58 protein-coding genes and 1 other RNA gene are annotated in these 57021 nt (G+C 50.3%); 44 read left to right on the top strand and 15 right to left on the bottom strand.

The window, feature by feature from the left end:
• Positions 1 to 41: 41 nt before the first annotated feature.
• A complete protein-coding gene (locus DSM465_RS0105465) occupies positions 42 to 242 on the bottom strand; it encodes a hypothetical protein (RefSeq protein WP_011887327.1) in 201 nt (66 codons plus the stop codon).
• Positions 243 to 449: 207 nt separating this feature from the next.
• Positions 450 to 1613 carry an MFS transporter gene (locus tag DSM465_RS0105460; RefSeq protein WP_029760837.1) on the bottom strand — a complete coding sequence of 388 codons (1164 nt, stop codon included), beginning with the start codon at positions 1611 to 1613 and terminating at the stop codon, positions 450 to 452.
• Between the two features lie 139 nt (positions 1614 to 1752).
• On the opposite strand from DSM465_RS0105460, the gene ilvA reads away from it, so the two are divergent.
• Positions 1753 to 2961: a threonine ammonia-lyase gene (gene ilvA, locus DSM465_RS0105455; protein WP_008879266.1), complete on the top strand. Its 1209-nt coding sequence runs from the start codon at positions 1753 to 1755 to the stop codon at positions 2959 to 2961.
• A 236-nt stretch (positions 2962 to 3197) separates the two neighbouring features.
• Here the strand turns inward: ilvA and DSM465_RS0105450 are convergent, their stop codons facing one another.
• The gene (locus DSM465_RS0105450) at positions 3198 to 3455 is read right to left on the bottom strand and encodes a DUF6154 family protein (RefSeq protein ID WP_008879264.1); all 258 of its coding nucleotides are present in this window, start codon (positions 3453 to 3455) and stop codon (positions 3198 to 3200) included.
• 143 nt (positions 3456 to 3598) lie between these two features.
• Here DSM465_RS0105450 and DSM465_RS0105445 point away from each other — a divergent pair, with 143 nt between their 5' ends.
• Entirely contained in the window at positions 3599 to 4387 is a 789-nt protein-coding gene (locus DSM465_RS0105445; RefSeq protein ID WP_029760836.1) for a GNAT family N-acetyltransferase, read from the top strand.
• Positions 4388 to 4436: 49 nt separating this feature from the next.
• Here the strand turns inward: DSM465_RS0105445 and DSM465_RS20055 are convergent, their stop codons facing one another.
• Positions 4437 to 4571: a hypothetical protein gene (locus DSM465_RS20055; RefSeq protein ID WP_257788511.1), complete on the bottom strand. Its 135-nt coding sequence runs from the start codon at positions 4569 to 4571 to the stop codon at positions 4437 to 4439.
• A 5-nt stretch (positions 4572 to 4576) separates the two neighbouring features.
• Positions 4577 to 4825, bottom strand: coding sequence for a hypothetical protein (locus DSM465_RS0105435; RefSeq protein WP_008879262.1), 249 nt, complete (start codon positions 4823 to 4825; stop codon positions 4577 to 4579).
• A 260-nt stretch (positions 4826 to 5085) separates the two neighbouring features.
• Between DSM465_RS0105435 and DSM465_RS0105425 the strand changes: the two genes are divergently transcribed.
• From DSM465_RS0105425 to DSM465_RS0105365, 14 genes are all read left to right on the top strand, one after another.
• A complete protein-coding gene (locus tag DSM465_RS0105425; RefSeq protein ID WP_008879261.1) occupies positions 5086 to 5712 on the top strand; it encodes a TetR/AcrR family transcriptional regulator in 627 nt (208 codons plus the stop codon).
• A gap of 128 nt (positions 5713 to 5840) precedes the next feature.
• Entirely contained in the window at positions 5841 to 6983 is a 1143-nt protein-coding gene (locus DSM465_RS0105420) for an acyl-CoA dehydrogenase (RefSeq protein WP_008879260.1), read from the top strand.
• A 59-nt stretch (positions 6984 to 7042) separates the two neighbouring features.
• Entirely contained in the window at positions 7043 to 8677 is a 1635-nt protein-coding gene (locus tag DSM465_RS0105415) for an AMP-binding protein (RefSeq protein ID WP_008879259.1), read from the top strand.
• 65 nt (positions 8678 to 8742) lie between these two features.
• Positions 8743 to 10095, top strand: coding sequence for an acetyl-CoA carboxylase biotin carboxylase subunit (gene accC / locus DSM465_RS0105410; RefSeq protein ID WP_029760834.1), 1353 nt, complete (start codon positions 8743 to 8745; stop codon positions 10093 to 10095).
• Positions 10096 to 10117: 22 nt separating this feature from the next.
• Complete coding sequence (locus DSM465_RS0105405; RefSeq protein WP_008879257.1) at positions 10118 to 10330, top strand: acetyl-CoA carboxylase biotin carboxyl carrier protein subunit; 213 nt, start codon at positions 10118 to 10120, stop codon at positions 10328 to 10330.
• Positions 10331 to 10447: 117 nt separating this feature from the next.
• Positions 10448 to 11347 carry a hydroxymethylglutaryl-CoA lyase gene (locus DSM465_RS0105400; protein ID WP_029760833.1) on the top strand — a complete coding sequence of 300 codons (900 nt, stop codon included), beginning with the start codon at positions 10448 to 10450 and terminating at the stop codon, positions 11345 to 11347.
• A 28-nt stretch (positions 11348 to 11375) separates the two neighbouring features.
• Complete coding sequence (locus tag DSM465_RS0105395; RefSeq protein WP_008879255.1) at positions 11376 to 12158, top strand: enoyl-CoA hydratase; 783 nt, start codon at positions 11376 to 11378, stop codon at positions 12156 to 12158.
• A 287-nt stretch (positions 12159 to 12445) separates the two neighbouring features.
• A complete protein-coding gene (locus DSM465_RS0105390; protein ID WP_394359146.1) occupies positions 12446 to 13999 on the top strand; it encodes an acyl-CoA carboxylase subunit beta in 1554 nt (517 codons plus the stop codon).
• Positions 14000 to 14062: 63 nt separating this feature from the next.
• Positions 14063 to 14251: non-coding RNA, 6S RNA (gene ssrS / locus DSM465_RS18820), on the top strand.
• Positions 14252 to 14459: 208 nt separating this feature from the next.
• Entirely contained in the window at positions 14460 to 14900 is a 441-nt protein-coding gene (locus DSM465_RS0105385; RefSeq protein WP_008879253.1) for a MarR family winged helix-turn-helix transcriptional regulator, read from the top strand.
• A gap of 3 nt (positions 14901 to 14903) precedes the next feature.
• Positions 14904 to 15542 carry an HlyD family secretion protein gene (locus tag DSM465_RS0105380; protein WP_029760831.1) on the top strand — a complete coding sequence of 213 codons (639 nt, stop codon included), beginning with the start codon at positions 14904 to 14906 and terminating at the stop codon, positions 15540 to 15542.
• A gap of 10 nt (positions 15543 to 15552) precedes the next feature.
• Positions 15553 to 17220: a DHA2 family efflux MFS transporter permease subunit gene (locus DSM465_RS0105375; protein ID WP_029760830.1), complete on the top strand. Its 1668-nt coding sequence runs from the start codon at positions 15553 to 15555 to the stop codon at positions 17218 to 17220.
• A 590-nt stretch (positions 17221 to 17810) separates the two neighbouring features.
• Complete coding sequence (locus DSM465_RS18815; RefSeq protein WP_008879250.1) at positions 17811 to 17960, top strand: DUF2639 domain-containing protein; 150 nt, start codon at positions 17811 to 17813, stop codon at positions 17958 to 17960.
• 73 nt (positions 17961 to 18033) lie between these two features.
• Positions 18034 to 18228: an NETI motif-containing protein gene (locus DSM465_RS0105365; RefSeq protein ID WP_029760829.1), complete on the top strand. Its 195-nt coding sequence runs from the start codon at positions 18034 to 18036 to the stop codon at positions 18226 to 18228.
• A gap of 99 nt (positions 18229 to 18327) precedes the next feature.
• On the opposite strand, the gene DSM465_RS19545 is transcribed toward DSM465_RS0105365, so the two are convergent.
• The gene (locus DSM465_RS19545) at positions 18328 to 18504 is read right to left on the bottom strand and encodes a hypothetical protein (protein WP_008879248.1); all 177 of its coding nucleotides are present in this window, start codon (positions 18502 to 18504) and stop codon (positions 18328 to 18330) included.
• Positions 18505 to 18545: 41 nt separating this feature from the next.
• Here DSM465_RS19545 and DSM465_RS0105355 point away from each other — a divergent pair, with 41 nt between their 5' ends.
• Positions 18546 to 18755, top strand: a complete 210-nt coding sequence (locus DSM465_RS0105355) for a hypothetical protein (RefSeq protein ID WP_008879247.1) — start codon at positions 18546 to 18548, stop codon at positions 18753 to 18755.
• Positions 18752 to 18958 (top strand): DUF6501 family protein, encoded by a 207-nt coding sequence (locus tag DSM465_RS0105350; RefSeq protein WP_008879246.1) that lies wholly within the window; start codon positions 18752 to 18754, stop codon positions 18956 to 18958. Before DSM465_RS0105355 ends, DSM465_RS0105350 begins: the two co-directional genes overlap by 4 nt.
• 54 nt (positions 18959 to 19012) lie before the next feature.
• Here DSM465_RS0105350 and DSM465_RS0105345 read toward each other — a convergent pair whose 3' ends face one another.
• The 5 genes from DSM465_RS0105345 to DSM465_RS0105320 form a co-directional block, all read right to left on the bottom strand.
• Positions 19013 to 20305 carry a sensor histidine kinase gene (locus DSM465_RS0105345; RefSeq protein ID WP_008879245.1) on the bottom strand — a complete coding sequence of 431 codons (1293 nt, stop codon included), beginning with the start codon at positions 20303 to 20305 and terminating at the stop codon, positions 19013 to 19015.
• Positions 20306 to 20659: 354 nt separating this feature from the next.
• On the bottom strand, positions 20660 to 20830 hold the full coding sequence (locus DSM465_RS0105340) for a fosmidomycin resistance protein (RefSeq protein ID WP_223812849.1): 171 nt from the start codon (positions 20828 to 20830) through the stop codon (positions 20660 to 20662).
• Positions 20831 to 20948: 118 nt separating this feature from the next.
• Complete coding sequence (locus tag DSM465_RS0105330; RefSeq protein ID WP_029760828.1) at positions 20949 to 22097, bottom strand: Ger(x)C family spore germination protein; 1149 nt, start codon at positions 22095 to 22097, stop codon at positions 20949 to 20951.
• Positions 22094 to 23629, bottom strand: a complete 1536-nt coding sequence (locus DSM465_RS0105325; RefSeq protein ID WP_008879242.1) for a spore germination protein — start codon at positions 23627 to 23629, stop codon at positions 22094 to 22096. The genes DSM465_RS0105330 and DSM465_RS0105325 overlap by 4 nt, the downstream gene beginning before the upstream one ends.
• Entirely contained in the window at positions 23626 to 24723 is a 1098-nt protein-coding gene (locus DSM465_RS0105320) for a GerAB/ArcD/ProY family transporter (RefSeq protein ID WP_035498226.1), read from the bottom strand. Before DSM465_RS0105320 ends, DSM465_RS0105325 begins: the two co-directional genes overlap by 4 nt.
• A 284-nt stretch (positions 24724 to 25007) precedes the next feature.
• Here DSM465_RS0105320 and DSM465_RS0105310 point away from each other — a divergent pair, with 284 nt between their 5' ends.
• From DSM465_RS0105310 to DSM465_RS0105300, 3 genes are read left to right on the top strand one after another with little or no spacing between them, the layout of a single operon-like run.
• Entirely contained in the window at positions 25008 to 25415 is a 408-nt protein-coding gene (locus tag DSM465_RS0105310) for a GntR family transcriptional regulator (protein ID WP_029760825.1), read from the top strand.
• Entirely contained in the window at positions 25381 to 26262 is an 882-nt protein-coding gene (locus DSM465_RS0105305) for an ABC transporter ATP-binding protein (protein WP_011887340.1), read from the top strand. The genes DSM465_RS0105310 and DSM465_RS0105305 overlap by 35 nt, the downstream gene beginning before the upstream one ends.
• Positions 26255 to 27961 carry an ABC transporter permease family protein gene (locus DSM465_RS0105300; RefSeq protein ID WP_029760824.1) on the top strand — a complete coding sequence of 569 codons (1707 nt, stop codon included), beginning with the start codon at positions 26255 to 26257 and terminating at the stop codon, positions 27959 to 27961. Before DSM465_RS0105305 ends, DSM465_RS0105300 begins: the two co-directional genes overlap by 8 nt.
• Before the next feature lie 49 nt (positions 27962 to 28010).
• On the opposite strand, the gene DSM465_RS19405 is transcribed toward DSM465_RS0105300, so the two are convergent.
• A complete protein-coding gene (locus DSM465_RS19405; protein ID WP_155121002.1) occupies positions 28011 to 28178 on the bottom strand; it encodes a hypothetical protein in 168 nt (55 codons plus the stop codon).
• 190 nt (positions 28179 to 28368) lie between these two features.
• On the opposite strand from DSM465_RS19405, the gene DSM465_RS0105290 reads away from it, so the two are divergent.
• From DSM465_RS0105290 to DSM465_RS0105255, 8 genes are all read left to right on the top strand, one after another.
• The gene (locus DSM465_RS0105290) at positions 28369 to 29994 is read left to right on the top strand and encodes a spore germination protein (protein WP_011887343.1); all 1626 of its coding nucleotides are present in this window, start codon (positions 28369 to 28371) and stop codon (positions 29992 to 29994) included.
• The gene (locus tag DSM465_RS0105285; protein WP_008879235.1) at positions 29991 to 31187 is read left to right on the top strand and encodes a Ger(x)C family spore germination protein; all 1197 of its coding nucleotides are present in this window, start codon (positions 29991 to 29993) and stop codon (positions 31185 to 31187) included. Before DSM465_RS0105290 ends, DSM465_RS0105285 begins: the two co-directional genes overlap by 4 nt.
• A gap of 65 nt (positions 31188 to 31252) precedes the next feature.
• Complete coding sequence (locus DSM465_RS0105280) at positions 31253 to 32356, top strand: GerAB/ArcD/ProY family transporter (protein ID WP_029760822.1); 1104 nt, start codon at positions 31253 to 31255, stop codon at positions 32354 to 32356.
• A gap of 231 nt (positions 32357 to 32587) precedes the next feature.
• Positions 32588 to 34033 (top strand): SpoIIE family protein phosphatase, encoded by a 1446-nt coding sequence (locus tag DSM465_RS0105275; protein ID WP_029760821.1) that lies wholly within the window; start codon positions 32588 to 32590, stop codon positions 34031 to 34033.
• 12 nt (positions 34034 to 34045) lie between these two features.
• On the top strand, positions 34046 to 34480 hold the full coding sequence (locus DSM465_RS0105270) for an ATP-binding protein (protein WP_011887345.1): 435 nt from the start codon (positions 34046 to 34048) through the stop codon (positions 34478 to 34480).
• Positions 34481 to 34545: 65 nt separating this feature from the next.
• Positions 34546 to 34971 carry an STAS domain-containing protein gene (locus tag DSM465_RS0105265; RefSeq protein ID WP_008879231.1) on the top strand — a complete coding sequence of 142 codons (426 nt, stop codon included), beginning with the start codon at positions 34546 to 34548 and terminating at the stop codon, positions 34969 to 34971.
• A gap of 273 nt (positions 34972 to 35244) precedes the next feature.
• Complete coding sequence (locus DSM465_RS0105260; RefSeq protein ID WP_029760820.1) at positions 35245 to 36981, top strand: ABC transporter ATP-binding protein; 1737 nt, start codon at positions 35245 to 35247, stop codon at positions 36979 to 36981.
• Positions 36965 to 38764 (top strand): ABC transporter ATP-binding protein, encoded by a 1800-nt coding sequence (locus DSM465_RS0105255; RefSeq protein ID WP_029760819.1) that lies wholly within the window; start codon positions 36965 to 36967, stop codon positions 38762 to 38764. Before DSM465_RS0105260 ends, DSM465_RS0105255 begins: the two co-directional genes overlap by 17 nt.
• Before the next feature lie 142 nt (positions 38765 to 38906).
• Here the strand turns inward: DSM465_RS0105255 and DSM465_RS0105250 are convergent, their stop codons facing one another.
• The 3 genes from DSM465_RS0105250 to DSM465_RS0105240 form a co-directional block, all read right to left on the bottom strand.
• Positions 38907 to 39554, bottom strand: a complete 648-nt coding sequence (locus DSM465_RS0105250) for an MOSC domain-containing protein (protein WP_029760817.1) — start codon at positions 39552 to 39554, stop codon at positions 38907 to 38909.
• Positions 39555 to 39559: 5 nt separating this feature from the next.
• Positions 39560 to 40564 carry an LLM class flavin-dependent oxidoreductase gene (locus DSM465_RS0105245; RefSeq protein ID WP_029760816.1) on the bottom strand — a complete coding sequence of 335 codons (1005 nt, stop codon included), beginning with the start codon at positions 40562 to 40564 and terminating at the stop codon, positions 39560 to 39562.
• Positions 40565 to 40761: 197 nt separating this feature from the next.
• A complete protein-coding gene (locus tag DSM465_RS0105240; RefSeq protein ID WP_230459254.1) occupies positions 40762 to 41739 on the bottom strand; it encodes a coiled-coil domain-containing protein in 978 nt (325 codons plus the stop codon).
• Positions 41740 to 41885: 146 nt separating this feature from the next.
• Between DSM465_RS0105240 and DSM465_RS0105235 the strand changes: the two genes are divergently transcribed.
• The 15 genes from DSM465_RS0105235 to DSM465_RS0105160 all read left to right on the top strand — a co-directional run bounded on the left by DSM465_RS0105235 (position 41886) and on the right by DSM465_RS0105160 (position 56377).
• Positions 41886 to 42449, top strand: coding sequence for a thioredoxin family protein (locus DSM465_RS0105235; protein ID WP_029760814.1), 564 nt, complete (start codon positions 41886 to 41888; stop codon positions 42447 to 42449).
• Positions 42450 to 43172: 723 nt separating this feature from the next.
• On the top strand, positions 43173 to 44531 hold the full coding sequence (gene glnA, locus DSM465_RS0105225) for a type I glutamate--ammonia ligase (RefSeq protein WP_008879224.1): 1359 nt from the start codon (positions 43173 to 43175) through the stop codon (positions 44529 to 44531).
• A gap of 139 nt (positions 44532 to 44670) precedes the next feature.
• The gene (locus DSM465_RS0105220) at positions 44671 to 45558 is read left to right on the top strand and encodes a sulfite exporter TauE/SafE family protein (RefSeq protein ID WP_029760812.1); all 888 of its coding nucleotides are present in this window, start codon (positions 44671 to 44673) and stop codon (positions 45556 to 45558) included.
• A gap of 274 nt (positions 45559 to 45832) precedes the next feature.
• Positions 45833 to 46579 carry a sugar phosphate isomerase/epimerase family protein gene (locus DSM465_RS0105215; protein ID WP_029760810.1) on the top strand — a complete coding sequence of 249 codons (747 nt, stop codon included), beginning with the start codon at positions 45833 to 45835 and terminating at the stop codon, positions 46577 to 46579.
• An 18-nt stretch (positions 46580 to 46597) separates the two neighbouring features.
• Positions 46598 to 47548, top strand: a complete 951-nt coding sequence (locus DSM465_RS0105210) for a sugar kinase (RefSeq protein WP_029760809.1) — start codon at positions 46598 to 46600, stop codon at positions 47546 to 47548.
• Positions 47545 to 48849, top strand: a complete 1305-nt coding sequence (locus tag DSM465_RS0105205; protein WP_029760808.1) for an MFS transporter — start codon at positions 47545 to 47547, stop codon at positions 48847 to 48849. Before DSM465_RS0105210 ends, DSM465_RS0105205 begins: the two co-directional genes overlap by 4 nt.
• Positions 48850 to 48977: 128 nt before the next feature.
• On the top strand, positions 48978 to 49640 hold the full coding sequence (locus DSM465_RS0105200; RefSeq protein WP_029760807.1) for a bifunctional 4-hydroxy-2-oxoglutarate aldolase/2-dehydro-3-deoxy-phosphogluconate aldolase: 663 nt from the start codon (positions 48978 to 48980) through the stop codon (positions 49638 to 49640).
• Between the two features lie 84 nt (positions 49641 to 49724).
• Positions 49725 to 50738 (top strand): LacI family DNA-binding transcriptional regulator, encoded by a 1014-nt coding sequence (locus DSM465_RS0105195; protein ID WP_008879218.1) that lies wholly within the window; start codon positions 49725 to 49727, stop codon positions 50736 to 50738.
• A 26-nt stretch (positions 50739 to 50764) separates the two neighbouring features.
• A complete protein-coding gene (hxlA, locus tag DSM465_RS0105190) occupies positions 50765 to 51412 on the top strand; it encodes a 3-hexulose-6-phosphate synthase (RefSeq protein WP_029760805.1) in 648 nt (215 codons plus the stop codon).
• The gene (gene hxlB, locus DSM465_RS0105185) at positions 51399 to 51947 is read left to right on the top strand and encodes a 6-phospho-3-hexuloisomerase (RefSeq protein WP_008879216.1); all 549 of its coding nucleotides are present in this window, start codon (positions 51399 to 51401) and stop codon (positions 51945 to 51947) included. The genes hxlA and hxlB overlap by 14 nt, the downstream gene beginning before the upstream one ends.
• A 152-nt stretch (positions 51948 to 52099) precedes the next feature.
• The gene (locus DSM465_RS0105180) at positions 52100 to 53056 is read left to right on the top strand and encodes an MBL fold metallo-hydrolase (protein WP_029760804.1); all 957 of its coding nucleotides are present in this window, start codon (positions 52100 to 52102) and stop codon (positions 53054 to 53056) included.
• Between the two features lie 332 nt (positions 53057 to 53388).
• Positions 53389 to 53685, top strand: coding sequence for a transporter suffix domain-containing protein (locus tag DSM465_RS0105175; RefSeq protein WP_008879214.1), 297 nt, complete (start codon positions 53389 to 53391; stop codon positions 53683 to 53685).
• A 10-nt stretch (positions 53686 to 53695) separates the two neighbouring features.
• The gene (locus tag DSM465_RS0105170; protein ID WP_029760803.1) at positions 53696 to 54493 is read left to right on the top strand and encodes an SGNH/GDSL hydrolase family protein; all 798 of its coding nucleotides are present in this window, start codon (positions 53696 to 53698) and stop codon (positions 54491 to 54493) included.
• A complete protein-coding gene (locus DSM465_RS0105165) occupies positions 54490 to 55404 on the top strand; it encodes an ABC transporter ATP-binding protein (protein ID WP_008879212.1) in 915 nt (304 codons plus the stop codon). Before DSM465_RS0105170 ends, DSM465_RS0105165 begins: the two co-directional genes overlap by 4 nt.
• Complete coding sequence (locus tag DSM465_RS0105160; protein WP_011887357.1) at positions 55397 to 56377, top strand: ABC transporter permease subunit; 981 nt, start codon at positions 55397 to 55399, stop codon at positions 56375 to 56377. The genes DSM465_RS0105165 and DSM465_RS0105160 overlap by 8 nt, the downstream gene beginning before the upstream one ends.
• Positions 56378 to 57021: the final 644 nt, after the last annotated feature.

Raw genomic sequence — 57021 nt, 5'->3', positions numbered from 1 at the left:
GGCACCGTTGCTAGGTGTTTCAGCGCAGGCCATCAAGCGCCTTAATAGAAAAATAGCTTGCGTCTTGTCCCTTTGCTGCCAAATAGGGGGGCTCCAAACACATCAAGCACTGACAAGTCGACGATTGTGCCAGCGTCAGACATCTGGCTGCCTTTTAGGTAAAACGTCGTTTCGGCCAATGTAACGACAGATGGATCACTGTCTTGCCGTCGTCGCCCTTGCTGCAACGTCCGGCGCTGCACAATGTGATTTTTCGGTCACAACCGTTTCATCCCTTCGCGTTCTGAATTCCTTTCTTTCATATTAGCAAATTCGCCTATGTTTTCCTATTCTCAAGCAAATTCGTTTATCTTTAGAAAAACATGTGTCTATGACGACTGTTCAGTAATTACTTTATATTTTTATAAAACTATGTGCTAAATAACCAATAAAAAATCCGCCGTAGCGGATTAAGAAGACAAGCGCCCCACTTCGTTGCGGGCGGCAAACAGCCCGTACAATCCTGCGCCGACAACGCAAAGAACGATGCCGAGCAAGTAAGGGAGCCCTGCCATATAGCTGAACAAGCCACCGCCGACAATCGGGCCGATGATGCGGCCGAGCGAGTCAAACGATGACAATAGTCCGGCAGCACTTCCTTGCCGACCGGCTGCCTGTTTCGTAATGAGCGATGAGACGCAAGGGCGGATGACGCCGTTTCCGATGCCGAAGATGGATAGAAAAAGAGCAGCCGTCCAAAAGTCTTGTACGAGCAAAATAGCTGCAAATCCAAGAGCCGAGACGGCAAGACCGCCCTGTAAGACACGTCCTTCACCGAACCGTTTAATCAGCCGTCCAAGGAGTCCTCCTTGAACGAGGGCGCTGGCGATTCCCATGATCATAAAAATATACCCGAGTTGAACGGAATCAAGACCGGCGCGGCGATCGGCGAAGTAAGCGAACGTTGCCTCAAGTCCGGCGAGGGCGAGCGTCGCCGTCCATTGCAGCAAATATAAATAAAGAAGCGGGCTTTGTATCATTTCTCTCAGCGACCGCTGGCCTTCCGATTTAGCGGTCGTTGACAGGCGCGAAGGTTCTGGCAAAGCGAGCCATACGAACAGCGCTGTCGCCGCTGATAGTGCTCCTGCGATGGCGAACGGCAGATGCAAGCTCGTTTGCGAAAACATTCCTCCGATGGCTGGCCCGCAAATAAAGCCGAGCCCGGTTGCTGCACCGATCGCTCCCATCGCTTTTCCCCGTTCATCTGGCGGCGTGACGTCGGCGGCATATGCCATTACCGTCGGCATCGCTGCCGCTGACAGTGCCCCACCAAGAAAACGGGCGACAAACAGCATGATGAGCGTCTCAGCTACAGAAAAAAGAAAAAACGATAACGACAGCCCGGTGATGCCGATGAGCAACACCGGCTTACGGCCATAGCGGTCGGACAGCTGTCCCCACATCGGGGAAAACAACAGCTGCATTAACGAATAAACCGCCATTAACAGCCCGAGCTCAAGTGGAGTAGCTCCCACTTCTTCAGCAAGAAACGGCAATACCGGAATAATGATGCCAAACCCTGACATGACCAAAAACATGACCATCCATAAAAGCAACAGCGGGCGTCGCCGCATAAATCTTCCCCTCCTTCACCCTATTATCGTACGTCATCCGCCGAGGAAAAAGCAATATTTGTCGGCGATGAAACGTTTTGTATATAATAAAGCCGGGTGAAAAAGAACCGGTTGCCTGATCAGAAAGGGTGGTTTAGTGATGTTGACGTTGACAGACATTGAGCAAGCGCGGTTGAAAATGAAAGGCATTGTTCATGAAACACCACTTGAGCATTCGCAAACGTTCAGCCGGTTGTCCGGCAATAATGTATATATGAAACTCGAAAACTTGCAAAAAACGGGCTCATTTAAAGTAAGAGGGTCATTCAATAAAATTATGTCGTTGACCGATGAAGAGCGGTCGCGCGGCGTCATCGCCGCCTCCGCCGGCAACCATGCTCAGGGGGTCGCCTATGCAAGCGGCATGCTTCATATTCCGTGCACGATCGTTATGCCAAAAGGTGCGCCGCTGAGCAAAATAGAAGCGACGAAAAACTATGGAGCGGAAGTCGTTTTGCACGGCGATGTGTTTGATGAGTCGCTCGAGTATGCGCTCGAACTGCAGCGCGAGCGGGGGATGACGTTTGTACATCCGTTCGACGATTTGGCCGTCATGGCCGGCCAAGGAACGATCGGCTTGGAGTTGGTTGAGCAGCTTCCTGATGTGGACGTCGTCCTTTGCCCGGTCGGTGGCGGCGGCTTGCTCGCGGGGTTAGCGTTTACATTAAAACAGCTGAAACCGTCTGTCGAGGTGTACGGCGTCGAATCGTCAGCCTGCCCTGGAATGACAGCAGCCCTCCGCCATAAACAGCCGGTCGCCATCGCTGCATCGGATACGATCGCCGATGGCATCGCCGTGAAAAAGCCAGGCAATATTACGTACCAATATATTGAGCAGTACGTCGATGGAATCGTTTGCGTTGAAGAGGCGGAAATTTCACGGACGATGCTTTATTTGCTTGAACGGAACAAATTGCTCGTCGAAGGGTCGGCGGCTTGTCCGCTGGCGGCGCTTTTGTACCAAAAGTTGCCGTTTCGTGATAAAAAAGTCGCCGCCATTTTAAGCGGCGGCAACGTCGACGTGACATTGATTTCCCGCATCATCGAGCGCGGTCTTGTCGAGGCCGGTCGGTTTGTGACGTTTACGACGATCATTTCCGATAAGCCGGGCCAATTGAACAAGCTGCTTCGCATTATCGCCGAACTAGAAGCAAATGTGATGTCGATCCACCATCAACGCATCGGTGCCAAAGTGTTGCCAGGCCAGGCGGAAATCCACTTTTCGCTTGAGACGAAAAATGAGGATCATATCCAGCAAATTTACCAAGTGTTATTGAAAGAAGGCTATGATGTACAGTTTTATCGGTAGGTGGCTCGAAAACGTTTTTTCTTTATTCTTTATTTCAAAAGAAGCGCTCCGGTTTCTAAGCGGGGCGAAAGTGGGAGACGTATTCGCTGTGGGTTGATGGCGGGGCACGTTCCGTACAATTCGCGGGGGTTGTCATTCCGTCAGAGATCTTTGCATGATAACGACCCGGTCTTTGCTCGTAAAATGTGGCTGTCCCCAGTGCAGACGGCTTTGTCTGGCGGGGACAGCCGTTTTTGTCAATGGATGCGCGGCCCTTCTTGCGGTCGTGTGGCTCCGAGGCCTTCACGAGCCATTTTCGCTTTCAAGCTTTCGAACAAGTACAAGCCAAACATGCCGAGCAGCTCTTCATCGGTCATCTCACCGATCAGCTTGAGCACATCGCGGCGGTTGAGTTCATCCAAAATCGACATCGCCACCGCTTCAGCGTCTTCTTCATCCCCGGTCAGCCGGTCTTTGTAATATTCGTACAGATCGTCAATAAACTTCATCTGCATGACCGTCTCGCAGACAGAGAGCGGCCTTCCTCCTTTCTTCACGGTCAGCCGAAACTAACCATTCCCTCATCATTCCGCCATTGGCAGCGGATATACACTATAGTATAATGGAAAAAATATCATTCGAAAAGCGGGGGAGTGCTATGATTCGTCGGTTAACGGTCGAAGACCACCAACAACTATTTTCATTTTTGCAGCAAGATCCGTCGTTCAACTTATTTATCATTGGCGACATCGAGTCGTTTGGCTATGACGCTGATTTCCAAGACGTTTGGGGGCAATTTGACGATGCCGGTTCGCTGAAAGCGGTGTTGCTTCGTTATTATGATTCTTATATTTCATACGCGCCCGGCGATTTTGATGCTGATGGTTTTACCCGCCTTATCGGTGAGACAGCCCGCACATTGACGATCGAGCTGTCCGGCAAAGAGGAAATTGCCAGGCAGTTTGAAGGACGGCTGGCGCTTGGGACGAAGCGGACGCTTTACTTTTGTGAGTGCCGGACGGACGAATATGCCCGTCAACAAATAGGAGCGTTCTCCATCAAGAAAGCTGGATTGGCCGATGTTGATCGGATTGTTGACTTGCGGCGCCGCATTCCTGAATTTGACACGAGACCGACGGCGCGCGACATGCTGGTGAAGGGGATGGAAACGAATTCAGCGAGAACGTATTATATTGAACAAGATGGCAAGATGGTGGCGGCCGCATCGACAACGGCGGAAAATTCGCTGTCGGCGATGATCGTCGGCGTCTGCACCGATCCGGAACATCGAGGAAAAGGGTACGCGAGCGCCATTGTGGCGAAGCTCGTTTACGATTTGCTCGCCGAAGGAAAGATGCCATGCTTGTTTTACGACAACCCAGACGCCGGGCGCATTTACCATCGTCTTGGCTTTCGGGATATCGGACTGTGGGCGATGTACCGCTAGAAAGGCGGAAGCCCCGCCAGCTTGCTTGTGTGCAAAAGCAAGCTGGCGGTTATTGTCCGTCTGCGCCGTTAGGCGTGACTCGGCGAATGTGTTGGTCGCCTTGCTCCCGCATCGCTTTTGCCTTGTCGTTGACAAGCTGTTTTTGGTCAACGATTGAGGATGGTGTTTGTTTTTGGTTTGCCATGTTGATCACCCCAGTGGAGAAGATTTGGCGCGCTGAATGAACATGTCCGCATCTTCAATCAATCCGCAGACTCCGCATTGGACGCGGTAGCTTGGACCGCGGTACGGGAGATGAAACGGTTCGAGCGCTTCATTTGTGTACTCTTGTTCAATGTCACCGGTATGGGGGTCGAGCTTGACCGCCCGCGGCTGCTGCTCGATAAGGTGAAACCGCGTCCGGTTTGTTTTGCAATTTGGGCATAACATCGGTTCCAACAGAAGCCACCTCCGTTTTTATCTTTTGGAAAAACAGTCGTGATTATGTATGAGACCTTTGTTTTGTTTCGGTTCGTGCCGTTAGGAAACATGGTTCGAGCGATCGTTGCGGATGTCATGCGGCGAAAGACGCCTCCCATTTTTTCAGTCGGCGGAACAATTTTTATTGACAACAGCTACAACTGTCGAGTATCTTAATAAACAGGAAGAATATTTTGTCTTTTTAGAAATGTTTTACGATCGATGTGAAGGAGACTGTTATGGCTGATAAACCACTCAGAGATCGCATTATTGACACCGCTCTTCATTTATTTGAGAAATATGGCTACCACGGTGTAACGGTCGACCGTATCGTGGCGGAAAGTGACACATCAAAAGGTGGTTTTTACCATAATTTTAAATCGAAAGACGAGTTGCTTTACCATATTCATGACGTCTTTATCACGTATGCGCTTACAAAAGCGCGGGAAGCGTATGAAAGCTGTTCGACGCCGACCGAGCGCTTGTACGCCATCGTTCAATCGTTTGTCAAAGTGTTTCATTTATATAAGCCGCATATTACCGTCTTTTATCAGGAAAGCACGTACTTAAAACCGGAATATGCCGAGCTGATCAATAAGAAGCGAGAGGAATTTAAACAAATTATTTTTCGTGTCATCCGTGAGGGGATTGAGGCAGGCGAGTTTCGTCCGGAACTGTCGGTGGAGATCGCTGGCATGTCGATCATCGGCATGGTGAACTGGACGTACAAATGGTACAATCCGGACGGACCGCTGTCAATTGAAGAGATTGCGAGCTATTTTGCCGATTTCATTTTGCATGCGGTGCTTCGTGACCCGGAGCATCCGGCGGCGGCACAGTTTTTGTTGCGGCCGATCGTCGAATAAGCCGCTTATTGTTTCCAGACCAACTAGTCGGTCTTGGTTGCTGGACAAAGCAACTCATTTTCAACGTGATTAAAAACCGACTAGTCGGTTTTTATATAGTTATTCTTCAAATGGGGGAGAGGGAGAATATGGATTTTTCGCTGACGAAAGAACAACAAATGATTAAAGAAATGGTTCGCGACTTTGCGGAGAAGGAAATTGCGCCATACGCGGCGAAATGGGATGAAGAGGCGTATTTTCCGCGTGAAGTGTTCCGCAAAATGGGCGAGTTGGGGCTGTTGGGCCTTCCGTTTCCGGAATCGTATGGCGGCGCCGGGGGCGATACGATTTCGTACGCCATTGCCGTCGAAGAAATCGGCCGCGCCTGCGGTGGCACGGGGCTAAGTTATGCGGCTGCCGTTTCGCTCGGAGCGAGCCCGATTTATTACTTCGGATCAGAAGAGCAAAAACAAACGTGGCTTGTGCCAATGGCAAAGGGAGAAACGCTTGGCGCTTTCGGCCTTACGGAGCCGAACGCCGGGTCGGACGCCGGCGGCACGCGCACAACTGCGGTGCTTGACGGCGATGAGTATGTCATCAATGGCGAAAAATGCTGGATTACAAACGCCCAATACGCGCGGCAAGTGATCGTCACTGCGGTCACGGGCAAAGATGCGCGCGGCAAAAACATCATCACCGCTCTCATCGTACCAACCGACTCCCCAGGATTTACGATCCGTTCAAATTATGACAAAATGGGTGTCCGCGCTTCCAATACGTGCGAACTCGTTTTTGAGAACGTCCGTGTGCCGAAAGAAAACGTGTTAGGCGACCCGCAAAAAGGGTTTAAGCAGTTTTTGTACACGCTTGATGGCGGGCGCATATCGATCGCCGCTTTAGCTGTCGGTATTGCACAAGCAGCGTTTGAGAAAGCGCTTCAATATGCGAAAGAGCGCGTTCAATTTGGGCAATCGATTTCCAAGTTCCAAGCGATCCAATTTAAGCTCGCGGATATGGCGATGGAAATTGAGCTTGCCCGCAATATGGTGTACAAAGCAGCCTGGCTGAAAGATCAGGGGAAACCGTTCACAAAAGAAGCGTCATTTGCCAAGCTGTTCGCGTCGGAAATGGGGTTTCGCGTCTGCAACCAGGCGATTCAAATTCATGGTGGCTACGGCTATATGAAAGAATACGGCGTCGAACGCCACTTGCGAGATATTAAGCTCATGGAAATCGGCGAAGGCACATCGGAAATCCAACGTCTCGTCATCGCCCGCCAGCTCGGATGCTAAAAGCGGAAATATGCGCATATCCATAACAGTGAATTCGGACAAAGGGGAGGAGACGGTCGATGTTAACGGTGACTGTGGGGAAATTGTTAGAGGAGCGTGCCAGGCAATACCCGGATCGTGAAGCGGTCGTGTATGCCGATCGCAACCTGCGCCTGACGTACCGGCAGTTTAATGACTATTGCCGCCTTGTGGCGCGCGGTTTGATGCGGCTTGGCATTGAAAAAGGGGAACATGTCGCTATTTGGGCGACAAACGTTCCAGAATGGATCGCCTGCCAGTTCGCGACGGGGAAAATGGGGGCGGTACTTGTTACGGTCAATACGAACTATCAAGCGGCAGAGCTTGAGTATTTGCTTAAGCAGTCCGATTCGACGACGCTCTTTTTGATCGAACAATACCGCGATTCTTCGTATATCGACATTTTGTACAGCATTGTTCCAGAGTTGCGTACTGCCGAACCGGGGAAGCTCCAGTCCAAGCGGCTGCCGAAGCTGAAAAACGTCGTTTTGCTCGGCGATAAGCGTTATCCGGGCATGTTCACATGGAACGACATCTTGGCGATGGCGCATGAGGTGACGGAAGAAGAACTCGATGAACGGTTAGAGAGCCTCGACCCGCACGATGCGATCAACATGCAGTACACATCTGGAACGACCGGATTCCCGAAAGGGGTCATGTTGTCGCATTATAACATCGTCAATAATGCCCACCAAGTAGCGCAATGTATGAAACTTGGCGAAGGCGACCGTCTTTGTATCCCGGTGCCGTTTTTCCATTGCTTTGGCTGCGTCATGAGCACCCTCGCGTGCGTCACCGTTGGAGCGACGATGGTGCCGGTGGTGGAGTTCCATCCAAAGCGGGTGCTCGAGACGGTTGCGGCGGAGCGATGCACGGCGCTGCACGGCGTGCCGACGATGTTTATCGCTGAACTGAATGACCCGGATTTTGATCAATACGATTTGTCATCGCTGCGCACGGGCATTATGGCTGGTTCTCCTTGCCCAGTCGAAGTGATGAAAGCAGTCATCAACAAAATGGGTATGACCGATATTACGATCGCTTACGGGCAGACGGAATCGTCCCCGGTGATTACCCAGACGCGCACTGATGACCCGATTGAGCTGCGCGTCGAAACGGTCGGCCGCGCGCTGCCGGGTGTAGAAGTGAAAATCGTTGAGCCCGGCACGTGCAACGAAGTGCCGCGGGGCGTGCAAGGCGAGTTATGCACGCGCGGTTACCATGTGATGAAAGGATATTACAACAATCCGGAAGCGACCAATGAAGCAATTGACGAAGACGGTTGGCTGCATACCGGCGATTTGGCGACGATGGATGAAAACGGTTACTGCCGCATTACCGGCCGGCTGAAAGATATGATCATCCGCGGCGGCGAAAACATTTACCCGCGCGAGATCGAAGAATTCTTATACAAACACCCGAAAATTTTGGACGTCCAAGTGGTCGGGGTGCCCGATGAAAGGTATGGGGAAGAAGTGATGGCATGGATCATCTTAAAGGACGGTGAAACGGCGACCGCTGAGGAAATTCGCGAGTTTTGCCGCGGCAACATTTCCCGTCACAAAATCCCGCGCTATATCGAGTTTACTGATTCCTATCCGATGACGGCGTCTGGGAAAATTCAAAAGTTTAAGCTGCGAGAAATGGCGAAACAGCGCCTCGGCTTGACGACTTAAACCGCCGCGCCGGGCGGGCGAACCGTCCGGCGCCGGCAGCCCACTTTTTGTGAAAGGGTGAGAGGATGTTTGCGAAAGTGTTGATTGCCAACCGTGGCGAAATCGCCGTCCGCATCATTCGCACATGCCAAAAGCTCGGCATCCAAACGGTTGCTGTCTACTCGGAAGCGGATGCGGATTCGCTCCATGTTCAGCTCGCTGATGAAGCGTATTTGATCGGCAAGCCGCGCGTAGCGGAAAGCTACTTAAATATCGAAAAAATCATCGAAGTCGCCAAAGCGGCGAAAGCGGAAGCGATTCATCCCGGTTACGGACTGCTCTCGGAAAACCCAGCGTTTGCCCGTCGCTGTGAGGAAGAAGGGATTGTCTTTATCGGCCCGAAGGCGGACGTCATTGCTGCGATGGGCAGCAAAATCGAAGCACGCCAGACGATGGAAAAAGCTGGCGTTCCGATCGTCCCGGGCGTTTCCTTTGCATTAGACAGCCCCGATGAAGCGGCTGCAGCCGCAGCTTCCATCGGTTATCCAGTCATGCTGAAGGCATCATCAGGCGGCGGCGGTATCGGCATGCACATCGCTCACGATGAAGCCGAGCTGCGCCAAGCGTTTGAAGGCAGTCAAAAACGAGCTGCTTCGTTTTTCGGCGACGGGACGATGTATATCGAAAAATATATTGAACGCCCGCGCCATATTGAAATTCAGCTGCTCGCCGATGGGCACGGCAACTGCGTCTACTTATGGGAACGCGAATGCTCGATCCAGCGCCGCCATCAAAAAGTGGTTGAGGAAGCGCCATCGCCGTTTTTGGATGAAGAAACGCGGCGGAAAATGGGCGAAGCCGCCGTCCAGGCAGCACGTTATATCGGTTATGCGAACGCCGGTACAATCGAGTTTTTGGTTGATGAACAAAAAAACTTTTATTTTCTCGAGATGAATACTCGTCTCCAAGTTGAACATCCGGTGACCGAGGAAATCACCGGCATTGACATCGTCGAAGAGCAACTGCGCATCGCTGCCGGCGAGCCGCTTCGGTATAAGCAGGAAGACATTCGCCGCGATGGACACGCCATTGAAGTGCGAATTTATGCGGAAGACCCGAACACGTTTTACCCGTCGCCTGGCCGCATTGCCGCCTTTTCCGTTCCTCAAGGTGAAGGGATTCGTCATGAAACGGCGGTTCAAAGCGGCATCACCGTTACGCCGTTTTACGACCCGATGATCGCCAAAATGATCGCCAAAGGTTCGGATCGAACATCGGCGATTGAACGCTTGCTCGAAGCGCTTCGGGACTATCGCGTCGAAGGCATTAAAACGAACATCCCGCTGCTTGAGGCGGTGTTGTCCCACCCGGCGTTCCGTGCTGGGGAAACGACGACCGATTTTCTTTCGAACTATTGGCAGCCAACTAAAACAAAATGAAGCAGAAACGGAGGAAGAAACGATGAACAAAGTCACTGCCACAATGGCCGGAAGTGTATGGAAAATTGTTGTCGCCGTCGGTGACCGTGTTGAAGAAGGACAAGATGTCGTCATTTTGGAGTCTATGAAAATGGAAATCCCGGTCGCCGCTGAGACATCCGGCACGGTGAAGAGCATTCATGTGCAAGAAGGGGATTTCGTCAACGAGGGCGACGTGCTTGTCGAGATTGAGTAGGAAAACATGCGCGTGAACCGTTCTACCAACAATGAAGTTCAGACTCGCCATCAGACGTGGCGAAAGGAACAAAAAGTACCTGAGGGACGGGGATAAAACGAAAAGGGGGGAGCGGACATGGGGCGATGGCCGACGAAGGTGACGATTAAGGAAGTCGGCCCGCGCGACGGTCTGCAAAACGAAGCATCACCGGTCGCCACGGCTGACAAAATTGCTTGGATCAATTTATTATCGGAAACCGGGTTGTCGTATATTGAAGTGACGTCATTTGTCCATCCAAAATGGATTCCGCAGCTTGCCGATGCCGCCGAAGTCGCAGCCGGCATCCGCCGCAAAGACGGCGTCACGTATGCTGCGCTCGTTCCGAATGAAAAAGGATTAGAACGGGCGCTTCGTGTCGGGGTGGATGAAGTCGGCGTCTTCATGTCAGCAAGCGAGACGCATAACCAAAAAAACATTAACAAAACAATCGCTGCTACGTTTCCGGTGTTGGAAGGTGTCGTGAAAGCGGCGAAGCAAGAAAGAAAAACGGTGCGCGGCTATGTTTCGACAGTGTTTGGCTGTCCGTACGAAGGGACGGTTGCTGTCGATCAAGTGCTCATGGTCGCTGACCGGCTGTTTGCGATGGGGATCGATGAGCTGTCGTTAGGCGATACGATCGGTGTGGCGACGCCAAAACAAGTCGAAGACGTGCTTGCTGAGGTGCTCCGCCGTTTTCCGGCTGAGCAGATCGCCATGCATTTTCACGATACGAGGGGGACGGCGCTCGCCAATATTTTAGTTTCGATGGAGATGGGAATCACAACGTTTGACAGCTCTCTTGGCGGTCTTGGCGGTTGCCCGTATGCCCCCGGGGCATCAGGAAACGTTGCCACCGATGATTTAGTGTACATGCTGCATGGCATGGGGGTTGAAACCGGCATTAATGTGGAGCAACTGACGAAAGCAGCCTTGTTTATTCGCGACAAAATTGGTCGTCCGCTCCCAAGCCGCTATTTACAAACGATTTCATCATAAGCAAATTCATTTTGGGAGGAAGAGGAAAGTGGGAACGTTCGTATCGTTTGACATGCAGGAAAACGGCATTGGTATTGTGACGTTAAACCGCCCCGAGGCGGCCAATGCGCTTTCAAGAGCGCTTCTCCTAGAGCTTGGCAACTTGTTGCAAGAGATTAAGTTTCAAAAAGACGTGCGTGTCGTCATTTTGACCGGGGCGGGAGAAAAAGTGTTTTGCGCCGGCGCCGACTTGAAGGAGCGGGCGGGAATGAATGAAACGGAAGTGCGGCAGGCGGTCGCCTTGATCAGCAAAACAATCAATGAGGTCGAGAAAGTGCCGCAGCCGGTTATCGCCGCCCTAAACGGCTCGGCGTTTGGCGGCGGGCTCGAGCTCGCTTTAGCATGCGACATTCGTTACGCTGCTGATGACATCCAACTCGGATTGACAGAAACGTCACTTGGCATCATTCCAGGCGCGGGCGGCACGCAACGGTTGCCGCGTCTTGTCGGCATCGGAAAGGCGAAAGAGTTGATTTTTGCCGCGAAACGGATCACGGCCAAGGAGGCGGAGCGAATCGGCCTCGTTGAATACGCTGTACCACGCGCCGAACTAATGGAGCGGGCGCTTGAATTGGCTCGGCAAATCGCCGATAATGCACCAATTGCCGTCCGCCAAGCGAAACGGGCGGTGCAAAGCGTGTTTAACGTTGACTTGGAGACCGGATTGGCGATTGAGCAGCTCGCCTATGAGGCGACGATCCCGACAAAAGACCGACTCGAAGGCTTGCAGGCGTTTAAAGAGAGACGGAAACCGGTATACAAAGGGGAATAAGACGCTTCGACGCGGCCGGCTGAAAGCCCGGGGAACGCTACAGGCATAGGTTCAAATGGCCGTAAGCGCTTCAATACCAAGGGGGGAAACCGACGCGGCCAAGCGCGGCGTCGAAGCGGCTGCTTTGCGGTGCGGCACGTTGTGAAATATGCCGCCAAAGCGCTGCCTCAAAGTAGCCGGCCGCGGTGTGCAATGCTGTTGGACGTATTGGCGATGACATTCGATGGATAAAAGTACCGCCTGAGAAAACAGCGGAATGAACGAAGCAAGGAGGCGACAACATGGGGATGAAGGAAATAGCTAATCAACGAGTCACGCTGGCTGAGGAGCTAGCGAAACGGGCAGCTGACATTAAAAAAGGTGGAGCGCCGAAATATCATGAAAAGAACGCTGCCCAAGGAAAGCTGTTTGTGCGCGATCGGTTGAATTTGTTGCTTGATGACGGCTTGGAAGTGGAAGACGGATTGTTTGCCAACTGTTTGGCTGACGGACTGCCGGCTGATGGAGTTGTCACCGGCATCGGCAAAATCAACGGCCGGACCGTCTGCGTGATGGCGAACGACTCCACCGTCAAAGCTGGTTCATGGGGGGCACGTACGGTCGAAAAAATCATCCGCATCCAGGAGACGGCGGAAAAACTGCGCTGTCCGCTCATTTATTTAGTTGATTCGGCCGGCGCGCGCATTACCGACCAAATCGAAATGTTTCCCGGCCGACGCGGAGCGGGGCGCATTTTTTACAATGAAGTGAAACTGTCGGGGAAAGTGCCGCAAGTGTGCTTGCTCTTTGGTCCGTCGGCAGCCGGCGGCGCTTATATTCCAGCGTTTTGTGACATCGTCATTATGGTCGAAGGCAATGCATCGATGTATTTAGGCTCGCCGCGCATGGCGGAAATGGTCATCGGCGAAAAAGTGACGCTCGAAGAAATGGGCGGCGCTCGCATGCATTGTACTGTTTCGGGTTGCGGCGATGTGCTTGTGAAAACCGAAGAAGAGGCGATCGCCTATGTGCGCCGCTATTTGTCGTATTTTCCGTCCAACTACAGCGAAAAACCGCCGATGGCAGAAGCGAAGCCGCCGAAATCGTTCGACAAAACGATTGAAGAGATTTTGCCGGAGAACCAAAACGCACCGTTTAATATGTATGATTTAATTGAGCGGATCATTGATGAGGGATCGTTTTGTGAAGTGAAAAAGCTGTTTGCGCCGGAACTCATTACGGGCTTGGCGCGCCTTGCCGGCCAGCCGATTGGCATTATCGCCAACCAGCCGCGCGTCAAGGGCGGAGTGCTGTTCCACGATTCCGCCGATAAAGCGGCAAAGTTCATCACCCTTTGCGATGCATTCCACATCCCGCTTTTGTTTTTGGCCGATATCCCGGGCTTTATGATCGGCACGAAAGTCGAGCGAGCCGGCATTATCCGTCACGGGGCGAAAATGATTGCGGCGATGTCGGAAGCAACGGTGCCGAAAATTTCTATTATCGTGCGCAAAGCATACGGCGCCGGATTGTATGCGATGGCTGGACCGGCGTTTGAACCGGATTGCTGCCTCGCGTTTCCGAACGCGCAAATCGCGGTGATGGGACCGGAGGCGGCTGTCAATGCCGTCTATGCAAACAAAATCGCCGAACTGCCGCCAGAAGAGCGGCCGGCTTTTGTTGAGCAAAAGCGGGAAGAGTACCGGCGTGATATTGACATTTATCGACTTGCTTCCGAGCTCGTCATCGACGGGATCATCGCGCCGAACGAGCTGCGTGACGAGCTCATTCGCCGGTTTGACGCTTATATGTCCAAATATATGGCTTTTTCCGAACGGAAACATGGGGTATATCCGGTTTGAAGAACATGGGCCGCTGTCTCTCTTGCCAAACAACTGAAGATCGTGTATGATAATAATCACCAATCCGCTGCTGCGTTGTGCGTTGTAGAATGAAGTTTCAACCGATGGCAATGAAAAGGGAGTTCTATATCGAAACCGGAATGCCATGCCTCCCATTCGTTAGCGAGGACGGCAGGAACGTTTCTGCGAACACCCACCTAGTAGAGCGTGGTTGAGAAACTGCATTCAGCCGACGGCAACCGCGGCGCGGATTATCCGCATGAAACAAAGCGTCCAAACGGACGCTTTTTTTGTTTGTATGGCATGAATGGCTGCCGTTTTTCAACAGGATGGAAATCATTTTGCAGACGAAGGAAACAATATAGTTGATTTTCCTTATTAGCATGCTATAATTGTATTTCGTGTGGAAATAATTCGTATTGAAATTATTCGGGTTTGCTAGTTAAAGGAGGGGGGATAGATGGAAGGAATTGGACGTGACATTATGTATGCTATTGCTCGGGCGCAAAAGGCGCTGTACCGTCTCATCCGCGAAGATGCTGCCCGCGTTGGGATTACGGAAGTGCAGCTGATTGTCCTGTATACATTGTTGAAAAAAGAGCATATTCGCCTACACGATCTAGCGGAAAAGCTCAACTTAAGCAATAGCAACGTCAGCGGCACAGTCGATCGGCTTGTTAGCGCGGGGCTCGTCGTTCGCGAACCGTCCAAACGAGATCGGCGTGCTGTGATTCTAAGTTTGACGGAAAAAGGGAAGGAGACGGTGCTTGCTGCATTTGGTGAACAGTCGGTGCTGCGCCGGCGGCTTCAACGAATTCAGGAGCTGATCTCTCCGGAGGAAATCGAACAGTTTTTGCGGTTGCAAGAGAAAGTGAAAACCATTTTACTAGGGGAGGAATAAACGGTGAACGTGAAACGTTTGCTTGCACTGAACATCATCGTGCTTATTTTGCTTGTTGGCGGAGGATTTGCTGCCTATTACTATGTTAATGAAGCAACAAACTACATTAAAACGGATAACGCCCGTATTGATGGTCAAGTCATTCCGGTAGCGTCTCCGTTGTCAGGAAAATTGACGTCATGGTCTGGAAACATTGGAAAAACGTTTGCTGCTGGGGAGAAAATCGGTGAAGTGTCAGACGGCAAAAATACCGTGGAAATCACGGTGCCGCATCGGATGACGATCGTGCAGCAAAACGCGGTGGAGGGTTCGTTTATTGCAGCAGGAGTGTCACTTGCCAGTGGGTTTGATTTAAATGATTTGTGGGTGACGGCGAACATTGAAGAGACAGAGATCGAAGACGTCAAAGTTGGGCAAGATGTCGATATTTATGTCGACGCATATCCGGACCGTCAATTCAGCGGCAAAGTTGAAAAACTTGGCTATGCGACAGCGAATACGTTCAGCTTGTTGCCGAGTTCAAATGCAACTGGCAACTACACGAAAGTGACGCAAGTCATTCCGGTGACGATTTCGATCGACAACTACAACGGAGCCGAACTCGTGCCGGGCATGAACGTCACTGTCCGCATTCATAAGTAGGTGATCAGCGATGTCTACATTTATGATTAGCTATATCATATTTGCCGTTTTCGTCCTAGCGGTCCTCAACATCATGTTGCGCCGGCACAAATCAGCTCCGGCCGCGGTTGAGACAGCAGATGGCGCGAGGGCGGATGTGCGCCCGGCTACCTCGTCCGGACAAAGTCAAGGTGGATTAGGTGACATCGGCAGCCGCGGCAAAGTGGTCGTGACGGTCATGCTTGGGGCGTTTGTAGCCATCTTGAACCAAACGTTGATTAACGTCGCACTGCCGCATATGATGCAAGATTTCAATGTCGAGACAGCGACGATCCAGTGGCTCGTTACGGGGTACATGCTTGTCAACGGGGTGCTCATCCCAATCAGTCCGTTTTTAATCGCCAAGTTTCCGACGAAAACATTGTTTGTCTCAAGCATGTCGTTTTTCGCCATCGGGGCGTTTGTCTGCTCGATCGCTCCAACATTTGCGGTCATGCTCGCAGGACGGCTGACGCAAGCGGTTGGAGCGGGCATTATTATGCAGCTCATGATGGTCATTATGCTGTCGATTTTCCCGCCGGAACGCCGTGGGGTGGCGATGGGAACAGTCGGGATTGCGATGATGTTTGCGCCGGCGGTCGGTCCGACGCTTTCGGGTTGGCTCGTCGAGCATTATACGTGGCGCCTTTTGTTTTATGTCGTGTTGCCGATCGCCATTGTGGATCTTGTCCTCGCTTCTCTTTGGTTGAAAAAAACGCCGCGCAAAGGAAATCCCGTTCTCGATATGAAAGGAGCGATTTATTCGACGATCGGGTTTGGCGGCGTTTTGTACGGGTTCAGTGAGGCCGGAAGCAATGGATGGGGGCAGACGGAAGTCGTCGTCTCGCTTGTTGTTGGTTCTTTGTTCCTCGTCTTGTTTACATGGCGTTCGCTCCGTTCGGAGCACCCAGTGTTAAATTTCCGCGTGTTTCGTTATCCAGTGTTTACGTTGTCAACGGTGATCGGTTCGGTCATTAATATGGCCATGTTTGCCGCAATGGTCTTGCTTCCGGTCTATTTGCAAAATTTGCGCGGCTTTACGCCGCTCGATGCGGGTTTGCTCTTGTTGCCGGGGGCGATTGTGATGGCGATCATGTCGCCGATTTCCGGTTGGGTGTTTGACCGCATCGGTGCGCGGGCACTTGCCATCGTCGGCTTGATCATCACTGCCGTGACAACATGGGAATTTAGCAAACTGACGATGGATACACCATATAGTCATTTAATTTGGCTTTACATTTTCCGCATGTTTGGCATGTCGATGCTCGGGATGCCAATTATGACGGAAGGGTTAAACGCGTTGCCGCGCCATCTATACAGCCACGGCACAGCGATGGCGAACACGCTCCGCCAAGTGGCAGCTTCGCTCGGCACAGCCTTTTTGGTGACCGTCATGTCAAACCGGACAAAATTTCATGTGGAACAGTATCGCAATGAAATGACAGAAACGAATCCGTTCTTTATGGATGTTGTTAGCCAGCTAAAACAAGTGATCCCGAGTGACGAAGCCGTTAGTGAGCTGCTATATGGGCTTGTGCAGCAGCGCGCCACGGTCGAGGGAATCAATGACGCCTTTTTTGTCGCCACTGGCTTGACGGTGTTAGCACTATTGATGGCGTTCTTCTTAAAAGGAAAAAAACATAAATCGCCGTCGGCGTAAATGAAGGAATAGAAGCGGCTTTGAACGGCCGCTTCTTTTTTTACAAGCTTGCCGGCAGGTGATAGACGAAACCAATCAGCCGCTTGCGAACGGTATAACCGGAGCGGATGTTCAAGAGGCAATCAAATCGCGAGGCATAAAGCCAGCTGCGGGCAAGATGGAATGCAAGACCAATGGCTAGTCGGCTATACGCTACAGCATATTGCTGTGTTTTAGCTTGGTTGTGACCGGCCGAATGACACGCATCATTTGACCACGAGCAGAGAAGCGGCGTCTATCATTTGAGGAAGTGTTGGTCGGCCACCGAGACGTCCGCTGTTCGTTGCGGCTAGTATACAAAGAAAAAAACGTGGCCGAAAAACGGCTGAATCCGCGCCAAAGGCGAAGGAAAAACCGCGTCAGCCCGGCAAAAGCGAACAAGAAAACAAAAAAGCACGGAAAAGATTTAAGATTTGGGCTCCACCTAAGCATGAAAATGGCGACCGAAGGCGCGTACATTTTCACAGAAGAGAGCATGGCAAGAGGGTTCTTCACTCATTTTCGTGCGCATATACATAAAGACAAGCGCATGAAAAAGGAGGGAAGCGCTCATGGCGCATTTCGGGTCGAAAGGGTGGATCGTCGCCGAGTTAAAAAAGGCAGGCATCGCCCGCCATCCGGTCGGACAGAAAAAAATTGAAACGTACAAGGCGACTGAGCTGTACAGGCTGTATCGGAAATATGTGCAAAAAACATGTTGAGCCGGACGAAAGGATCCGGCTTCTTTTTTCGGGTAAAATAGTGGTGAAGGAAAGAGGAAAGGTGCTGAACGCGATGAAGAAAAAACGGTTTGCCGTAGCTGAAGGCGAAACGATTGCTGCCTGTTTAGAGCGGATGAAACAAGAAGGTTATCGCCCTATCCGCCGCATCGAGAAGCCGATTTTCCGCGAAGTGGAAACGAACGGCGAAACGACGGTGGAGCCGTACGGGCGCATCATCGAATTTGAGGCGGTGCGCGATGAGCCGTAGCCGGAGATGGTCATGGCTTGCGTCTCACTTGTCTTGTTGAAGCGTAGCTACTAACTTTCCATCCAAAAAGCAAAAACGGAAAGGACATTCTTTTCCGGTTCAGCCGTGCGGCCATTCACGCGTTTTTTTCGCCTCTTGATGGTCGCTGGTCGGGTTGCCGCTCGATGCTTCATAGCCGACTTGGTACACGTAGTTTTTCAGGGTGCGGATCACATTGTCCATCCAGTACTGGTCGAAGTCGTCTTGAAATTGCCGTTTGCTTTCTTGATCGCTCATCTTCGCGACCTTCTTGTTAATATCATTTGGCGGCATTTATTATGCGCGATTCAGACGAGCTTTACTCAAAAGCGATGGCCATGCCGCCGTCGAAAAACAGCGTTTGGCCGGTCTGGCACGGTTGTCCATCTCATTCAATGGTTGAGGGGCTGATCATGGCAGCCAATGGTGAATTGGACGTTGCAGCCGAAGATTCAGGCCGCTACAATAAAGAAGGAGAAGAACATAAAGAGAAGGAGATGACGGCATGATTCATTCCACATGGGCGACCCGTCCGACGATCAAAAAAGTGAAATGCGTCCATACGAACGCGGAAAAATACATTGTCAACAATGTGTTGACGCCGGGAAACGTGTATGAAGTGAAAAATGAAACGGATGAGTTTTATTTTGTTGTCGACAATAGCGGAAAAGTCGGCGGGTTTTACAAAGATTATTTTGAGGAAATCAAGTGACGGGGCAAGCGGCCATAAAAAACGGATGTCTGAAGGCGGACATCCGTTTTTTGTTCAGCTATTGGCGCTCTGTTGTGACGATAATAGCCGCAGCTGGCGTGCCGGCAAGGTGATCGTCAACGTCGTTCCTTTTTGGACGGTGCTCTCGACTTTCCACGTCCCGCCCATTTGTTCGATGATTTTTACTGCGACCATGGCGCCAAGCCCGGTTCCCTTCTCTTTCGTGCTGAAATACGGTTCACCGAAGCGGCGCACTTGTTCTTTCGTCATGCCGATACCGTTGTCGGAAACGGTGATGACGACGGATGTTTCTTGGTTCTCGACCGTCACACGGAGCGTGCCGCCGTTTGGCATCGCTTCGATGCTGTTTTTTAACAAATTGAGGAAACACTGTTGGAAATATTGCACATTCCCAATGACGATGCCGTGTTCAAGGGAAGAAGAGAGATCGACCGAATGCATATGCGCCATCGGTGCGATCATTTGCAACACCTTGCGAAGCTCGACGGCCACATCGATCGGTTCGGTCTCTTTCGGTGCTGGTTTGGCAAACGTTAAATAATCATGGATGATCCCTTCCGCCCGCTCGACTTCCTCTAGGGCGATGCGGATGTACCGCTCCTTTGTTTCGCGCGGCAGCGGCTCGGTTTGCAGCAGCTGAATGAACCCTTTCACGACAGTGAGAGGGTTGCGGATTTCGTGCGAAATGCTGGCAGCCAGCTGGCTGACGATCTCCATTTTTTCCATCTTCATCAGCTCCGCCCGAGCGAGCTGCGCCTCATGGAGCGTTTCCATCAAATAGACGGCGAACATCATGACAAATGGCGGCATAATAATAAAATACACGATATACGGCTTCGTCACCGAAAAATCAGCGATAATGACGGCCACAAATGTTGTTAAGATCGCAATCAAAAACGTCAGCCAAAGCGAGGCGAACAGCTTGCCAGACCGAGGTAGACGACGGAATAGTGGAGAGGCGGCCGCCGCAACAACGAACATGATGGCATAGACGACGAATGTCAACGATTGAAACCCGTACAAGATAGTGCGTGCCAGCATTAACACAGCAAAAAACACGGCTCCAACGATACCGCCGCCATAGAGCGTTCCAAGCAAAAACGGAATTTGCCGGAAATCGTGGATGCACGTCGGATCAATATAAATGGGAAATCTCATGCACAGCACAGACGCCAGCGCCAAGCAGGCGCAAAGAAGCGTCCGGTTGTACAGCGGTTTGCGCTGAATTGCTGGGCTATGGTCATAAATGAATGAAAACGCAAACACGGTGACTAAAATATAAAACAAATTATTGAGGACGTGTTGATTAATATATAAACCTGCCATACAAAAAATCTCCTAATCGGGTGAACATCATTGTCTTCCATTATAATCGGAAAGCGGTTGAAAGAAAAATAGTTTTGTTGCCTCTGGTCTTTTGGCAGCCAAATGGCCAGGGTCGCTAAAAAGCGACAGCATGACGCAAAGCGGTATTATCGTACCAAGCGACGACAAATCGGTGATTCGGCCGGACACGACGGTGCCAAGCCGATGATTACGCGTCGGATGCTATGCTGATATGATTCGCCATCGCTCTTGGGCGTAGACGACAAAGGTTGCAAAACGGAACGACAACACTAGCCTGGTGATGAACAAGATTCGGCAATGCAAGCGGCTCTGTTCCGAGCGCTTGACTAGAGCTCAAGTTTTCCTTGCAATCCAGCTGATTTCTGTATACGACAGTTTCAAAGTCGAGCACAAAATGGGAAAGAGCGCCGGGATGACTGCCTGCATCGCATTGTTCGAAAAGTGGACGAGGCGGATGGCGAACAACATCGAGTAGACGATCATCTTGGCGCTCGTTCGTTCCATATGGGCGGCTTCCATTATTCTCCCCGTTCAATGCTAATTATACTTGATCATCGCGAACTGAGAAAGCCCTACTTTCTCAGTGTGAGCGTCGGTGAGAATGCGTTCCATTTTTTTGTTTTTAATCACCACCATGGTAATTCAGCTTTTCTCTTCCAGATGCACTGATGATGAGTTTGACGTTCACAGATAGCGTGTCATTGTCGAGCGGGATAAGGCCATGGTTCTCATGTTTTTTCCAAAGATTCGGACGCTGGCGATACAGTTGCTCCGACAAGTTGAACATATCGATTCGCCGTTCGATGCTAAGCTTATATAGATGGTTGATTTCTTGCTTCACTGTTTGTTCTGCCAATTTCGTTAATTGTTTTCTTGGCAGATGTTTCCGTGTTTCGATGATGGCTCCTTGCGCCTCGACTTGGATGTCAACTGCAGGCTTCCCGCCCTTTGTCTTGAAAGACCATTTTGTTTTCGGTTTTTGGACGACAAGAGTGGCGACCGTTTCCCCGTTTTGTTTGATATAAATCGGCGTACGTCGAATCTTCTGTTCAAACCAGCGAAGTCCTTGTAGATCGGAACGGCGCTCGCATCCTTGCAGGGCGTAATCGTGGATAAAACAGACACCCGATACAGCGAGCATTGGTTTTGGCTTATTGTTTTCTGTCCATCGGTCGCCGTCGATGGTCAAATAAGGAATTCTGGCTGTAGCAGCTTTTTCGTCCATCGTCGCAACCAGCCGGTTGAGTCGGATTGGACGGATGAATGAACTTTGTTGAAAAATTTCTTCCGGGTTGGACAACACCGAATAATACGACGAAGCATTCAACAGCGGCGTTGCTGCATACAGATCAGAAAGCGGCTCATCGGTAGCGTACACCCATGCTGTATGGCGGATTTCATTGTAACGGTTCAGTACATCGATCACATCAGCCACAAGGCCTTTTTGCAGGGCACGTTTCGTAAAGACGATGCTTTTGACATGTCCCCATGATACCCTTTGTTGAATGGAACGGTAGATCATGTCGGTTGCGATGTTAAATGTGTCGCCAGATGCTTTGCCGATGGAAACGGTCGCTTTGTCTTTGCCACCGCCTGCTTCGACTTTAGCAAGGGCGGTGAAGCTGATCAACTGGATGTAGGCGATCACCTTGCCGTCTTTGTAATCAACCCCGATGGAATGGACGTAGACAGTTTGATCGATATTGCGTGTATCCCAGCAACCGCCAAGCAACAGGACAGAGACGATGATGGGAATGACCCGATTCCTCATTGCCGTTCCCTCTCTTTTGCAATGAGATCTTTTGGACGCACAATGCGGTCGCGCGTGCGGAACTGTTTCCACGTGCTTGGAATAAATACTTTCCCGATATCTTTTGAAGGCGGTGCTAGCGGTGTCAAGTACGGAATGCCAAAAATGTGCAAGTTGACGATATAGGTCAAAAAGAAAAACAGCGACAAAATAAACCCAAACAAACCAAGGGAGGAAGCGAAAATGAGAACAATAAAGCGCAGCAAAGTGACGCTGCCGGCGATGTTTTGATTGACAAGCGTAAATGTCGAGATGACAGAAATAGCGGCAACAACGAGTGTGGCCGGGGCCGCGAGCCCGGCGTTGATCGCCGCTTGTCCGATAATCAAACCGCCAACAACCGACAGCGTCTGCCCGATGGCGATTGGCAGTCGCATCCCAGCTTCTTTAAACACTTCAAACAAAATCATCATGATAAACATTTCAAGCGGCACCGGAAGTGGCACTCCTTGGCGCGACAAAATGAGCGTTGCGAGTAAGGTGAATGGCAGCTGATCTGGATGGAACGAAGTGAGTGCGATCCAGGCGCCTGGCAAATAAATGGCGACCGAGGTGCCAACAAGCCGAAGCAGACGCTGAAATACAACAAATAGGAAAAATGTGTTATTATCTTCCGATGTGTTTAGCAAAAACGTTAAATTGCCCGGTCCAATCAAGGCGGTCGGTGACCCGTCCACTAAGATGATAAAACGGCCATTGAGAAGCGAATTGACGGCAAAATCAGGGCGCCCGGTATAACCGAACATTGGAAACAAAGCAATCTTGGTGTCGGACAGCCACTCTTCAATTTGAGAGGTGCTTGTTACCGAGTCAATGTATAAGCTGAGCAGCCGTCTTCTCACCTCATCGATGATGGCTGTGTTGGCAATATCTTCGACGTAGAGCAGCGCAACTTTTGTCTGGCTGCGTGTGCCGATAATGAACGACTCATAGGCGAGACAATTTGAGCGCAGCCGTTTGCGGATGAGCGCCACGTTCTTGTTGATCTCTTCAATAAATCCGTCTTTTGGTCCGCGAATCGACACTTCCGTGTTTGGCTCCTCTGGGTCACGGTTGGGCGGACTCGCAAGTGGCATTGCGTATAAGGCGTCGGCTTCGCGGAAATAAATGAGCAAATCGCCGCTAAACAGTCTTAAGTTGAGATCATCGATTCGCACTTCGTGCCCCATGTATTCGAGCGCGGGTGGTTTGCATGTTTCGATATCAGCGTGCGAGAAGCACGAATGCTGTTCACAAATCTTGCGGAACATTGGGTAGATGGTCTTTTGCAACATTTGTACATCGCACAATTCCTCACAATAAATAAATAACAAGTGTACAGTTTTTGATGACCCGTCAGAGAGCGGCGATGGAACGGCCGTCTCTGTCATGATGACGTCGCTGCATTTCGCGTACATCATCTGTAATGCCTCTTCGGAGATGATCACAGTCTCTAATCCGGTGTAATCGTCGTTCAGCCGCTTGCCTTGGGCGGCGCGCATAATCGGTTTCATGATGCCATCCCTCTTTTCTTTTTACGGTGCGTCAATAAAGCCAAAGCGCCTAACAAAACAGACAGCGCAAGACTAAACAGCAGCGACGATGGTAGTACCCAATGTTTGACAAAATACAAAAATTGTTCATCGCTGCCCGGTGTCAGAGATGCCAAGGTGATCGCCAAGTAGAGAACGATAAGCATCCAACGTCGTGTTTGTAAATGGCGGATTGGAAACAGCTCCACAATCAGCGCCGTTGACAGAGAAATACGGATGAAAGCGCCAGACAGCCACTGATAGACCGACAGAAAGTCCACATGTTCGATATATGTCCCTAAATTGACCATCCGCCATTGTTCAAAAGACGGATAGCGAAGGCGTGTCGCCTGCTCGGGTCCGAATTCGGCAATGGCTCCGAGCGTTGGACCGATGGTCAGACCGGCTGTGAAGAAGACAAGGGCGGCGAGTGCTTTCCATGAAAACGGACGGGGCAGTCGATGAGAGAGAAATAAAAGAACGATTATTTCCACATAACCTGCCCCAACGTACAGCATGCCCCGGAACACAGGCGTCATGCCGTGCTCAAGCATCGGCTTGAGCAGTGAATAGTCTTTATGGGGAATAGTGGACAGCATGACGAATAAACCGAAGGCGATGACGAACGGACAAATGATCATCGCTGTGTTGGCAATCGAATCGATGCCTCGATACGCGTTATAAAAACAAACGAGGGCGATGACAAGAATTAGCACCCATCTCGGCGTCGTCGTCAAATAAGAAGTCGTGGTGAACGTGATCGTATCACTTAATGTGACAAAGCCCTGCAGAAGTAAGAATATGCTGCTAACAATGGCCGTTACATAGGCGACTGGGCTTGAAAAATGGTTTTTTAACCAATCGAACAGACGTTCGCCATTCAGTTGTTTGATGATGAAATAAAGCAGCGGCAGCCAGATGACCAAGCCCCCCAATGCTCCCAAGGTGGCGATCCATGCATCGCGGTGAGCGGCCTCGAGTATGAAGGGGATGATGATCACGTGATTCATCAATCCAATTGACAGGATAATCATAAACAACAGTTGCAGGGTGCTAAGCGTCTGTGCATTCATCATGAATCCCTTTCTTTCTATGACCGTTTCTAGAACAGTAGTGTTCCCGGTATAGGTGAATTTATCCTTTCAAACGGCTGGGAGTGCAATACTTAGGAAGAAAACACCCAAGAAAGGCATGTCATGAAACAGCTTCAGTTAACGCCTGATCTAGCCATTCGCTTTATTTTATTGTTCGCCGTTGTCAAAATCATAAAAAGACAAATGGAAAAAAATACTTGAATTTCTACTGTTTTAAGTGTACTATTAGTTATAGTACGGTTGTGACGATGAGAGGAGGAGGGGAGATGTTTGAACTCGATGTACGAAGCCGGCAGCCGATTTATGAACAGCTGATCGAAAAAATGAAAGAAATGATCGTCCGCGAATTATGGCAGCCGCATGATCAGCTGCCGTCGGTCAGGGCGATGGCGAAACAACTGATGGTCAACCCGAATACGATTCAAAAAGCGTACCGCGAACTCGAACGCGATGGCTGGATTTATTCTGTTCCAGGGAAGGGGAGTTTTGTCGCGGCGCGCCCGAAAGAGCCAAACGCCGAGGCGATCGCTGCCGTTCATGAACAGTTCATCCGCCTCGTCAAGGAAGCGCGTTTTTTAGGAGTGACAAACGAGCAGTTATGGCAATGGATCATAGAAGGGGAGGAAGAGGAGGAGAACAATGATTCAACTCGTAGACGTGACGAAAACGTTTGATCGGTTTCCCGCTGTCAACGGTGCAACGATGACCGTGCCGAAAGGGGTGATTTATGGGCTGCTCGGACCGAACGGAGCGGGAAAAACAACGTTGCTGAAGCTAATGGCTGGCATTCTCCGCCAAGATCGAGGGACGATCGTGATCGATGGAGAAGAGGTATGGGAAAATACCAACGTGAAGCAACGCCTTTTATTTTTGCCGGACTTCGTATATTTTTTTCCGCATACGACGATTCGGCAAATGGCGGACTTTTACGAACAAGTGTATCCGTCATTCAGCCGCGAGCGGTTTGTGGAGCTGCAGGAGGCGTTTTCGTTGGATCTTGATAAAAAAATTCAGCAGTTTTCCAAAGGAATGCAGCGTCAAGCCGCGTTTTGGCTCGCCTTTTCCGTTCAACCCGATGTGCTCATTATGGATGAGCCGCTCGATGGGCTCGATGCGTTCGTTCGTCGCCATGTGAAACAATTGTTGATTGATGAAGTGGTGGAACGGGAAATGACGATTGTCATCTCGTCACATAATTTGCGCGAGCTCGAAGATTTATGTGGCATTGTTGGGTTGATGGAGCGCGGCACGGTGCGGTTAGAGCGAGATTTGGATGAACTGCGCGCCGGCATGCATAAGTTGCAGCTCGCTTTTCGCGATGGCTTTCCGAGTGAATTGGTGGAACGCCTCGATATTGTGCATCGCGAGGAACGAGGAAGCATCGTCCTGCTTGTCGTCCGTGGGGAAAAGCGGCGCATAGAGGAGACGGTTCGCGCGTTTCATCCTCTCATCCTTGATGTGTTGCCGCTGTCACTTGAGGAAATTTTTATGTATGAAATAGGGAGGGGCGCTCATGTCTAGGAAACGGTGGTCGGCGAACCGCGCCATGTGGACGCAAAATATTCGCCAAATAGGTTGGATTGCGATCCTTCATTTGCTGCTATGGCTGGCGGCGATCGTGTTGCCGATCGCCTTGGTTTATTCCCAATATGATCCGAAAGTAGGCAATATGCCACAGTGGGACAGTGTATACCATATATCGAATGCGTTAGAAGCGCTGATCGCCTGGCTTGTTCCTGTGTTGGCGGCTGCCGGTGTGCTTCGCTATATGCATGACAAACGGTCGGCTGATTTTATTCATGGTTTGCCCATCCGCCGCACCGAGTTGCTCACAGGCCAAATCGTGTTTGGCTGGCTCATGTTGGTTGTACCGCTCGTTATGGTGGCTCTTGTTGCCATCGGCTGCTTGTACGGGCTAGACCTCCCATGGCGGCTCAAAGCGGCGGACGTATGGCACTGGTTCGGTGAAACGATTGTCATTGAAACGTTCATCTTTGCCCTTGGTATCGCTGTTGGTATTCTTGTCGGCCAATCAGTGCTCCATGTCGTGCTGACGAATATTTTTCTCTTTTTTCCAGCCGGCATGCTTGTTCTGATTTACAAGAATTTATCATTATTATTGTCTGGGTTTCCGGATATACACTATTATTTATCAACGGAATTGGAGCGGTTGGTGATCCCGATTCGTTACGTGATGTTGATGGATCAGCCCATGAGTGCAGGGGAGATAGGGCTGTTGCTCTTATTGTCACTTCTCTTTTTTGCCATTGCTGTTTGGTTGTATGAGCGGCGGCCGACAGAAGCGGCTGGGCAGGCGTTGGCGTTTCGAGCGCTCCGTCCACTGTTTGTGTATGGAGTAGCGTTTTGCACGTGGCTTGTTGGCGGTTTTTATTTTGGAGAAGTGGAGCGGCAATGGGGTTGGATTGTATTCGGTTATGTAACGTTTTCTTTGCTTGGGTACGCAATTGCTCAGATGGTCATCGCGAAAACGTGGCGCGTATTTCACCGCTGGAAAGGGTATGTTGCGTTTATAGGGGTAATGGTCGTTCTTTCCTTCATCATTCGCGCCGATCTTACCGGTTACGAGCAGCGTGTGCCGGCGGAGGCAGACATTAAGCAAGTGTACTTTGGTCAGTCGACGATGAACTTTGAACGGCCAGAGCAGATCGGCCGCTCGTTCGTGGAATATGACCAATTTCTCCGCACAAAAGAAAACATCGAGGCGGTGCGAGCGTTTCACGAACAGCTCACGCACGATCAACCGTCGCCGTCCCATCTCAGCAACGTTCAGCGGGTGGTGATCGGTTATGTGCTCAAAGACGGCACGCGCCTCATTCGCTGCTATGAAGTACCGCTCGAATCGTATATGACGCATTTTCGCCGCATCATGGAGTCGAAAGAATATAAACAGCAATACTATTTATTGCTTCGCCCAAGCGGCTACTCGCCAATCCGCGAGGTAACGATACGAAACATGAATACAGGACAGCCAGTGCTTGTTTTAGCTGAGCCGAAGGGAATTGAAGCGTTTATCGAGGCGCTTAAACAGGATTTATGGAACGAACCGGTTGAAAACATCATCATGGGGAGAGAAGTGTACGGAGAGATTGAGCTTTTGCAGAGCGATGGTGATACACTGTATTTTTCGATCAACGCTGATTATGTGCACGTTCGTCAATGGCTCGAACAACAAAAAGTATGGAACAAACTCACAGAATGACCGACTGAGTCAAAAGCGGGGAAGCGGATAGGCTTCCCCGCTTGATTTGTCAAGAGGGCGTGTTTTTTCGCCGCCGAAGCCATACAGTGAGCAAGTTAAGCAGCCAAAAGGTGAAAAAAAGAAACAAAAGAAACAGCTCAGCCGCTTCCATCATGGAAAATCGATCGAGTATGTTATCAAGTGATTGGTACACCGTTAATCCTAACAACATGTCCATTCCTAGAACTGTTCCGACTAACAGAAGCAGAAAGGTGAGGGAGGAGAATACGACTTTCAAAGCAAGCCACACCTGCCGTTTTTTGCTTAGTGTTCACCGGCTAGGGAGGAATGATGCACCCTCGTATATACTTTTGCCCGATTGCCTATAATGGAGGATAAAAGTGCCATGAAGCAAGGAGGAGAGGGGCATGTTGTTTCAATGGGGGATGCGTCGGCAAAAAAAACAGATGAACGACGGTGTGCAGCAAGAAGGCGACGACCATAGCGGTGAAGTGGCGGATGTCCCACAAGAGCCAATGTCAGCTGAACTGGCGGTGAACATCGACATCATCCGGCGGGCGACCGGAGAAAGCGACGATGTCGTCATTCGCCGTTTTTCCCTCGGCCAGGAAAAGCAAATGAAAGCAGCCGTTGTCTTTGTTGACGGGCTCGTTGATGAAAAAAACGTGTACGAGTTTTTGCTCACGCCGCTGCTTACGGCGTCTTTTCCGCTCGCACTCGAGGAAAAAGAGCGATTGCAATGGATCGAACAAAAGCTCGCTGCGGTTGGCGGAGTGAAGCATGTTGCTGACTGGAAACTACTGTTTTGCGAGTTGTTTTCCGGAGCGACGGTAATGATGATTGATGGGACATCGTTTGCCATTTGCGCGAGCACGAAAGGCGGACAATACCGTTCGATTGAAGAACCGCAAACGCAAATCGCTGTTCGTGGACCACGTGAAGGGTTTACGGAATCATTGCGCACGAATACAGCGATGATCCGCCGCCGCATCAAAAACCCGAACCTTTGGCTTGAGACGATGCAAATCGGCACGGTGACGCAAACCGATGTGGCTATCATGTATGTAAAAGGGATCGCCAATGACGAAATCATCGAGGAAGTGAAGAAGCGCCTTCGCCGCATCGATATTGATGGTGTGCTCGAGTCCGGCTATATCGAACAATTGATTGAAGATCAGACGTTCACGCCGTTTCCAACTACTTATCATACGGAACGGCCCGATATTGTCGCCGCTAATTTGCTTGAAGGGCGGGTCGCCATTTTTGTTGAAGGGACACCGTTTGTCCTTGTTGCACCAGCATTGTTTATTCAGTTTTTTCAAGCGGTCGAAGACTACTACGCTCGCTTTGATATTGCAACGGCTCTTCGCTTTTTGCGCGTACTCATTTTTTTTATTTCACTTGTCGCACCAGCAGCCTACATCGCTGGGACAATGTTTCATCAGGAGATGATTCCGACTCTGCTCGTGATTGCCATTGCTGCCCAGCGTGAGGCGGTGCCGTTTCCGGCGTTCGTTGAGGCGCTCATTATGGAAGTGACGTTTGAAATTTTGCGCGAAGCGGGCATCCGCTTGCCGCGTGCCGTTGGCCAGGCGGTATCGATTGTCGGAGCGCTTGTCATCGGTCAGGCGGCGGTTGAGGCCGGTTTAGTATCGTCAGCAATGGTGATCGTCGTTTCAATTACGGCTATCGCCAGCTTTGCGACGCCATCGTTTGCTATTGCCATCTCGGCGCGGCTCATCCGGTTTGCTCTCATGTTTTTGGCGGCGATGTTCGGGTTTTACGGCATTATGATGGGTCTTTTGGTCATGACGATTCATCTGTGCAGCTTACGTTCGTTCGGCGTCCCGTACATGTCGCCGCTTGCTCCGTTTATGCCGTCGAATATGGGTGATACGCTGTTTCGTCTCCCGACATGGATGTTTCGTGAGCGGCCTCGTCTTATCAGCCAAAAAAATATCGTTCGGCAATCAGGCGATCAAAAGCCACAGCAGCCAACGCCGTCACGCCAAGGGAAGGGGGATGAGTCATGAAACGGGCCTTCGCCCTTTTTATATCACTCACCGCCTATGTTTGTTTGCTTGCGGGTTGCTGGAGTCAAAGAGAACTGACTGATTTGGCGTTTGTCATTGCCATTGGCCTTGATAAAACGGAAGAAGGCGAATATTTAGCCTCGCTTCAAGTCGTCAATCCGGGCAACGTTGCCGGGGCAGTGCCGCGCGGCGGTGGGGCGGGAGGCGTGCCGGTGTCGATCTATACGTCGACCGGAGACAGTGTGTCCGAAGCATCTAGGAAAGCTACGGAAAAAGTGTCGCGTCTCTTGTATTATGCCCATACGAACTTAGTTGTCGTCAGTGAAGAGCTGGCGCGCGAAGGATTGGATGAGGTGTTTGATGCCATGGAGCGGCACCATCAATTCCGGACGACAGCCAAACTTGTCATCGCTCGCGGCCATTCAGCGAAAGAGGTGCTCTCGGTGCTAACGCCGATCGATAAAATTTCCGCCAGACAAATTATTCAAATGCTTAAGTTTTCCGAGCTGGCATGGGGAGAAACGAGCAATATCGATATATGGCGGACGGTTCGCGACATAGCCGTGTCTCAGAGAAACCCAGTGATGACCGGTGTAGCCATTGAAGGGGATCCTAGAAAAGGAAAACGGCAAGAAAATGTTCAGTCGTCCGTACCGGATGCACGCATCAAATTAGACGGGCTCGCTCTGTTTAAAAACGACCGCCTCGTTCGTTGGGTAGACGGGCCGACAGCAAGGGGCATGATGTGGGTGTTAGAACGTATTCAGCACACAAATCTTACCGTTCCTTGGGAAGGAAAGAAAGAAGCGATCGGCTATCGGACGACGCGATCAAAAACGAAGGTAAAGGCGAAAATCAAAAACGGCCGTCCGTCCATTTCGATCCATATCATAGCGGAAGGAGAACTCAGCGAGTCAAGAATTCCTATTAACTTAGCCGACACTAGTTTGTTATTCCGCTTAGAAAAAGAACTTGAACGTAGCGCTAAGGAGGACGTCACAAAAGCGATTAAAGCGGCCCAGCGTGAAAAAACAGATGTTTTCGGGTTTGGCGCCGCGGTTCACCGCGCTGCTCCACGCTTATGGAAGAAGATCGAGAAAGAGTGGCACGATCGCTATTTTCCTGAACTTGATGTCACTGTGACAACAGATATGCATATCCGTCGCACGAGAATGTGGGATAAGCCGTATTAATAATCAATCGTCGCCGGCACAGCCGGCACGTGGGGATGTGGACTAGGCAAAGGCGGTGAATACGATTGGAATCGAGCAAAATCAATGTGCGCCAGTTATTTGTGTTAATTGTGCTATTCGAGCACGGCAGTGCCGTCGTCATTCCACTTGGTGTGAGCGCCAAGCAAGATGTATGGATTTCCATTTTGCTTAGCTTGGCGATCGGACTGCTGTTATTTTTCGTTTATCGCCGTTTGTTTGAGTATTATCCCGATCAGCCGCTGACTGCTTATCTGCCACAAATTGTCGGAGCACCGCTCGGCAAGCTGCTAGCTATTGTCTATATTACATATTTTCTTTATATTGCCGCCCGTGTGCTGCGCGACTTTGGCGAACTGTTGTTGACGTTTGCCTATCCGGAGACGCCGTTGTTTGTGTTAAATGCGATTATGGCGGTGACTGTGATGTATGGCGTCTATAAAGGAATTGAAGTATTGGCGCGCACTGGTGAACTGTTTTTGATAGTGCTTTACTTTTTGGCAATCATCGGATTTGTCCTTGTTTTTGTTTCTGGGATCGTTGACGTGACCCAACTGCAGCCGATGTTGGAAGAAGGATGGAGGCGGGTATGGAAAACGGTGTTTACCGAAACGTTATATGTTCCGTTTGGTGAGATGATCGTGTTTACGATGCTGTTTCCCTATATCAATACTCCGACAAAAGTAGGACGAGCCGGGGTGGTCGGCATGGTGCTGAGCGGGATCAATTTGGCGCTCATTATGGCGATCAATGTGGCTATCCTCGGACCCGACACGGTATCGCGCTCGTCGTTTCCGCTTTTGGATACGATCCGTCGCGTGCAAGTAGCTGATTTTTTAGAGCGTCTCGACGTCTTTTTTATGATTACCTTGATCACCGGCGGCTTTTTTAAAATCTCTATCTTTTTTTACGCCGGGATCGTTGGGGCGGCCAACTTGTTTGGTATTTCGAGCTACCGGCGGCTCGTCTATCCACTCGGTCTGCTTATTCTCATTTTGTCCGTTGTTATTGCCAGCAATTATGCGGAACATATTCAAGAAGGATTGAAAATCGTCACCTTTTACTTGCATGTTCCGCTCCAAGTCATTATTCCGGTGTTGCTGCTCATCATTGCGGCGATTCGTCGGCGGTTTAACCAGCCGGCAAAATAAGAAAAACGGACTAGATGGTTTTTGGCGAAAAAAGAAGGAAAATGAATGAAAAAGAGCGAATGAAACAATAGCATTGTTTTTATTTCGAAACAAATGGGTGGAATGGTGATAAAAATACATCCCGAAGGCGGGGTGGAAGAAGCACGGCGCCGAGGCGCATCTTTCGTTTCGGAAAGCCGGTGTCGGCTGAGGAACTAAAGATTTTACTATTAAAAGAAAAAGGGTTGAACGATGGTGAAAGCGAATGTACAGGCGATCGACCAGCTAGACGCTGAACGGTTGGGCAGCGGCATGATGATTACGGACCGCCGATTTTTCATTCTTGCGGTCAGCGAGCGAATGACACAGCGGCTCGGATGGGCCAAAGAGGAATTGATCGGGCGGCCGGCCAGCTCTCTTTTTCCGGCAGAACGATCTGCCGGCTTGTTTGACCATATCGCCCAAGCGGTGAAAAAGGACGGATATTGGCAAGGGGAGGCGCACCATGTAGTCAAAGATGGGCAGATGTACGCGAGTCGGATGAACGTTTATGCCTTATCGGGGAGCGAAGGGGAATGGCTCGTTTGGGAGTTTGCTGAACGAAAGACCTCGCTCTCTGCCTCCACTTTGACGTCGGCTGAGGTGTTGAGCACCATTTATGCTTCTGCGCCGTTTGCCGTTGTTCCAGTGGCAGCGGACGGGACGGTGCAAGATTGGGGGAACGGTGCCGAAGCGCTGTTCGGATACCGAAAAGAGGAAGCGATCGGACGTCCGATATGGACGCTTTTCCGCCACAGCGGTCAAACGCCGCTCCCGTTTCCACCTGAGAGGCGGCAATGCGGTGAAGGAATTGTACAACGCGAAGACGGTACGCCGGTCTATATCGCCTATACGATCATTCCGGTGCCAAGTTCAAGCGGATATGTTGTTCTTGCAGAAGATATCACCAAGCGAAAACAAAAGGAGGGTGAGCGTCGGCGCCAAGTCGAGCTGGCGAAAAAAATTCAGCACAATTTGTTGACACCGCTCATCCAAAATAAGGAAGTAACGATGGAAGCGGTCTATATTCCGTCCGATGATTTGTCCGGTGATATTTATGCCTGCTACCAAATCGATTTATACCGCTATGGGGTGATCGTCATCGACGTAATGGGTCATGGCATTTCCTCGGCTTTAGTGAGCATGCTGCTCCGCTCGCTTTTACGTGGGTTGATTGTGCGAGTTATTGATCCCGTTTCCGTGGCAAGTGAGCTGGAGAAGCATGTGCAAAACTTATTCCCGGACGAGACGAATGACATGCGTTATTTATTTTCGATGATTTATTTAGTTATTGATACAAAAGAGCGCAAAATTGAATACACGAATGCCGGCCATCCCGCCGGGCTGCTTGTCTTTGAGGATGGGAGTGTGCATGAGTTGGATAAAGGCGGCTTGGCGATCGGCAGCCCGTTTTCTTTGCCGTTTGAAAAAGGGGTGATCGATTACAATAGGCGAGCCCGCCTGCTTCTATATACGGACGGCATTTTAGAGGAAATGGATCCATCGATTTTGCAAAGCATTGAAAAAATTCGGACATGCACGCAAATGTACCGTCATTTGCCGGATAAAGGTTTCCTAGAACAATTAATCAGCCAAAGTCCTTCGCTCGCCAGGCCGACTGATGACGTTTGTTTGCTGTCAATTACAGTCCATGGGTAGGCGAGAGCTCACTTGGTGGCTGAGTGGGTGGTGCGCTGTAAGGCGAGCGAGGAGGCGATTGCATTTTGCGATCTGATCGCAGAGCAAACCGCCTGTTTATTTGCTGTCCGCGATGCCGAATTGTTTGTGCTGGCTGTGCATGAGGCGATTGTTAATGCGGTGAAAGCCGTTCGGCGGTTAGGACTGAACGAGGGGACGATTTTATTGTTTTTTTCCATTACAGATGATGAAGTGACGGTGGCGGTCGAGGATGACGGTGACGGTATCCCAAAGGAAATGTTCAAACAGCTTGGTAGAAAAACGCTTTCCGATGTGCTCCTAGCTGAATCAGGTCGCGGGCTATTGCTGATTCATGAAATTATGGATATGACGGCTGTAGTGGAGCGGGCGGATGGACGGCGGACGCTGGTGATGAAAATGCAAAGAGCGCAACAAAGACCGTTTTAGTCCAGCTTCTCGATGAACATAGGCGGCAGGGGCGGAGCAGGGTTGGTCAATGATAGGGGGATATGATGAAACAGCATTGGTTGTCGTTTGAACTGGAAATGATTACAGAACCTGCGTACGAGTGCATTAAGCTGACCGGGCGGCTCGCTTATGATACGCAGCTGGCTGCGGAACAAAAGCTGTTGGTTGCAGCAGCCGCCGTCAAGCGTCGCCTTGTTGTGATCGATGTAAGCGGCCTCCAATTTTTGGATAGCACCGGATTGGCGTTTCTTGTCCGCTTTTTCAAACAAGTGGTCAGCGCCAACCGTGCGATGGCCATGATCGTCCGGGATAATGCTGTGCTAAAAAAGATTTTGCTAATTGCCAAGCTTGACCGGCTATTGCCAATCGTTGCTGATGAACAGGAACTGCTATCGCTCCCTCCGTTGCGCTCCCCGGATTCTATCGGCCAAGAGGAGCTCTATTCGGCATGGCAACAATGCCGATCGTAAACCGGCCCCGTTGGGAACGGGATTATAAAAAGTGAGCCCCGGCTGTTTTGCAACTGCCGTTGGGTCAACTGTCGACTGGCAGCGTGAATGTTGACGCTGCGAGACCCCGAGCGGCCATGATCGGCTGTTCGGGGTTTTTTTGTTCACATCGCAAATAAGTTCTCAAGGCGTCATCATTGTCAAAGAAATGGTTCGAGTTTAGAATAAAACTAGAAATGAAGGTAAAGGGCGGCTCGGCACTTTGGCTGGAACAGGAGAGGGGAGGGGCGCAACGTGCGGCGAGTGCTTCTTTATTTGCGGCCGTATCGGAAGTGGATGGCTTTAGCTTGGCTGTTCATGTTGACAGAGCTGACGATTGAACTTTGGCAGCCGCTATTAATGGGGAAAATCATTGATGATGGTGTGATGAAACGGGATGTTACCGCCATTTTTACGTGGGGCGCCGTCATGCTTGGCGCTTCGCTGTTGGCGTTTGTCGCCGGCATTGCCAATTCGTTTGCCGCTGCTTACGTTGGGCAGGAGTACGGCTTTATGCTGCGCACAACGTTATTTGCCAAAATCCAGTCATTTTCGTTAGCGCGCATTGAACAGCTGTCGGCGGCTTCACTCATTACCCGGATGACGAACGATGTAACGCAAGTGCAAAACATGCTGTTTATGAGCTTGCGTATCGCTTTGCGTGCACCGCTTCTCGTCGTCTTTGGCGTTGCCATGGCGTTTGTCGTCCATTCCCGTCTAGCTCTTATTTTGGCAGTGGCTGTTCCGCTTTCAGCCGCTTTTTTATTATGGGTGATGAAAAAGGCGGTGTCATCGTTTTCCGCCGTTCAACGGGCATTGGACCGTGTCAATGGCGTGATGCGTGAAAATTTGGCCGGCATGCGTCTCATTAAGGCGTGGATGCGGGGAGGATATGAGCAGGAGCGGTTTACTGCAGCAAACGATGCACTTATGCGGCAGACGATGAGCGTGCTCCGCCTCGTTGAGACGATCGCGCCGGTATTATTGTTTGTCATGAACGCAGCCATCGTCGCGATTCTGTTTTTTGGACGCCTCGATATTGAGAGCGGGACGGCCAGCGCCGGGGAAGTCGTTGCCGTTGTCAATTATGCGACGCGGGCGACGGCGGCGTTATCGCTGTTTACGTTCATTACGATGGCGTTGTCGCGGGCGCGCGCCTCGGCCGCCCGCCTTGCCGAACTGCTTGATGCGCCGACAGAACAAACCGAAGCGAGCGAGACGGATGGGCTGACGATCCGGCGCGGCGAAATTCGGTTTGAGCGCGTGTCGTTCCGTTATCCGAACAGCAAGCATGATGCTCTTTCCGACGTATCGTTTGTCATCCGCCCACAAGAGACGGCGGCGATTTTAGGAATGACCGGATCCGGGAAATCGACGCTTCTTCAGCTGATCCCCCGCTTGTATGAACCGAGCGCTGGACGGGTGTTGATTGATGGCATCGATGTGCGTGAATTCTCAGCTAAGCAGTTGCGGACGGCCGTCCGTTTCGTCCCTCAGGAGGTGCTGTTGTTCTCTGGCACGATCGCCGATAACCTACGGTTCGGCCACACGTCGGCGACGGCAGAAGAGATGATGCAAGCGGCCACCGATGCGCAAATCCATGAAACGATCGCTCAGTTTCCGGACGGGTATGACGCTGTAGTCGGTCAAAAAGGCGTCAATTTATCGGGCGGGCAAAAGCAACGGCTGTCGATCGCCCGCGCGTTAGTCGGCGATCCAAGCATTTTGCTTTTGGATGACAGCACGAGCGCGCTCGACGCGGCGACGGAAGCGAAGTTGCTCGCTGCCTTGCGGCGATATGCGTGTACGACGGTGATGGTGACACAAAAAGTGAGTACAGCGATGGCGGCCGATACGATTTTGCTTTTAGAAGACGGGCGCTTAATCGCCCAAGGAAGTCATGAACAGTTGCTGGCGACAAGCGAACGATACCGACGGATTGTCGCTACGCAGGAAGGAAAGAAGGGACAAAGCAATGTCACTACGGCATAGCCATCACGGAGCCCGCCTTGGGACGGGGCAGCGGGCCAAAAACAGCGTTGGCACACTGCGGCGGCTTTGGACGTTTATCGCCCCGCAAAAGCGAAAGCTGCTCGCGGCGGTGACGATGGTCGTCACCAGCTCGGCGCTGGCGCTTGCCGGCCCGTATGTGATCGGCCGGGCAGTCGATCTGTATATTGTCGAGCGGAAGACGGACGGTTTCATCGCGACGCTTGTTTTTCTGCTGTCGATTTATGCCGCCCTTGGCGCAGCGACGTTTTTGCAAAACTATTGGATGGTCGACGTCGCCCAACGGACGGTGCACGCGATTAGAGAACAGCTGTTTCGCCATTTTCATGAGCTGCCGATTTCCTTTTTTGACCGCCGCCAGCAAGGCGAATTGATGAGCCGGATTACAAACGACATCGATAACATGAGTCAGACCTTTAACAGCACAGTGACCCAAGTGATCGCAAGTACGTTGACGCTGCTCGGCGCTATGGCGGTGATGATTTCGCTTAGCATAATATTGACGGTCGTAACGCTCGTCGTTGTGCCGCTCATGTACGCCGGGATGCGCTGGATTACGCGTCGGACGCAAGCGCGCTTCCGTGAACAGCAGCGCGCCCTTGGCGAGATGAATGGCTTTATTGAAGAGGTCATTTCTGGACAAAAAGTCGTGAAACTGTTCTCTCAAGAAAAGCGGATGGAAGCCGAATTGGCACGTAAAAATGCCGAGTTGAAACAAGCTGGGTTTTGGGCACAGACGTATTCGGGCTTCATTCCGAAGTTGATGAACTTTTTAAACAACTTGAGTTTCGCGCTTATTGCCGGCATCGGCGGATGGCTCGCGGCGAAAGGGGCGGTGTCAGTCGGAACGATCGTCGTATTTGTCGAATACGCCCGTCAATTTACCCGTCCGCTCAATGACTTGGCCAACCAATGGAATACGCTGCTGTCGGCATTAGCCGGTGCGGAGCGGGTGTTGGAAATTTTTGATACACCACGCGAAGCGGAAGATGAACAGGAAGCAGAAGCGATCGATCGGATCAATGGGCGCATCGAGTTTCGCGATGTCGTTTTTTCATATAACAAGCAGCACCCGGCGCTTGTCGGTGTGACATTTTCCGTCTCCCCGGGAGAAACGGTTGCGCTCGTTGGCCCGACCGGAGCGGGCAAAACGACTGTGCTCCAACTATTGACTCGCTTTTACGATCCGGATGAGGGGGCTATTTTCATCGATGGCCGTGACAGCCGCACGATCAAGCGGGCAAGCTTGCGGCGGCATATGGCGTTCGTGCTTCAGGATACGTTTTTGTTTGAGGGAACGATTCGTGACAACATTCGCTACGGGCGGCTTGAGGCGACGGATGAAGAAGTGGAGGAAGCGGCGCGGAAGGCAAACGCCCATTCTTTTATTATGAAGCTGCCGAATGGCTATGACACCATCTTGACACCGGGCGGCGGAGGAATCAGCCAAGGTCAGCGGCAGCTGTTGGCCATCGCTCGAGCGATGATCGCCGACCCGGCAGTATTGATTTTGGATGAAGCGACAAGCAATATCGATACGGTGACAGAAGTGCGCATTCAAGAAGCGCTCACACGGCTGATGGACGGTCGGACGTGTTTTGTCATCGCCCATCGGCTGAACACGATCCAACATGCTGACCGCATTCTCGTGCTTAACGAGGGGAAAGTGATCGAACAAGGAACACACGATGAATTGCTAGCGACGAAAGGATTTTACTTCCATTTGTACCGCCGCTATTGGGAACGCGGCACACAGCAAGCATAGGACAAAGTGTAAAAGGCGCCCCGACAGGCAAACGGAGTCTTGCAAAGCAAGCAGGAGTGCCGTTCCAATAGGGGCGCCTGTGTTGTGATTGGTGATATTTCGCCAGTTGCGCTAAACAGGTGAACGATGTTATCTTAATGGTTTATCGTTTCCTCTGATTGGTGAGGCGGTGAAGAAACGCTTCGCGCCAGCTCGTTGATAGGGCTGGGTGATGGGCGATTTGTTCTAGGGCTGCGATATTGTCCCGCTCATGATAGTAAATGTGATTCATATAGGCGATCGATAACTCCCCAGCGCCACGTTCAATGAGGATAAGCGGTGCATCCGGATCGACGATGCCCTCTTTCAGCACCCGAAAATAAAATCCGCTTTTTCCCGTTTGACAGACGGCTTTCGGCAAATCCGGAAGCCGGTGGCGAAGTGCGAGTTTTGAACATGGTTGGCGCGGCTGCGACACTTGCACGAGCGCCGTGCCGGCGGCATAAATGTCGCCAAGGCATGCATTTTCTTCGGTCAGTCCAGAGAGCGTCCAGTTTTCTCCAAACGAGCTTGGGGGAAACGGACGGGCATATTTCTGTTCCCAATAGGCAAAATGTTCTGATGGATAGGCACAAATGGCTTTGTCTTCCCCGCCGTGATGGATAAGATCCGCTTGCCCGTCCCTGGCTACGTTTTGTTTGCCGACAGCGACCGATCCGGCGACTGGTGTTTTGTAAATGCCGGTCACTAGCCGCTCGCCATTGACCTCCACTGTTTTTGGCTTTCCGATGTTAATCGAAAGGATTCGCATTCGTTTCACCCCCATACCGCCTCAGCGATCAGCCGAAAAGAGGTGAGCTTGTCATGAAAATCGTATGTAATCGTGACGAGCATGATCTCTTCTGTTTCATACGCTTCGCTTAACCGGTATAATTCGTCTTTGACGCGCGCTGGACTGCCGACGATCATTCGTCTCCGGTTGTCCGCGACCCGTTTGCGTTCATACGGACTGTATGAGTACGCCGCAGCTTTTTCTGGGCTTGGCGTACCGTTCACCGCCATCCCTTGCTCGAGCATGAGCAACGTTAAGTCTAGACTCCCGGCAATCCACTCTGCCTTTTCATCTGTCTCGGCGCAAATCGCAAACACGGCGACCATCGCGCGCGGCTCGGCTAAATACGGTGACGGAACAAACCGCTCGCGATACGAGCGCATATATTGTTCGCCGCCTTCACCGTTAATAAATTGGGCGAACGCATATGGCAATCCTTTAGCCGCGGCCAACTTAGCCGTTTCTGAGCTTGAACCGAGCAGCCATACATCAGGTGGCGATTGGACGATCGGCGTCGCTTTCACTCCGTAAAGCGGATGCACCGGTGGAAGGGTGTCATACAAGTAGCTGAGCAAATCATCGATTTGTTCCGGATAACGGTCGACCGGTCGGCGTCTGTCGCCTTGCAGCGCGATCGTCGCCCGCGGCATGCCGCCGGGCGCCCGTCCAATGCCTAAGTCGACGCGGCCGGGATGGAGTCCGGCAAGTACATGAAAGTTTTCCGCGATTTTATAAGGGCTGTAATGCGGCAGCATGACGCCGCCGGAGCCGATGCGAATGCGCGACGTTTTCGCCCCGATATGACCGAGCAGCACTTCCGGAGACGAGCCAGCAAGGCTGGTTGTATCATGATGTTCCGATACCCAAAACCGCTTATAGCCGAGCTCTTCGACAAATTGTGCGAGTCGGACGGTGTTTGCAAGCGCCTCTTCTGCTGTCATGCCTTCAGCGATTGGCGATTGGTCAAGGACGCTGAGTTGCAACGGCATGTTCGTTCCTCCTCTTTGTTCAAGGTGAAAAATGGTTAGTTCTTATTATGCTTGGTTAGTCTTCGTTTTGTCTATTGATTTGCCCGACGTTGCAGCGGGCAAAAAATCATCCGCCGTTTCAAGGTGGCGGATTCGTCAAGAGTTTCCAAGGGAGCTTAGTTGTCGGCGATCGGTCGTGAAGTCAAATGGGGAAGAGTCTAAAGGTGAACGGATTCTTTCTGTTCGGCCGTTTGACGATTCGTTTTTTGATGGCGTGCGCGTCCGGGGAAGAAGGAATGAAAGAGTTGTTTAACGCTGTCAACGATAAATGAACACCGTTCGTATAGCGCTTCTTTTAAGCTGTCGAGCTGGCGGGTGATTTTGTATTGTGACGCCTCTTGCGCTTCGAGCCGTTCGATCACCGTCTGATGAAAGACTTGCTGCAACTCGAGCTGATCAATGAGCTGTTGGTACAGTTTTTCTTGCTCTTCAAGGCGGCTAGTCATCGCTTCGGTCAGCTGTTCCCGCTCAGCTGTTCGCTGTTCAAGCTGGCGCAACGTTTCGCTTTGTACTGTCAACGCTTCAATGACCGATTGGCGTGCTGTTTCTTCTTTCGCGAACTGCTCTTCCCATTTATGCTGTTGTTCGTTTTCTATTTGCTGTTGAGCGATGAGCGATTGCTCAAGGCGAGCGAGCATGTCGGTGAGTTCGGCTTGCTCTGTCTGTCCGACAGCGAACCGCTGTTCGATGCGGGTGAGCGCTTCCGTCCATCGTTCGTTTTGCTGTGTCTGCTGTTCTTGTCCGGTTTCAACGGATTGCAAGAGGAGAGCAAGCGTTCCGGCAAGCTCCTGATAGAGCCTTGTTTGCTCCGTCTGCCCCGCTGCCATCGTCTGCTTGAGATCAGCGAGCGACCGGACGAGCTGACCACCAAGCTCATTCTGTTCCGCCTGTCCATTGATGAGCGATTGTTCGAGGTGAGCCAAGGTGCCAGCCGTCTGTTCGTACTGTTGCGCCTGTTTCAGCTGCCCTTCTTCCACCGTTTGCTCGATCCGAGCGAGTGTTTCCGCCAACTGTTCAAATAACTGTTTTTGCTGGTCGAGCAGTTCGTCTGCGGCGGTTCGGCGGTGATAGAACACGACGTGTGAGGATGGAGGAGGAGTCGCGCTGTATACGCGCGGGGTCATCCGCTTGTTCATGTAAATCAATGCATGCAAGCCTCCTTTCCATTCGCCTATGTGTCATCATATGCCATGCTTTTCGGTTCGGTTTGGGCGGCATATTTGTCGGGGTGTTCGCTCTTTGGTATAATGAGGAAGAAAAAACGGGAGAAAGGGTGTTCATGATGCCAGCTGTCGAATCGAATATGTTTCCGCTTGGCAAACAGGCCCCGTCGTTTGCCTTGACGAATGCCGTCGATGGCCGACTCGTTCGCCTTGATGACGTGAAATCTGACGTGGCGACTGTCATTATGTTTATTTGCAACCATTGTCCGTTTGTGAAGCATGTACAGCACGAGCTCGTCCGTTTAGCGAACGATTACATGCCAAAAGGGGTGTCATTTGTCGCGATCAACGCCAATGACGCCGAACAATATCCGGAAGACTCACCCGAAAACATGAAAAAAGTGGCCGAAGAGTTCAACTATCCGTTTCCATACTTATACGATGAGACGCAGGAAGTGGCGAAGGCATATGATGCCGCTTGCACCCCGGACTTTTACATTTTTGACCGTGAACTGAAATGCGTCTATCGTGGCCAGCTCGATGATTCACGTCCAAACAACGGCATTCCAGTGACCGGGGAGTCGATTCGCGCAGCGCTTGATGCCTTGCTGGCGGGTCGTCCCGTGCCGGAAAACCAAAAGCCGAGCATCGGCTGCAGCATTAAATGGAAGCCAACATCATAGTGATTTACTTGACTTCTCATTGTCAAACGGGTATGATAGAAAGAACATCATTCGCTCATCAAGGAATCGTCAACGCCGTGCCGTTGCATTGCGAGTGCAGCTGGCACGGCGTTTTGTTGCCGCCAATCGCTGACAAATTCACACTGGCGCCGCTTCGGAGCGGCAAGGATGGATGAGAGGAAGGGCTTCCATTGTTTTTGTTTCATTCTTTGAGTTTTCATAATTAACATTATGTAAACAAAAAAGAGTGAGAAGATGGCGGCAAACGATATCGAGTATTGGTTTGTGAATAGCCTATTAGAAGAGAGAGGGGGAAGGCGCCTTCTTCCCCTAGTTACTCATTGGGCTCCGCCCTTCTCATTCGTTGCACCGGGGCCTCCTGCGCTAAAATGATGAAGATGGGCGGGATGCTGGCAACCGCTTATGAGGGGCGCATACGTTTATCGAGCGGTTTTCCGCTGATTCCGTTCGGATTATGGCAATGTGCGGAGAAAATGTAACATGGATAGCGAATGACTAAGAACGGCTTGGGAGAGATAATCATTTCCCAAGCCGTTCCTTTTTGCATAAACATTCGTTTTTTCACCCTCTTTTTGAAACCGATTGCAAAAAACATTATAAAAATGCAGAAAAATTTTCGAAAAAAGGTTGCCAAATGATCGATCTTTTTCTATAATAAAAACATGTTAGGAAAATAAACGTGTGAATGTGAGGTAATGTAACATGTTGAAATCGTTCGTTTCCTCTACCCAAGCGCCCCTGTTAGAACAAATTAAAGAAACGATCAAACAAAAAAGCGTTGAGCTTCTCCATTTGCAGTTCGTTGACATTGAAGGAATTTTAAAACATGTGACGGTGACGGTTGAACAGCTCGATGATGTCGTTGCGGGGAAAATCATGTTTGATGGTTCGTCGATCAAAGGGTTCTCGCCGATCAATCGTTCTGACTTGTACCTTGTTCCGGATTTAAATACGTTTGCGGTGTTGCCGTGGACGGTCGAGGAAGGTTATGCGGAAGCACGCTTCCTCTGCTCGGTGGCTAACCCTGACGGCACGCCGTTTGAAGGTGATCCGCGCAACGTGTTGAAAAAAACAGTTGAGCGGGCAGCAGAAAAAGGATACGCGATCTCAGTCGGTCCGGAACTCGAATTTTTCCTGTTTAAAGCGGATGAAAATGGCAATCCGACGCTTGAGCTCCATGATAACGGCGGCTATTTTGAGCCGTCCCCGAAAGACTTAGGGGAACGCGTCCGTCTTGAAATTTACCGCGCCCTCAAAGCGATGGGGTTTACGATCGAAGCATCGCACCATGAAGTGGCGGAAGGTCAGCATGAGATCAACTTCAAATACGCAGACGCGCTCGGCGCGGCAGACAATGCGACGACATACAAATGGGTCGTCAAAACGATCGCCGGCAAATTCGGTCTTCATGCGACGTTCATGCCGAAACCGGTTTTTGGTATTAACGGTTCAGGGATGCATGTGAATATGTCGCTCTTTAAAGACGGCGAAAACGCGTTCTTTGATCCGAATGATGCTAACCAGCTCTCGGAAACAGCGTACCAGTTTATCGCGGGGTTGCTGCATCATGTCAAACATTTCGCGGTGGTGACGAATCCGCTCGTCAATTCGTATAAACGGCTTGTGCCAGGTTACGAAGCGCCTTGCTACATCGCGTGGTCTGCTTCGAACCGCTCCGCGCTCATCCGCATTCCGGCGAAACGCGGTATGGCAACGCGTGTCGAGCTGCGCTGCCCAGACCCGTCGGCCAACCCGTACTTGGCGTACGCCATCATTGCTGCAGCTGGTTTGGATGGTGTGGAAAAAGGCCTAACGCCGCCGGCTGCAGTTGATGAAGACATTTTCCATATGTCAGAAGACCGCCGTGCCAAACTTGGCATTGATAACTTGCCGGAAAACTTAGGTGCTGCCATTGCGGCATTCGAAGGTGGAGAAATCGGCCGCGCAACGCTTGGCGAGCACGTATTCAATGAATACGTGGCGATGAAAAAAGACGAATGGAACAGCTACTGCACGGCGGTTCATGCGTGGGAAATCGAGCAATATCAAGGGAAGTTCTAATGGAACAAAGGGTGCTCTGCTTTGTTCAGGGCGTCCTTTTTATTTTTTTAAAAAATTCATAGTTGACAACTATGTATAGTTGGAATTAAATTAAATGCATAAGTTACTCATGCCAAATCATGCAAACGGAGGGAGACGGATGAAAAAACTCATCGTTTTTGTGTTCGTTGGCTTCATCGCTCAGCTCATTGACGGATCGCTCGGGATGGCGTACGGCGTCACGTCAACGACGCTCTTATTGACGTTCGGCATTGCTCCGGCCGTTGCCTCAGCGTCCGTTCATCTGGCGGAAGTCGTGACGACTGCGGCGTCTGGTGTGTCTCATTGGAAATTTGGCAACATCGACCGCGATATGGTAGTTAAGCTGATCATTCCTGGATCGGTCGGCGCGTTTGTAGGAGCGTGCTTTTTAAGCAATTTGCCGGGGGATTTGATCAAACCGTACATTTCGTTGTTTTTATTGGCGCTTGGCTTTTATATTATTTATCGCTTTTTGTTTTTAAACGGCCGTTCGTCATCCAAATCGAAGAAGCAATGGTCAAATAAGCAGCTTATTCCGCTCGGATTGACGGCTGGTTTTCTTGATGCCACCGGCGGCGGGGGTTGGGGGCCGATCGCGACACCAATCTTGTTGGCGAATAAAAGCACGGAAGCGCGCAAAGTCATCGGCACAGTCGATACGTCCGAATTTGCCATCGCATTATCAGCGACATTGGGCTTTGCAATCTCCCTTGGTTGGGAGCAAGTGAACTGGTATTGGGTGCTGACGCTCATGGCTGGCGGGATTGTCGCTGCTCCGATTGCCGCCTGGCTTGTGCGCAAACTGCCGTCCCATTTGCTCGGAGTGCTCGTTGGCGGATTAATTATTTTGACGAATGCCCGCACACTCCTTCACGCTTGGGAGGTGCCGGCGCCAGTATATCCGACCGTTTATGGGCTTATCGTTATTGGTTGGGCCACCGCGGTATGGATGGCAATAAAAAACGGGCGGAAAGGGAAAGTGGCCAGCGGGGAGATGGTGTCATAAGCGTTCAAGAAAGCGTAAGTAGTAACAGTTTGAGTCAGATGATTGTTATGGATCATAGGTCATGGTATGGCATGAATAATGAAAAATGCTGGTGGGAGCAGCGATCGGTTGATTGGTGCAGGGATCGTCTCGCTCCCATTTCGTTTTTTGGGCAGATATAAGTCTGAATATTATAAAATGATTGACATATAATTCAGTGAGTGATAAAATGCTTCTTGTAAAACGATTTACTAAAACGTTTTACAAAACGAATAATAAAGGGGGTGATGTGAATATGAGAAATGTTGTGATCCCGCTCAATGCTTTGGATAGAAACGAAGTGCGAGAAAAAGGGCAACGGTTTTTTATTCAAAAAATGTACGGGACGGGAGTTTCTGGAGTAGAGATTCGGAGGGAGCTGTTAACGGTTCACGATCATCCGCTTGGGCATTTGAAAACGATTGCTGACGAAATGGGGATGTTTCTTGTTTACTCTTCTCCCAGTCCTCTTTGGGCGGCAAACGGGCGGTTAAATGAAGAACTTCATCTTGTCATCCAGGAAGCAAAAGAGTTAGGAGCGGTGATGTTAAAAGTACCGTTAGGCTGTTACGATCCCCTTCTTTGCGAGATGGACGATTTAAAGACATTGTTAGAAGAAATCAAGGAACAGTTGCAACTGTTCATCGAAAATGATCAAACCCCTAATGGGGGGACCATTTCCTCTTTATACCGGTTTTTCAACGACATTCATGAGTATCAACTGCCTGTTTATATGACGTTCGATATTGGAAATTGGAAATATTGCGGAGAAAGTGCAGCGGTTGCCCTAAGCCATTTTCATCCCTTTATCCGTTACGTCCATCTGAAACATGTGGAAAAGTATGATGGGAGATTGAAAACGGTTCCGTTAACAGAAGAAAACTCGAAAGAATGGAAGGCGATTTTAAGGGCATTTTCGACTGACTTGCCGATTGCACTAGAATTTCCGATCAATGATGTTGAGTTCATACCATATTACATTCGTTTGCTTCAAGCACCGTAGAAAGAGGGGAGTCTGCGAATGGATGTTGTGACATTCGGAGAAGCGATGGTGATGTTTATTGCGACCGAAATAGGGCCGCTGCACCGTGTGCGTTGTTTTCATAAAGCGCTGGCCGGGGCGGAAGTGAATACGGCCATTGGTTTTGCCCGATTAGGTTTAAAAAGCGGATGGGTAAGTAAAGTTGGGAATGACGCCTTTGGCGCCTATATTATCGAACAGTTGCAAAGTGAAGGAGTCGATATTGAACAAGTAGCAATCGATCCGGAGCATCCGACCGGTTTTCAGCTGAAATCGAAAATGTCAGAGGGCGACCCGGAGGTGCAATATTTTCGGAAGGGATCTGCGGCCAGCTATATGCATATAGGTGATTTCAATGAAGCATATTTTCGGACAGCGAGACATTTGCACATGACTGGAATTCCATTGGCTATTTCCGATTCAATGAGAGAGTTCGCTAAGCATGTTCAATCGTTCATGCGGAAAGAGGGGAAAACGATATCGTTTGATCCGAACTTGCGTCCTTCTTTATGGAAATCAAGGGAAGAGATGATCCGTGTGATTAATGAGGTGGCGTTGGAAAGCGATTGCTTCTTGCCGGGGGTGCATGAGGGGGAGCTATTGACGGGATGTGCCGACCCAAGAGACATTGCCGACTTTTACTTAGAAAAAGGAGTGCGGCTCGTTGTCGTTAAGCTTGGGGACAAAGGTGCTTTCTATAAATGCGCCAATGATGAAGGATATGTTCCAAGTTTTTCGGTTTTGAAAGTCGTCGATACCGTTGGAGCGGGGGATGGTTTTGCTGTTGGCGTCATTAGTGGCTTGCTTGAAGGGCTTCCGATACGCGAAGCGGTTTTGCGGGGGAATGCCATCGGGGCGTTAGCCGTTCAGTCAGAAGGGGACAGTGATGGATATCCAACTCGACAACAGTTGGAACAGTTTATCAACATTCGGGAGGAGGGCCTAGCGTGAAAGGGACATTGGCGAAATCGCGGTGGTACCGTCTGATTCCGGTCGTATTTATTACGTATAGTTTGGCTTATCTTGATCGGGCGAATTACGGATTTGGCGCAGCAGGAGGTTTGGCCGAAGACTTAAACATTTCCGCTGCCACCTCGTCTTTGTTAGGGTCGCTGTTTTTCCTTGGATATTTTTTATTTCAGATACCAGGCGCCCATTACGCAGAAAAGAAGAGTGCGAAGAAATTGATTTTCTGGTCGTTAATTCTTTGGGGCGGGCTGGCGAGTGCGACGGGGTTAGTCAGCAATATTCATTGGTTGATGGTAATTCGCTTTTTATTAGGGGTTGTCGAAAGCGCTGTCATGCCTGCGATGCTTGTCTTTTTAAGCCATTGGTTTACGAAAGAAGAGAGATCTCGGGCAAATACGTTTTTAATTCTTGGCAACCCAGTGACGGTATTATGGATGTCCATTGTATCAGGCTATTTGATTGAATCATTCGGTTGGAGATGGATGTTTGTTATTGAAGGAGTTCCTGCTATCATATGGGCATTTATTTGGTGGAAGTTGGTTGAAGATGAACCGAAGATGGCCAAATGGTTGACAGGAGAAGAGAAAGAGCAATTGCAGAAGCAGCTAGAACAGGAGCAACGAGGATTAAAACCGGTGAAAAATTATCGTGAAGCATTTCGGTCCAAAATTGTCATTCTATTAAGTTTGCAATATGCGTTGTGGAGTATTGGAGTATATGGGTTTGTGATGTGGTTGCCATCCATTATTAAAGCGGCGCCGCATATGGATATTGTTACAACAGGGTGGCTGTCATCAGTGCCTTACATCTTTGCGGTTATTTTTATGATTGTTTCTTCTTACTTCTCTGATAAAACATTAAATCGTTCAGGATTTGTATGGCCCTCTTTATTAATTGGTGCCATTGCGTTTTACGCTTCGTATGCCATCGGGACGAACCATTTTTGGATTTCATTCATCCTGTTGGTCGTTGCAGGAGCGGCTATGTATGCACCGTACGGACCATTTTTTGCGATCATTCCCGAGATTTTGCCTCGGAATGTCGCCGGTGGCGCGATGGCGTTAATTAACAGCATGGGAGCGCTTGGGTCATTTGCAGGGTCGTATGTTGTTGGTTATTTAAACGGAGTTACTGGCGGATTTGGAGCATCGTATATTTTTATGGCAGCTTCATTGCTTCTTGCATCATGGTTAACCATCATTGCTGTTAAAGGGGGCAATAAACAAAAAAAGGTGCCTGATGAGTGGGTTGCCCATCAAGCACAAAAAAGCATTGGCAACTAAATATTATACTATAGATAACAGGTTCTTGCATAGTTAACGTATCATGAGGAGTACGTTCATTTTCGCTACAGCCGGCAGTCAGGCATTCACTAGTCGGCTGGCTGTAGCTGTTGTAAAGGAGAGAAAGTATGTCGGTTTATTTTGAAATTGAAAAAATCGGGATTATTGCTATTCTTCGCCATATTCAGCCACATATGATGATGCCGGTTGCCGAGGTGTTACAAGAGGCAGGAATCACCATATTGGAGGTAACGATGGAAACTCCTGGTGCCTTAAAAATGATCGAAACATTGCGTACGGAGTTTCCTGATCATTTAACGGTAGGGGCTGGCACGGTCTTGGATGCCGAGACAGCTAGAGCGGCTATGCTCTCTGGGGCGCAGTTTGTCGTTTCACCGACGGTCAATATCGAAATGATCCGTACTGTCAAGCGATATGGTGGATTATGCATGCCAGGGGCGATGACACCAACAGAAATCGTCATGGCCTATGAGAACGGAGCGGATATGGTGAAAATTTTTCCAGCCCATGTTCTTGGACCAATGTATTTTCGGGCGGTTTCCAGTCCGCTTCCACATATTCCATTCGTAGCAACAGGGGGAATCAACTTGGAAAATGCCGGATCTTACATTTCGGCGGGGGCTGTTGCGGTCGGATTAGGCCACTCGCTTTTTGATCCGCGTAAAGAAATGACGGATGAAGGATTCATTCAATTAAAAAAGACAGCTAGCAAATTTGTGGAAAAGGTAAGGAATGCCAAACGCTCATCAACCAATAGGGCAGCCAAATAGCTCCGAATTTGGGGAGACTTTGTTATTCTTGCTAAAATAAAAGGGATGACAAAACCAATTCATGGATAACAAAGGATGAGGCAAGTGAAAAAGGTCACATTGGCTGATGTTGCAAAAGAGGCAGGAGTATCGAAAAGCACAGTATCGCAATTTTTAAATCAACGGTATGAACATATGGGCGATGAAACGAGGGAACGGATTAAAGCGGCCATTGAAAAACTTGGTTATCGCCCAAACTATGTTGCCCGAAGTTTAAAACAAAAACGGACATCTATGATCGGGATTATTATCGCCAATATTATGCATCGGGTGTCAACGGAGTTTAGCCGAGCCATTGAAGATTATTGTCATGAACATGATATGCAGGCGATCATCTGTAATGCAGATGATGACCCTGCCAAAGAGAGAAAGTATATTGAAGTGTTGCGTGCGCGTCAAGTAGATGGGTTAGTCATTGTTCCGACTGGAGGCAATATCGAGCTTTATCAACAAATGGAACGGGAAAACTATCCTGTGGTCTTTATGGACCGGAAAGTTGATGGGATCAATGTCCATACGATCGTAGTGAATAACAAGGGAGCGGCATATGAAGCGGTATCTCATCTTATTGAACAAGGGCATACACGCATTGGAATCGTAACCCCACCTTTAACCGTCTCTCCACGCATTGAGCGGATGAGTGGCTATAAACAGGCATTAATTGATCATGGAATTGAGATCAGACCAGAATATATGATTTCTGATGAAATTCATCGTCTTACATCGCGATTAGAGGAGATGTTCTCCCTGCCGCAAAAGCCAACCGCTTTATTAGCAGGAAATGATTTATCCTTCTTTGAAGTGATGGCGTTTATTAAGCAGAATCGGATCCGCGTTCCCGAAGACTTAGCGGTCGTTGTTTTTGATAATATTCCATTTGCCGCTATTTCAACTCCAACGATCACCACCATTGCCCAGCCGGCATATGAAATGGGCAAAAAAGCGGCCGAATTGTTATGGAAACAAATTCATAATGAATGTGACGAGGCGCAATTATATACGTTTTTCTGTCAGTTAATCGTTCGTGAGTCTTCGGGAACGAAAAAAGCTGATGGCTAACTTACAGGATGAATGGAGAGTGGAAGATGTATATTCAGCTTGCGCTTGATCGAATGGATATCAATCAAGCAATTCAAATCACTCAACAAGTTGAGGAGTATATTGATTGGATTGAAGTAGGAACCTCGTTGATTAAAGAGTTTGGCATCAAAAGTATTGAAGCGATAAAGCGTGCGTTCCCTAGCAAAATGATTGTCGCGGATACGAAAACGATGGATAACGCTGTGTATGAATGCAACCTATGTTTCGAGGCGGGGGCGGGCGTGATGACAGTCATGGGCGTTGCACCGCTAATGACGGTGGAAGCGTGTTTGAAGGAGGCTAGCATCCGCGGAAAAAAAGTCATGATCGATTTATTAAATACAAACGAGTCGGTGAGGCAGCAACTATTGCAGTATAAGGAAGCGATTTTTTGCATCCATGTCAGCAAGGATGAACAGGAGTTTGCACAGCAGCACAAAAACTTCAATTTCGCACATTTTCATCGCCCAACTGGTTGCAATCTAGCGGTTGCTGGAGGAATTTCAGCTGCTACAATGAAACAAATTCAACCGCTTCACCCCTCGATTGTGATTATCGGTTCGGCCATCACGCGGGCGGAGCATCCGGAACGGGCGGCGAGAGAATTGAGACAATTGGTTCGAAATAGGGGGATCGATGATGCATCCAATTGAAGTCATTTTTTCAGAAATAGAACAAGTATTTGCCGAATTTGACCATATGAGCATTGAGTGTGTAGCGATGCGTCTGGCGAAAGCGAAGCGGATTTTTGTGGCTGGCGAGGGGCGTTCCGGATTCATGGGAAAGGCGTTTGCTATGCGGCTGATGCATCTCGGCGCAACGGTCTATGCTGTGGGAGAAACGGTCACTCCTTCACTGCAAAGCGGAGATACGTTAATTGCTATCTCGGGCTCGGGAGTGACAAAACAGACGGTGTGGATTGCAGAAAAGGCGAAACAACTTGGATGTGAGGTGATTGCCGTCACTACGGATTTATCGTCCGCTTTGGCGAATATCGCTTCTCTTACCGTTCATATTCCGGCGGCCACCAAATACCGGCGTGGTCATGAGACGCAAAGTAAACAACCGCTAGGTTCCTTATTTGATCAATGTACGCACCTGATTTTAGATGCCATCTGCTTGCAATATGCGAATAATCAACAAGTTGAACACCAGAAAGCATTTCAACGGCATAGTAATTTAGAATAAGTGAAAGGAGCTCCAAGTCAAAAGGTGACTTGGGGCTCTTTTCATTTATGAAAAGTGAAATTGTTGGTTGGTTTGTGTTAGGGTCATTAGTAGCGTGAAATCAATCTTTATGTTAGAATATTCTGCATATGACATGTGAGGGGAGGAGAACAATGACACAGCCAATTAGTCTTGGACATCGTATGTCGCTCATCGATTTATACGACTTGCGTATGCCGCAGCGCACCGGTACATACGTGCTTCATGAAGAAAACTTAGCGATTATTGAAACGGGTCCAAGCCCGTCGGTGCCGCATTTGCTCGCTGGATTGAAAGCGCTTCATATTGATCCGGCTGATATTCGCTATATCATTGTTACCCATATTCATTTGGACCATGCCGGCGGTGTTAGGGTGTTGCTTGAACATTGCCCAAACGCTACGGTCATCGTCCATCCGAAAGGAAAGCGGCATTTGGCTGATCCGTCGCGTCTGATCGCCGGAGCGAAGGCGGTATACGGGGAGCAGTTTGACGCACTCTTTGATCCGATTGTTCCGGTTCCGGAAGAGCGGCTGCTCGTAAAAGAGGATGGGGAGACGCTTGTGCTGAGTGCGGAACGGACGCTCACGTTTTACGATACGCCCGGGCATGCCAACCATCATTTTTCCATTTATGATTCATACAGCGGTGGAGTGTTTACCGGTGATACGATCGGTGTTTTTTATCCGCAGTTGCAAGAAGCGGGGCTCGCGTTTTGCCTGCCGTCGACCTCTCCGAACCAGTTTAACCCCGAAGCGATGAAACAGTCGGCGGAGCGGCTCGAGAAGTTGAACCCGACGCGCATCTATTTTGGTCATTTTGGTGCGCTCGATCAACCGGAGGAGGCATTCCGCCAGCTTCGTTTTTGGCTGCCGAAGTTTGTTGCGGCCGGAAAAGAAGTAATCGCCCGTCATCCTGAGGCGCCGGCGGCTGAACAGGCGAAAGCGGTCACGAAACTGCTGCATAACGACATTACGGCGTTTCTTAACGAGTGCAGCATCCCGGCTTCATCACCGGTTTACAAGGTGATCGAGCTCGATTTACAAGTGTGTGCGATGGGGATCATCGATTATTGGCGGAAACAACGATAATCATTTGTCCTAGCTGATTCGGCTAGGCTTCTTTTTTGTAGGATGGCGTTTACATATGGAAGGCTTTGCGTCGTTTTTTGTATGGGAGGTTCTCTATGCAGTCGTATAGCCTGTCCGTAACAAATGGTATACATATTGATGCTCATACGTGTTTTGGCTGATGCCAACCGCTTCTCTCTGCTGATTGCCAAGATGTGCTCTTCACATGCTTGAAGCGGGAGTCTTCTTTCGGAACTATGATAAAATTGTGATACGTATGTTAGGGTGAAAATAAGTGGTCGACCATAAATGGAATGGAGGGGCACGAAAGGATGAAGCAGAGGCGGCCTGTCATGTACCGGATTGGCATCGGGCTTATCATTGCGTCGTTTGTTGTGTGGATCATTCCACCTCTTGCTCCGTTTTTGCCGCTTTCTGCGGCGGGCAAAACGTTGGTCGCTACCGGTGCCATTGTGGCGGCGGAAATCATGTTCTGGATAGGGGCTGTGTTGGTTGGAAAGGAAGCAGCCGCGAAGTTGAGAAAGTATTGGAATCCGAAACATTGGCGAATCAAACAGCGCCGCTTGGACGAAACAAATGATGACGAGACAAGTCGAGACCAAACGCAAGAGGGAATAATGCGGAAGTGAGGTGATTGGCATGCGACGCAACATTGTATCGCTTTTAATGATGGTTGCCGCGCTGTCTGCGCTGCTTTGGCTCGGCGGCCTTGCCTTAGTGGTGCAAGACCAGTTGTTTACGGCTGCCAAACCCTCGGTCGAACAAAAGCGGCCATCAGCCAACGAAGCAAAGAAGCGCGATGGGGAGATTGACATTGTCGCCTTAGGCGACTCGCTGACGCGGGGAACGGGCGATGAAAGTGGCAAAGGGTATATCGGCTATATGGTCGATGAGCTTCGCCAACAGACAGATGAACCGATTCGCGTCACCAATTTGGCGATCCGCGGCTTGCGCTCCGACGGACTGCTCCGTCAGCTTGGCCAGTCTGAGATTCAGCGGCAAATCGCCATGGCCGATCTGATTGTGATGACGATCGGCGGCAACGATTTGTTTCAGGGGGGAGAGGTGCTTGAGTGGAATGTGAAAGAGCTCGATGAGGCGAAACGGCAGTATATTGCGAACCTTGACCGCATTTTTGCCTTGCTTCGCCGCTTGAACAGCGAAGCGGTCATTTTTGCGATCGGCCTGTACAATCCGTTTAGCGATTTAGATGATGCCAAACGAACGTCGGCCATTGTTCGCGATTGGAATTTTGCATCAGCCGAAGTGGCGGCCCACTATCCGAATATCGTCGCTGTGCCGACGTTTGACTTATTTGCCTTGCATGTCAACGACTATTTGTATAGCGATCATTTCCATCCGAATAAGGAAGGGTACAAGCGGATCGGGGAGCGCGTCGCCTCGCTCATTACGTTGACGGAGGAGGATCGCCAGTGACGAAACAGGTAACGTTAGCAGTTAAAGAGCTGCGGAAAACGATTCGTGGCAAAGAAATTATTAAAGGGATTTCGTTTGAATTGCGCGAAGGGGAAGTGTTCGGATTTTTAGGACCGAACGGCGCAGGCAAAACGACGACAATCCGCATGCTTGTCGGACTTATTCGTCCGACGTCGGGAACGGTGGCGATTTGCGGGTATGATCTCCATCACCGGTTCACCGAAGCGATCCGTCATATCGGCTGTATTGTCGAAAATCCAGAAATGTATCCGTATTTAACAGGTTGGGAAAACCTTGAACATTTCGCCCGCATGATGCCCGAAGTGGGTGAGGAGCGGATCATGGAAGTGACGAAGCTCGTCGGCCTTGAACAGCGCATTCATGACCGGGTGAGCACGTATTCGCTCGGCATGCGGCAGCGGCTTGGCATTGCCCAGGCGCTGCTCGGGAAACCGAAGGTGCTCATTTTGGATGAGCCGACGAACGGCCTTGATCCGGCCGGCATTCGTGAAATGCGAGCCTTCATCCGCTTTTTGGCGGAAACGGAAGGACTGAGCGTTCTCGTATCGTCGCACTTGTTAAGTGAAATTCAGCTCATGTGCGACCGCGTTGCCATTATGGCGAAAGGGCGGCTTTTAGCTGTCGATACGGTCGAGCGGCTGTTAAAAGAACAGGCGCGTGTCGTTTGGAAAGCTGACCCTGTTGACAAAGCGCGGGCGCTGTTGGCCGAGGAAACGGAAGTGCTAAGAGCAAACGAGGAGATCATCGTCACGCCGTATGAGCCGGCCAAGCTTGCTGCTTGGAACACTAAACTCATTCGCGCCGGCGTGGCGGTCGCTCAAATTGAACCACGGCTGCCAACGCTCGAAGATTTGTTTATCGAGCTGACAGGGGGCGAAACGATTGATTAAGCTTGTGTACAATGAAATGCTGAAAATCGTCCGCAAAAAGCGGTTATGGGTGATCGCCGCCATTGTTGCGGTGCTTGTTGCTCTATTTACATACGCCCAATACCGGGAGACAGAAGAATTGAAGAAGCGGCTTGGCACGACTGATTGGCGGACGCAGCTGCAGCAGCAAATCGTCGACTTGCAAAACCGTCTCCAGTCACCAAGCATGTCAGAAGAGTGGCGCAAATATTTGCAAATCCGCCTTCAACAACAACAATATTACTTAGAGCATGACATTAACCCGTCCGCTCCCGGCGCGCCGACGTTTATGCGCGTTTTTATCGAAAACGCAATCGATTTGTTTTTGCCGCTGTTAGTGATGGTGGTGGCGGCTGATCTTGTGTCATCAGAGGCGAGCACCGGAACGATCAAACTGCTGCTCGTCCGGCCGGTGAAGCGATGGAAAGTGTTGCTAAGCAAATATATTGCTCTCTTGTTGTCTGTATCGTTTATTATGCTAACGACTGCGGTGTTGTCATATGTTATTTCCGGCCTTGTGTTCGGGTACGGCGGCTTTCGTCTGCCGCTATTGACCGGATTTGTACCTCAAGGGGAGGATCTTAATACAACGAACGTCCATATGATTCCTCAATGGGAATACGTGCTTATGGAGCTTGGTTTGGCAACATTTGTCAGCGTTGTTGTCGGCACGTTGACATTTATGCTTTCCGTGCTCTTGCGGAGCACAGCGGCGGTAATGGGGATTATGTTGGCGTCGTTAATTTCTGGTGCCATTTTGTCCAATATGGTGTCGTCATGGCATTCGGCAAAATATTTGTTTATGGTCAATTTGCGTCTCACCGACTATATTAAAGGAACGACGCCACCGGTGGAAGGAATGACGCTCGGCTTTTCAATGGCGGTGTTGGCCGTTTGGGGACTCGTCGCTCTCATCGTGGCTTTTGTTGTTTTTACGCGGCGGGATGTGTATTGAGAAGCAAACGAAACCCGTGGGAGGGACTCCCCACGGGTGTTTCAATGAGTGTTCATGCGTCGGAATCGCTCATCCGTTTCCCTGTTAAGGGAGCGCCTCCCCAATCGGCGCATCTGCTCGGTCAACGAGTCAATCCAGCTGATTCAAATCCACTGAACTGCGGCAGCTGTCCAAAAAGCCGTATATGTCGATCGCGACATAAAGCATGAGTCATCGCTCATCAAGCAGCGCTTTTGACTTTTCAAAATCACCAAGAAGCGAGTATAATATACGTGTGCTTTTCTATAAACAGCTCCCAAAAGATTAAAATAAAAGTCCGTGATATAACGATGTTGCCTTAAATTGCCGAACTAGGGAAAACGACGACGATCAGTGGGGGCATAAATGAATATGGGGATGGCAAGCTAAGAAAAATAAGCCTGTTTGCGCCGCGCCGGCGGAATGAGTGTCACAAAATCGCCTCCTTTTCCATGGTGCTGCATAATCGCCGCGTTGTTAATAGTTTTCTAAAAAGCAGTGACTATGTAGCTGGCAGTGGAAAAGCAATGGATTTCCGTTTTTTTACGCAAAAAAATATAAAAAACTATTGACTTTCTTAAAAGGTTCATATAAAATATGAATTGTCGCAAGGGAAAATAAACAAA

Origin of the sequence: Geobacillus thermodenitrificans subsp. thermodenitrificans DSM 465 (genome assembly GCF_000496575.1) — a bacterium.
In the GTDB taxonomy this organism is placed as follows: domain Bacteria; phylum Bacillota; class Bacilli; order Bacillales; family Anoxybacillaceae; genus Geobacillus; species Geobacillus thermodenitrificans.
Note: the sequence above shows the minus strand (reverse complement) of the source record. Positions and strands in the feature narration are given on the sequence as shown.

What these genes read in the sequence shown, in the direction of transcription:
- DSM465_RS0105345 (WP_008879245.1), bottom strand. Translation starts at nt 20,305, where the DNA reads ATGGCAGGTTTATATATTAATCAACACGTCCTCAATAATTTGTTTTAT.
- DSM465_RS0105365 (WP_029760829.1), top strand. Translation starts at nt 18,034, where the DNA reads ATGAAGAAAAAACGGTTTGCCGTAGCTGAAGGCGAAACGATTGCTGCC.
- DSM465_RS0105355 (WP_008879247.1), top strand. Translation starts at nt 18,546, where the DNA reads ATGCGCGATTCAGACGAGCTTTACTCAAAAGCGATGGCCATGCCGCCG.
- DSM465_RS0105305 (WP_011887340.1), top strand. Translation starts at nt 25,381, where the DNA reads ATGATTCAACTCGTAGACGTGACGAAAACGTTTGATCGGTTTCCCGCT.
- DSM465_RS0105375 (WP_029760830.1), top strand. Translation starts at nt 15,553, where the DNA reads ATGTCTACATTTATGATTAGCTATATCATATTTGCCGTTTTCGTCCTA.
- DSM465_RS0105350 (WP_008879246.1), top strand. Translation starts at nt 18,752, where the DNA reads ATGATTCATTCCACATGGGCGACCCGTCCGACGATCAAAAAAGTGAAA.
- DSM465_RS19405 (WP_155121002.1), bottom strand. Translation starts at nt 28,178, where the DNA reads ATGGACATGTTGTTAGGATTAACGGTGTACCAATCACTTGATAACATA.
- DSM465_RS0105300 (WP_029760824.1), top strand. Translation starts at nt 26,255, where the DNA reads ATGTCTAGGAAACGGTGGTCGGCGAACCGCGCCATGTGGACGCAAAAT.
- DSM465_RS19545 (WP_008879248.1), bottom strand. Translation starts at nt 18,504, where the DNA reads ATGAGCGATCAAGAAAGCAAACGGCAATTTCAAGACGACTTCGACCAG.
- DSM465_RS0105460 (WP_029760837.1), bottom strand. Translation starts at nt 1,613, where the DNA reads ATGCGGCGACGCCCGCTGTTGCTTTTATGGATGGTCATGTTTTTGGTC.
- DSM465_RS0105385 (WP_008879253.1), top strand. Translation starts at nt 14,460, where the DNA reads ATGGAAGGAATTGGACGTGACATTATGTATGCTATTGCTCGGGCGCAA.
- DSM465_RS0105340 (WP_223812849.1), bottom strand. Translation starts at nt 20,830, where the DNA reads ATGGAACGAACGAGCGCCAAGATGATCGTCTACTCGATGTTGTTCGCC.
- DSM465_RS0105400 (WP_029760833.1), top strand. Translation starts at nt 10,448, where the DNA reads ATGGGGCGATGGCCGACGAAGGTGACGATTAAGGAAGTCGGCCCGCGC.
- DSM465_RS0105265 (WP_008879231.1), top strand. Translation starts at nt 34,546, where the DNA reads ATGAAACAGCATTGGTTGTCGTTTGAACTGGAAATGATTACAGAACCT.
- DSM465_RS0105250 (WP_029760817.1), bottom strand. Translation starts at nt 39,554, where the DNA reads ATGCGAATCCTTTCGATTAACATCGGAAAGCCAAAAACAGTGGAGGTC.
- DSM465_RS0105170 (WP_029760803.1), top strand. Translation starts at nt 53,696, where the DNA reads ATGCGACGCAACATTGTATCGCTTTTAATGATGGTTGCCGCGCTGTCT.
- DSM465_RS0105285 (WP_008879235.1), top strand. Translation starts at nt 29,991, where the DNA reads ATGAAACGGGCCTTCGCCCTTTTTATATCACTCACCGCCTATGTTTGT.
- hxlA (WP_029760805.1), top strand. Translation starts at nt 50,765, where the DNA reads ATGTATATTCAGCTTGCGCTTGATCGAATGGATATCAATCAAGCAATT.
- DSM465_RS0105330 (WP_029760828.1), bottom strand. Translation starts at nt 22,097, where the DNA reads ATGAGGAATCGGGTCATTCCCATCATCGTCTCTGTCCTGTTGCTTGGC.
- DSM465_RS0105415 (WP_008879259.1), top strand. Translation starts at nt 7,043, where the DNA reads ATGTTAACGGTGACTGTGGGGAAATTGTTAGAGGAGCGTGCCAGGCAA.
- ilvA (WP_008879266.1), top strand. Translation starts at nt 1,753, where the DNA reads ATGTTGACGTTGACAGACATTGAGCAAGCGCGGTTGAAAATGAAAGGC.
- DSM465_RS18815 (WP_008879250.1), top strand. Translation starts at nt 17,811, where the DNA reads ATGGCGCATTTCGGGTCGAAAGGGTGGATCGTCGCCGAGTTAAAAAAG.
- DSM465_RS0105180 (WP_029760804.1), top strand. Translation starts at nt 52,100, where the DNA reads ATGACACAGCCAATTAGTCTTGGACATCGTATGTCGCTCATCGATTTA.
- DSM465_RS0105215 (WP_029760810.1), top strand. Translation starts at nt 45,833, where the DNA reads ATGAGAAATGTTGTGATCCCGCTCAATGCTTTGGATAGAAACGAAGTG.
- DSM465_RS0105290 (WP_011887343.1), top strand. Translation starts at nt 28,369, where the DNA reads ATGTTGTTTCAATGGGGGATGCGTCGGCAAAAAAAACAGATGAACGAC.
- DSM465_RS0105425 (WP_008879261.1), top strand. Translation starts at nt 5,086, where the DNA reads ATGGCTGATAAACCACTCAGAGATCGCATTATTGACACCGCTCTTCAT.
- DSM465_RS0105325 (WP_008879242.1), bottom strand. Translation starts at nt 23,629, where the DNA reads ATGAAACCGATTATGCGCGCCGCCCAAGGCAAGCGGCTGAACGACGAT.
- DSM465_RS0105450 (WP_008879264.1), bottom strand. Translation starts at nt 3,455, where the DNA reads ATGCAGATGAAGTTTATTGACGATCTGTACGAATATTACAAAGACCGG.
- hxlB (WP_008879216.1), top strand. Translation starts at nt 51,399, where the DNA reads ATGCATCCAATTGAAGTCATTTTTTCAGAAATAGAACAAGTATTTGCC.
- accC (WP_029760834.1), top strand. Translation starts at nt 8,743, where the DNA reads ATGTTTGCGAAAGTGTTGATTGCCAACCGTGGCGAAATCGCCGTCCGC.
- DSM465_RS0105320 (WP_035498226.1), bottom strand. Translation starts at nt 24,723, where the DNA reads ATGATGAATGCACAGACGCTTAGCACCCTGCAACTGTTGTTTATGATT.
- DSM465_RS0105255 (WP_029760819.1), top strand. Translation starts at nt 36,965, where the DNA reads ATGTCACTACGGCATAGCCATCACGGAGCCCGCCTTGGGACGGGGCAG.
- DSM465_RS0105235 (WP_029760814.1), top strand. Translation starts at nt 41,886, where the DNA reads ATGCCAGCTGTCGAATCGAATATGTTTCCGCTTGGCAAACAGGCCCCG.
- DSM465_RS0105420 (WP_008879260.1), top strand. Translation starts at nt 5,841, where the DNA reads ATGGATTTTTCGCTGACGAAAGAACAACAAATGATTAAAGAAATGGTT.
- DSM465_RS0105210 (WP_029760809.1), top strand. Translation starts at nt 46,598, where the DNA reads ATGGATGTTGTGACATTCGGAGAAGCGATGGTGATGTTTATTGCGACC.
- DSM465_RS0105240 (WP_230459254.1), bottom strand. Translation starts at nt 41,739, where the DNA reads ATGAACAAGCGGATGACCCCGCGCGTATACAGCGCGACTCCTCCTCCA.
- DSM465_RS0105390 (WP_394359146.1), top strand. Translation starts at nt 12,446, where the DNA reads ATGAAGGAAATAGCTAATCAACGAGTCACGCTGGCTGAGGAGCTAGCG.
- DSM465_RS0105245 (WP_029760816.1), bottom strand. Translation starts at nt 40,564, where the DNA reads ATGCCGTTGCAACTCAGCGTCCTTGACCAATCGCCAATCGCTGAAGGC.
- DSM465_RS0105175 (WP_008879214.1), top strand. Translation starts at nt 53,389, where the DNA reads ATGTACCGGATTGGCATCGGGCTTATCATTGCGTCGTTTGTTGTGTGG.
- glnA (WP_008879224.1), top strand. Translation starts at nt 43,173, where the DNA reads ATGTTGAAATCGTTCGTTTCCTCTACCCAAGCGCCCCTGTTAGAACAA.
- DSM465_RS0105445 (WP_029760836.1), top strand. Translation starts at nt 3,599, where the DNA reads ATGATTCGTCGGTTAACGGTCGAAGACCACCAACAACTATTTTCATTT.
- DSM465_RS0105310 (WP_029760825.1), top strand. Translation starts at nt 25,008, where the DNA reads ATGTTTGAACTCGATGTACGAAGCCGGCAGCCGATTTATGAACAGCTG.
- DSM465_RS0105220 (WP_029760812.1), top strand. Translation starts at nt 44,671, where the DNA reads ATGAAAAAACTCATCGTTTTTGTGTTCGTTGGCTTCATCGCTCAGCTC.
- DSM465_RS0105405 (WP_008879257.1), top strand. Translation starts at nt 10,118, where the DNA reads ATGAACAAAGTCACTGCCACAATGGCCGGAAGTGTATGGAAAATTGTT.
- DSM465_RS0105275 (WP_029760821.1), top strand. Translation starts at nt 32,588, where the DNA reads ATGGTGAAAGCGAATGTACAGGCGATCGACCAGCTAGACGCTGAACGG.
- DSM465_RS0105200 (WP_029760807.1), top strand. Translation starts at nt 48,978, where the DNA reads ATGTCGGTTTATTTTGAAATTGAAAAAATCGGGATTATTGCTATTCTT.
- DSM465_RS20055 (WP_257788511.1), bottom strand. Translation starts at nt 4,571, where the DNA reads ATGGCAAACCAAAAACAAACACCATCCTCAATCGTTGACCAAAAACAG.